Origin of the sequence: Microtetraspora sp. NBRC 13810, assembly GCF_030268685.1 — a bacterium.
Lineage (GTDB): Bacteria > Actinomycetota > Actinomycetes > Streptosporangiales > Streptosporangiaceae > BSRQ01.
In genome coordinates this window covers 1-57,671 of record NZ_BSRQ01000012.1, presented here as the reverse complement: position 1 = coordinate 57,671, position 57,671 = coordinate 1, and the positions used below count along the sequence as shown (strand labels likewise).

Genomic DNA, 57,671 nt, shown 5'->3' with positions numbered 1-57,671 from the left:
CGGCGATGGCGTCGGCCGTGCTCGCCAGGTAGCCGTTGCGGCGGGCCAGCCGGACGATGTCCACACACCAGCCGAGCAGCTCGGCCTCGTCCAGCCCGTCCAGCGCGGGCGGCTTCGCCAGGAAGCCGGACAGCCGGTCGGTGACCTGCGCCTGCGCCACCGGCGTCAGCGCCCGCTTGCGCCTGCGTCCCTCTTTCTGCCGGTCCAGCTTGAAGGGCTGCACGCCGCCACGGGTCAGCGCCTTGTTCCAGGTCGCCGCCGCGATCGACACCGATCCCGAGGCCAGCCCGAACTGCGCCTCGATGGCCGACTGGCTGGACGGGATGAGCCCGTACTGCCAGCGGGTGGCCGTACGCGGGCTGATGTCGAACGGCGGGGCGTCCGAGGCCAGGCCGAACTGCTCGACCCGGCTGGCCGCGTGGAAGGCGCCGCACACGTACAGGCACTGGGCGGGGTCGGCGCCGGAGGCGGCGAGGTGCTCGCGCATCCGGGTCCACATGTACCGTTCGCGGTCCTCGTCCGACGCGGTGCGCTCGTCGCCCGCCGGGCGCAGCCGCCGGAAGAGGCTGCCGATCAGCACCATGACCTGGCGGTAGGTGTCGTAGTCGGCGCCGGAGAGCGGCTGCTCGACATACTGGTCCCACCACTCCGACCAGTGCCGGACCTTGCCGTGGTGCAGCAGGTGCGCCTCCAGCTCGGCGAAACGCGGGCGCAGGTCGCCGATCTCGACGCCCACCGCGTCACCGTGCAGGGCCGCCTCCTCCCGGTCCTCGGCGTCCTCCTCCGGCCGGGCCGGCTCCTCCTGCGGGAGCCACTGGAAGACGTGGTCGGAGGAGCGGTCCACCAGCACGATCTCGACATCGGGCGTGTCGAGGGCGTAGGCGATGGCCTGGTACTCCGCGGACGCCTCGGTGATCGGCGCGACCACGCTGAGCGGCCCCCACCCGGCGGGGAAGCCGTCCAGCTCGGAGCCGAACGCCTGCAACGCCACCGGGAGCCGGCAGTTGCGCAGCTCGTCCAGCAGCGGGCGCATGTCCTCGCACAGCTCCAGGTAGATGACCTTGGGCTGCTTCTCGCGCAGCCGGCGGGCCATGGCGAGCGCCGAGGCGGGCGAGTGGTGGCACACCGGGAAGATCTCAAGCTCCTCGCGCAGCGCCCGGTCCACGTCGTCGACCAGGCCCGCGAGGATGCCGGCGAGGTCGCTCGGGGCGTCCGCGAAGGTCTTCGCGGCGTCGAGCAACTGCCCGCGGAGCGCGCCGAAGGGGCTCATGACAGGGTGGCGATCGCCTGGCGGCCGCCTTCGAGGAAGTCCTGCCAGGGGCCGCCGTCCTTGGCGCGGGGCTCGATGACGCCGTGCCAGTACTTGTTCAGGATGGCGAGGTCCTCCGGGCTGCGCCGGGCCAGCGAGCCCACCAGCGAACCGGCGAGCGTCTCCGCCCGCAGGGTCCGGTCGCCGAAGAAGTGGCCGTGCAGGATGGCGTCCTCCAGCACGCCGATCTGCTCGGCCGTGGACAGCGCCGACTCCAGCCGCTCGTCGTCGCTGGTGGCCGAGGCCGCCGCGGCGCGCAGGTCGGCGAAGCTCTGCAGCAGGATGTCCAGCAGCGTGGGCGGCACGTCCAGCTCGATCCGGTGCCGGCGCAGCAGCTCCGTGGTGCGGAACCGGACGATCTCCGCCTCGCTGCGCTTGTTCGTCACCACCGGGATGCGGACGAAGTTGAACCGGCGCTTCAGGGCCGAGGAGAGGTCGTTCACGCCCCGGTCCCGGCTGTTGGCCGTGGCGATGATGGAGAATCCCGGCTGGGCGAACACGATGTTGTCGTCGTCCAGCTCCGGGATGGACACGTACTTCTCGGACAGGATGGAGATCAGGGCGTCCTGCACGTCGCTGGTGGACCGGGTCAGCTCCTCGAAGCGCCCGATCATGCCCTGCTCCATCGCGTTCATGATCGGCGAGGGGATCATCGACTCCCTGGACTGCCCCTTGGCGATCACCATGGAGACGTTCCACGAGTACTTGATGTGGTCCTCGGTGGTGCCCGCGGTGCCCTGGACGACCAGGGTCGAGTTGCGGCAGATGGCGGCGGAGAGCAGCTCGGCCAGCCAGCTCTTACCGGTGCCCGGGTCGCCGATCAGCAGCAGCCCCCGGTCCGACGCCAGGGTCACGATGCTGCGCTCGACGAAGGCGCGGTCGCCGAACCACTTCTGCGAGATCTCCCGGTCCAGCCCGTCGGACCGGTCGGAGCCGAGCACGAACAGCCGCACCATCCGGGGGCTCAGCCGCCACGAGAACGGCTTGGGGCCGTCGTCGACCGACTCCAGCCAGTCGAGCTCCTCGGCGTACTTCACCTCGGCGGGGGCACGCAGCATATCGTCGGTCATTCGCGGGTCTCCTAGGCGAGAAAACTCTTGAGCTCGAACACGAGTTTGCGGATGTGGCCGGACAGCACCGGCGTCCCCTGGTCCTTGAACCGCTGCCGGAACCACGGGTTCACACTCTGGTGACCGGAGCTGTTCACCGAGCCGACCGGGATGAACCGCGCGCCCGAGCGGTGCACGGCCGCCATGGAGTCGAACAGCTCCTGGGCGGACCACTCGTAGAAGTCGGAGATCCACACCACCACGGTGTTGCGCGGCTCGGCGATCTTCGGCCGGGCCAGGGCCATCGCCACCGTGCCGTTGGTGCCGCCGCCGAGGTTGGTGCGCAGCAGCACCTCGAACGGGTCGTGCACCCAGGGGGTCAGGTCGACCGCCCTGGTGTCGTAGGCGATGAGGTGCACGTCCACCTTGGGCAGCCCGGCGAAGATCGAGGCCAGGATGGTGCAGTTCACCATCGAGTCCACCATCGAGCCCGACTGGTCCACGACCACGATCATCCGGGCCGGCGTGGTGCGGCGGGCCGTGTGCCGGTAGTACAGCCGGTCCACGTACAGCCGCTGGTCCTCGGGGCTCCAGTTGGTGAGGTTCTTCCAGATCGTGCGTTCGACGTCGAGGTTGCGGAACACCCGCTTCGGCGGCACCGACCGGTCGATCGTGCCCACGCTGGTCTTCTCGACCTGGGTGCGGAGCACCTGGGCCACCTCTTCGACGAACCTGCGGATCAGCGCCTTGGCGTTGGCCAGCGCGACGCCGGACAGGTTGGACTTGTCGCGCAGCAGTTGCTCGATGAGCGACATGCTCGGCGTCAACTGCCTGGCCAGCGCCGGATCGGCCAGCACCTCACGCAGCCGCATCCGCCGTACCAGGTCGCCTTCGAGCCCGGCCAGCACCTTCGCCAGCTCGGCGTCACCGGGGCCGTACCCGCCGTCGCCGGGGTGGGAGCCCGGCAGCGATCCCGGCTGGGAGCCCGGTTCGGAGCCCGGCTGGGAACCGGGCTGGGAACCGGGTTGGGCACCCGGGAGGCCGCACGCCTGGCGGAACCAGGCGGCGTCCTGCTGCCAGCGGGCGAGCTGGGTGGCGGTCACGTCGCCGGTCCCGGTGGAGAACACGTTGAGCAGCAGCTTCGAGACCAGCGCCGCCCGGCGGACCTCCGCCTCGCCGGCGCCGCCGGCCTCGGCCCGCTCGGGGTCCTCGTCCCGCGCCATCAGCCCGCGCAGTTCGTCGCCGAGTTCGGGGAAGCGCTGGACCAGGGTGTCCACCGACACGGTGGGGTCGAGCAGCGCGGGCGGCAGCCCGATGTCACCGACGATGGCCGTGCTGGACGCCTCCAGCGCCGGCTGCTCCTCGGGGTCGAAGAGCCGGGCCAGCAGCCGCCAGTAGAGCACCTGCCGCCGGTTCTCGTGCACGCCGCCGGCCGGGCCCGCGGGGGTGGGGGTGTCGTTCATCGCCGCAGCAGCCGTCCCGCCCGCTCACGCAGTACGGCGACCGCGTCACCGGCCCTGGCCTCGGCCTTGACCGCCTTGGGATCGGTGGGGCCGAGGGCCCAGTCGCCGTTGTGCGCCTCGACCGGCTTGCGTTTGACGGTCGCCTGGACGGCGAGGGGTTGCAGCAGCCACCGCCCGGCGTCCCAGCGGACCAGGCCGACGCACGCGGTGGAGGCGGCCACCAGCTCGGGCGTGAGCGGGCCGCAGGCCGGGAGGCGGTCCACGTCCACGGCGAGCGTGCCGCCGCCCAGGTCGAGGGTGATCCCGTGGTCCGTGACGGTCTTGTACCCCTCCACCAGGACGGGTTCGGCGATGCGCACGGGGTGGCGGTCCAGCGGCGGCGCGGCGGGGGCGAGCGCGCCGGCGAGCAGCACCCGGGCGGTGGCGAACGGGTCGGCCGGCTCGCCTGGGCGGGCGCGGCCGTCGTGCCACACGAGGTCGCCGCCGTGCAGCAGGAGCATGTCGTTGATCTCCAGGGAGCGCCGCTCGGCCAGCGCGCCGAGCAGCACGGGGAACGCGCCCAGCAGCCGCCACACGGCGGGGCCGACGATCGTGTCCACCTTGGCGGCGGCGACGCCGGCCCGCACCAGCAGGGCGGGTCCACCGCGGGCGGGTTCCAGGATGCCGTGCACCTGGATCTGCACCGCCGTGCCGTGCTCGTGCACGTCCGCGCCGAGGATCAGCAGCCGCCCGGACACCGATCTTCCTGAGGCCGCGGGCAGGCCGCCGGGCCGCGCCAGCAGCAGGGCGCGCGTCCACAGGTCGGCCCAGCGCCGGGCGGGCAGCCGGTCCATGGTCGCCACCGGGCAGGAGGCGCGCAGTTCGGCCGCGAGGCCGTCGAGCAGCACGGCCGGCCGGCGCAGCGCGGGCTCGGCGAGCAGCGCCTCGATGACCTGGGCGGCGGAGGAGACGAGGTCGTGGTCCACGCCGCGCCATCCGGTGATGGCCAGTTCGTGCAGCCAGGAGCGGCAGCCGCTGAGCAGGTTGTCCGGCACCGGCGCCGGCGCGGGGGCCGCGTCCCAGGTCTCCCTGGTCCGGCCGAGCGCGGTGTCCAGGCGGGCGAGCAGGTCGTCGTGCACCGCGCCGAGCAGCGCGGCCCGCCCGCCGGCCAGCACGGTCAGGTGCTCCTCCGCGACCGATCCGGCGGCGAGTTTGCCGGCCGCCTCGCCTGCCCTGGGGCCGAGCGGGGTGCCGGCGAGCGCCCCGGCCAGCGCGGTCAGCGCGAGCGCGCGTTCCTCGCCGAGCCGGGCGAAGCCGTGCACGAGGGCGTCGTCGAAGCCCGCCACCAGGTCGAGCGCCTCCGCTGCCCCGGGCGCGTCCCCTTCGAGCAGTTCGGCGAGCTGTACGGCCAGCATCAGCGCACCGCCCCGGTGGCCGGGAACCAGTGCAGTTCGGCGATCGGCTCGGCGGACGGGGGCAGTTCGAGGTAGGCCAGGTGGCGCAGGAAGCGGCTGAACACCATGGCGGCCGGGGTGGGCGCGAGCGAGCCGTTCAGGCGGCTCACCAGCGCGGCGCCGGACGCCGTGTCCTCGTCGATGTCGACCCGCAGGTAGCGGGCGACCCGGTGCACGCCGTATTGCAGCACGGCCTCGTCCACCAGCGCCCGGAGGTGCTTGCACGGCGATCCGTGCAACCCGCCGCACGGCCGGTTGTTGTTCGTGCTGCAACTGAATCCGTGGGTCCCGGCGCCGATGGACGAGACGTACACCCGCTCGATGTCGGAACCGCTGGACACGACGCCCTGCAGCCGCCCGTCGGCCAATTCCACGAATGGCACCTTGGCCAGTTTGCGCGGCTGTACGGGGGACACGACCCGTGTCACACTGCTCCGCTCCCACGCGGCTCGTTCCGCGTTCACGACCCTCGCCCTCCAGCCGGTCACGGCTCAACGAAAAACGCCTGCCGTACGGCGGCACGGCCGATCAATGAATCGGTAATTTACCGCATCCCGGACGCGCCAGTGATCATTGCTTCGCTGTTTTCTATGACATTTTGCGACTAATCAGATTTGTCGGTGGGGTCTGTCACTATGTGCGCCGGGACGGCTAAAAGCTAACGAATTCGGTCAATCGGTGAGGCCGAGTTCGTGGGAGGCTCGTTCGCCCCGCCCGGTGGCCGGGCGGAAGGTTACGCCATGCTGCTCATCGGCACCTCCGCACCCGCCCACCTGGCGTCGCGGCCGCCGTACGGGTCAGCGCGGCGGGGTGCGGGGGAGGCCCAGGGCGCGGCGCAGGAAGTCGAGCTGGTGGACGAGGAGGTTCTCCGCGACGGCTTCGTCCGAGGGGAGGTGGCTGGCGCGGGGCAGCGGCAGCACCTCGTGCGGGCGGCCCGCGGCCAGCAGCGCGGCGGAGAAGCGCAGCGTGTGCGCGGCCACCACGTTGTCGTCGGCGAGCCCGTGCACCAGCAGCAGCGGACGGCTGAGCGAGGCCGCCTCGTTGATCGGCGAGGAACGGTCGTACGCCTCCGGGTGCTCGCCGGGGTGGCCGAGGTGCCGCTCCCGCCAGTGCGTGTCGTACAGCCGCTGGTCGGTGACCGGGGCGCCGGCGACGGCGGCGTGGAAGACGTCCGGACGGCGGAGCACCGCGAGCGCGGCGAGGAACCCGCCGAACGACCAGCCGCGAATCCCCACCCGGGAGAGATCCAGCACCGGACGCAGCCTGGCGGCCTCCCGCAACCCCTCCACCTGGTCCGCGAGCACCGGCCCGGCAAAATCGAGGTGGATCGTCCGCTCCCACGCCGGCCCGCGACCCGGCGTGCCGCGCCCGTCCACCGCCAGCACGGCGAACCCCTGCTCGGCGAACCACTGCGAGACATACGTGAACCACGCCTGCTCGGCGGTCACCTTGCGCATCGCCGGCCCGCCGTAGGGGTCCATCAGCACCGGCAGCGGCCCGTCGCCCGGCGTGTGCCACGAGGGCAGGAACAGCGCGGCCCGCAGCTCCCGCTCGCCGAGCCGCAGCATCTCCATCCGGAGCTCCACCACCGGCCGCTCGGCGCGGGACACGACCTCCACGGCCGGGGAGCCCGCGTGCCGCACGGTGGTGCGGCTGCCGGGGCGGTCGAGGGTGCGGGACACCAGCACGGTGGTGCCGGCCCGGCGGGTGCCGGTGTGCACGCCGGGTTCGTCGCTGAGCCGGCGGAGCCCGGTGGCGGGGTCGTAGGCCCACAGGTGGATCTCCGTCGGCTCGTCGGACGCGGTGAACAGCACCGTCTCGCCGTCCACCGCGAGGACGGCGCCGAGCTGGAGGCCCGGCGGGGTGACCGGCTCCCCGCCGGCGAGCAGCCGCCGGGTGTCGTCCAGGTCGGCACTGGTCAGCAGGACGCCCGCCGGGGTGCGCGCGGGCAGGCCGGGGACGAGTTCCACCCAGGCGTCGTCGCGCTGCTCCGCGAGCACGGCGGTGGCGCCGGTGGCGGCGTCGATGCCGAGGACGCGCAGGTGCCGCTGGCTTCGGTCCTGCACGGCGGCGTAGGGGCCGTGGGCATCCCAACCGGCCGAGGTGAGGTACTCGAACGCGCCGCTGTCCCAGTCCACCGCCGTGAGCCCGCCGTCCACGCCGGCGATCCACAGGCTGACGTCGGCGTTGGCCGTGCCGGCGGCGGGGTAGCGGAAGGCGACCGGCGGCCGGGTGGGGTCGGCCGGATCGGCGATGTACCAGCGTGCCACCGGGGCGTTGTCCACCCGGGCGACCAGCAGCCGGTTCCCGTCCGGCGCCCACCAGTAGCCGCGGTGGCGACCCATCGACTCGGCCGCGACGTGCTCGGGGAGCCCGAAGCCCACCTCCGGCCCGTCCGGCACGGCGACCGCCCGGTCCCCGCTCCCGTCGGCCGCCACGACCCGCAGCGCGCCGCCGCCGACGTAGGCGATCCACCGCCCGGTGGGATCGGGCCGGGGGTCGATCACCGGCCCGGCGACCGGTAGCACGCGCACCGTCCCGTCGGCCGGCCGTACCGTCCACAGCCGCCCGGAGAGCGCGAAGGCCAGCAGCTCGCAGGCGTCGTCCGCGGCGTAGGCGACGATGCCGGAGGACAGCTCGCGGGCGCGTTCCCGCCGGGTGCGCTCCTCGGCCGACAGCTCCTCGGCCGCCCCCGCCAGCAGCGCCGCCGGGTCCACGAGCAACCGCTCCTTCCCGCTCACCCGGTCCAGCACCCACAGGCAGGAGACCGGATCGTCCCCCGCCCCACTGCGCAGGAAGAAGACCGTCCGGCCGTCGGGGGACACGGTGAACCCGCCGGGGGAGCCGAGGGTCAGCCGCCGGGTCCGGGAGAACTGGCGGGGAAGTGAGGGCGTGGACATGCTGCTCCTTGGTTCGGGGATACCTGGACACACGAAAGACCGCTACCCGGGCCTCGGGCAACGGTTTTTGCTTCTGGACTCACACGCCTGCGCGGGCGGACGACACCGCGCACGGCATCCGCAGGGCCGGAACGGCCGACGAAGAAGGACTGCGGTGACCGCATTCTACCGCGAGTCCGGGCGATGACCGCACCCCGCGGACGTCCCCGGCCACCGTCGCCCCGCCCGGAGCGGGCGGCGCACGGCGAGGCCCCGCAGCCGGGGTGGCCGGTCTACGGGGCCCTGGGTACGACGGGGTCAGGCCCGGACGGCCTCCTCCCAGTCGATGTGGTAGTCGTACTGCCGCATCATGAAGCTGCTGTTCGCGGTCAGCTTCATGATGATGGGGGTGAAGGCGTCCCGGATGGCCGAGCCGATCGGGCCGGGGGCCTTGTTGTTGTTGATGCTGTTCGCGACCTTGATGATGGCCTCGACGCGCGGGCGGCGAAGCTTCTCGAACGTGCCGAACGCCTGACGGGGGTCGGCCAGGTCGCGCAGGCACTTGGCGAGCACCACGCCGTCCTCGATGGACAGCGAGGCGCCCTGCCCGGACGTGGGGGTCGGGGCGTGCGCGGCGTCCCCGATGATGACCATGCGGTTGCTGTGCCAGGTCCGCAGGTTGGGCACGGACCTGGTCGGCGTGGCCCGCAGGGCCTCGGGGTCGCGGGTCGCCTTGATGAGCTGGACGGCGGGCCCGGTGTCGTGCTGGAAGAAGCCGACCAGCCGGCGCTGCCACTCCAGGCCGTCGATCGCCTCCAGCTCGCCCTTCTTGGGCTCGACCGGGCGCGGAAGGCTGGCGTACCACCACACCTCGCGGCTGGGCAGGACCGCGTAGCCGAAGAAGGCGCGCTTGCCGAACATCATGCTGTAGCTGCACGACTCGGTGTCCACCGGAACCCCGCTGGTGTAGCCGCCCAGGTTGATCAGGCCGGTGTACTTGGGCGGCGGCGCCGACGGGTCGATCAGGTTGCGGACCGTGGAGTCGATGCCGTCGGCGCCGATGAGCACGTCGCCGGTGGCCTCGGTGCCGTCGGCGAACACCGCGCGCACGCCGTCGGCGGTCTCCTTGGCGTCGACCAGGCGCTTGCCGCGCTCGATCTGGATGCCGCGGGAGATGGCCTCGTCCTGGATGATCCGGTAGAGGTCGGAACGCCGGACGGTCTGGCTGGTCGTGCCGTCGGGCAGCGCGGCCCCGGTGTTGGTGCCGCCGAGGTTCTTGCCGCCGCTGTTGCGCAGGGTGATCTTGGGGGTGGGGAATCCGGCGGCCACGACGCCCTCGTCCGAGCCGATCGTGCGCAGCGCGTCGATGCCGTTGGTCGCGACCGTCAGGAACACGCCGACGTCGTCGGCGGGGTTCGGGTACGCCTCGTAGACCACCGACTCGATGCCGGCCTTCTGCAAGGCCATCGCGGCAGCAGGACCGGCGACACCGCCGCCGATGACCAGTGCTTTCCTGATCGCCGTCATTTCTGGCTCCCTAAAGTCTCCTGCCATGCCCGGATGTAGGCAGGCCGCTTGAGTGACTCGACGAGTCCGGCTACGAGGTGGCGTTCGGCTTCGAGCAGCGCGAGCTCGTACTCGTCGTCGATCAGGAACACCCACAGGACGCCCTCGGCCCTGGCGCTCTGCATGGTCTCCCGGATCCGCCCGGCCGAGGCGGTGATCCGCGCCAGCCGTTCGGTGAGCAGCTCGACCGCCTCGGCCGGGGCGAGCACGCTCAGCAGGGACAGGGCGAGCCCGAACTGCGGATACTCGCTGCGCGGCTGGGCCACCAGCTCGCACAGCCAGTCGTGCAGCTCGCGCCTGCCCTCGTCGGTGAGTGCGTAGACGGTGCGCTCGGGCCGCAGCGTGTCCCGCACGGTCTCCCGCATGGCGATGAAGCCTGCCTTGGTCAGCTGCTCGGCCACCATGTACAGCGAGCTTCGGTTGTATTTGATGTTCCGGTCACTGCCATGAGCCTTCAGCCTCCGCCCGATCTCGTACGGATGCATCGGCTCCACCATGAGCTCGGCCAGCACCGCCAAGGCCAGCGGGTTGGCGACCTTGCGCTGCCACACCCTTGTCCTCATCTTCGCCACCCTCGTCTATTCAGCATAGACTAGTTAGGTCTCATTAGACAATACCAACTATACGAAGCTGGCCAAGGGCCGATCGGGCGCCGGGCCGCGGACGCGCAGAAGGCTCCGTTCTAACCAGCGGCGCTCGTAACCGCCTCAAGCCGCCGGGACCGCCGCTCCAGCGACTGTCAAGCGTGGCCGCCTACCGTCTCCTCGCATGCCGGTCGAAAGGGAGTGATCCGCATGGGGCTACAGGAAGCCGTTCGATCCAGCGCCTCGGCGCGGCCCGGGTCGCCCACCGGCAGGCGGTACTACGTCAACTCCGAGTCCGGCGACGATTCGGCCACCGGCACCGCGCCCGACACCGCCTGGCGGACCCTCGACCAGGTCAACGCGACCGTCTTCCAGCCGGGCGACTCCCTGCTCCTCCGCAGGGGATCCGCCTGGCACGGCGTCCTGCGGCCCCAGGGCTCGGGTACGGCCGGCGACCCGATCGTCGTCGGCGCCTACGGCACCGGAGCCCGCCCGGTGATCAACGGGGGCGGCGCACGCGCGGGCGTGTTCCTGCGCAACGTGCAGGGCTGGGAGATCCGCGACCTGGAGGTCACCAACATCGGCGAGGCCGACGGCACCACGCGCACGGGCGTCTACGTGCTGCTGGAGGACTACGGCGTCGGCGCGCACTACGTGGTCGACGACGTGCACGTGCACGACGTGGTCGGCTGCGACGCGATGAAACCGGAGCTGGACAACAGCGGCGGCATCGTGTTCAAGGCGGCCGGCTCGGACGTGCCCACCGGCTTCGACGGGATCCAGGTCTCGAACTCCACCGTGTCCGGCGTCGACAACGTCGGCATCGGCACCCTGTCCCAGTGGAACCGTCGCGACCTGTACCCGGCCGGCTCGAACACCTTCGTCCCGATGACCAACGTGCGCGTCTTCCGTAACCGGCTGAGCGACCTGGGCGGAGACGGCATCCTGCTACAGAACGGCATCGACGCGGTGGCGGAGCACAACAGGGTCGACGGGTTCGGGCTCCGCACGAACGAGTCCCGGGCCGGGATCCTCGCCTTCAACTCCGACCGCCCGATCGTGCAGTTCAACGAGATATCCGGCGGCGTCGCCTCCCCGCCGTCCTTCGCCCTCAGCGTGGACGCGGGCAACGCCCACCTCGTCTACCAGTACAACTACAGCCACGACAACGACGGCCCGTTCATGCTCTTCTGCGCGCTCACCGGGTCGCACGCCGACGGGGCCACCGTCAGGTACAACGTCAGCGAGAACGACAGGGACCTGCTGCTGGGCACGTTCGAGATCCCGGTCGTCGCCAACGGCTGCGACAACGCGATCACGAACGTGCGGTTCTACAACAACGTGATCTACAGTCCGGCGGCCAGGGCGCTGATCGGCAGCCGTGGCGACCACACGCCCATCGAGTTCACCAACAACATCTTCGTCGGCCGCCCGGAGGGCTCGACGATCAACGACGCCGTGGGCGTCTACGACCACAACCTCTACCACAACGTCCCGGTGCCGCCCGGCCACACGAACCCGCTGGTGGCCGACCCGTGCTTCACCGACCCCGGGACCGGCGTCCTCGGCTACCGCCTCCGCCACGACTCCCCGGCCGTCGCCGCGGGCGTCCCCATCCCCGGCGACGGCGGCCGCGACCTCCACGGCGCCCCCATCCCCGCCCCCCCGAACCTCGGCGCCCACCAAGCACCGTCCTAGGGGATGTCCCGCACGGGCACGGCCTTTGATCGTGGTCAAGGAAGAGGTCGTCCCCGGCCGGCACCGCCGCTACTGCGACCTCACCGGCCACGGCCGCAAGGCGCTCGCCGAGGAGACCGCCCGCCTCTCATCGAACACAAGATCGTGTTTCCATGCCCTGAGCGAACTCCTGAGCAGTTCGGCGGTCCGAGCCGTTAGATTGGGATACGCCCTGCCGCCCTGGTCGCCGATCCACGCCGTCGGGGCGCTGACGTCGCCGGACTTCCCGCGGGTGCCCCCGCCGCCGGACGCCGACGGGCGAGGGGGAAGCCGGATGGGCCTGGAGGTCGAGAGTCGATCGTCCGACTCTCCGTACATCGAGCGGGTGTGGCGGAGCAGCAGCCACGGCGTCAACCGGATGACATCGATCGCGACTCCGCACTGGGAGCTGGTCTTCTGGGAGCATCGCGGTCAGGTCAACGTCGCCTTCCACGGGCCGGAGTCGAGGGCGACGCCGGCTCCCGTTCCCGACGACGCCAGGTTCTTCGGGATCAGCTTCTCGCTCGGCACCTCGATGCCGCATCTGCGGATCGACCGGCTCGTCGACGGCTCCGCGGAGATTCCCGGCGCGACGCGCAGATCGTTCTGGCTGAAGGGTTCCACCTGGCGCCTGCCCGGCTACGACGACGCCGAGGCGTTCGTCGGGCGGCTGGTGCGGGAGGACGTCCTGGCGTGCGACCCGATCGTCGCCGCGGTGCTTCGCGGCGCGCCGGCGGACGTGTCCGACCGCACCCTCCAGCGGCGCTTCGTCGCGGCGACCGGGCTCACCCGGGGCGCCATCAGGCAGATCGGTCGTGCCAGGCAGGCGGCGGACCTGATCAGGGACGGCGTGCCGGCCCATGACGTGATCGACCGGCTCGGATACTTCGACCAGCCGCACCTGGCGCGGTCGCTGAGCCGCTACATCGGACGAACCGCCACGCAACTGGGCGATCGGGATCCGGCGGAGCCGCTGTCGCTTCTGTACAAGACCCCGGCGCCCGTTTCCGTCTAACCTCCCAGTCGCGGCCTCCGACCAGGCATCTGACGGGACCGCCAACCACTTCCGCGACAAAGGAGCAGACCCATGGCCAAGATCGTTGCCAACTTCTTCATCTCCCTGGACGGCGTGGTCGAGTCGCCGGACCAGTGGCACTTCCCGTACTGGAGCGACGAGATGGGCGCCGTGGTCGAGGCGGGCATGCAGAGCGCCGGGGCGATGCTGATGGGCCGCAAACTGTACGACGAGTGGTCCGCTTACTGGACGACCACGGACATCGACCAGGACGCCGCCAAGGCCCTCAACAGCGTCCGCAAGTACGTCGTGTCGAACACCCTGGAGAAGGCGGACTGGAACAACACCACCGTCGTCTCCGGTGACGTCGCGGCCAGGCTGCGCGACCTCAAGGAGCAGGTGGCAGGCGACATCCAGATGTCCGGCTCCGCGACGACGGTCCGGTGGCTGCTGGCCAACGGGCTGCTCGACGAGCTCAACCTGCTCGTCCACCCGATCGCCGTCGGCCACGGCCGGCGCCTGTTCGAGGACACTCCGACCCACCCGCTCAAGCTGGTCAAGTCCGAAACCTTCCAGACCGGCGTCCTCAACCTCACCTACGTTCCGGACGCCGGCTGACCGGAGCCCGTGGAGCACCCCCCTGGAGCACCACAAGGCGGACGGCGGGCACGGCCGGGACTCTCGCGCGAGAAGGCGGTCCTGGTCGCGGCCGTCCGTGCGGCCGGCGGATCGGGCGGGACCGCCGGGTCCGGCGTCACGGTCTGGTGAAGGGGATGTTGAGCCAGGGACTGTCCGGGTCCGTCATCAGGATTCTGTGCGCGGCGAGCATCTCCCCGTACCAGTCGCCGAACTCCTCCTCGTCGAAGTGGAGACAGCGTCCCAGCACGTAGGCGGCCGAGAACTCCGCCCAGGAGCGGTAGCTCATCCGGCTCAGCCGCCCGGCACGCACGACCGCCCGTTCGGCCTCCGCCAGGTCGCAGTAGCGGGCGCCGAGTCCCCAGCGGGCCATCTTCGAGGCGCGCCCGTAGTCCCACGCCTCCACCGAGCGGACGAAGGCGTTCCCGGCGAGCAGCCCGTCCGCGCGGAACCGCGCCTCATACCGTGATATGCGCCCGATGAGTCGTTGCGCCCCGGCGACCTGGGCCTCGATCCCGACATCGCCGCGGGAGGTCGTGCCGGTGCCCCCGCCGCCGATCTCCTGCTCGGCGCGGTGCCGTATGGCGAGCGAGGTCACGTGCCGCCAGTGGCCGACCTCGACCACCCCACCGAAGTCACGGGCCAGGGTGCTGCGTATCCCCAGCACGAACGCCCACACCGGGCTGCTCATCTCCGCGTCGAGCAGGGGGGCCATCGCGCCCTGCCACTCTTCCCGGCTGCTGATCCCCCACCACTCCCGAAGGCGTCGCCGCTCGTGCCGGTAGCCGGTGCCGTGCCAGCCCATCGCGTTCCAGAGGGACGCGTTGTTCACGTTGAGCAGCGCCCCGCAGGCCAGGCCGTGCGCGACCGGGCCGTGCAGCGGGCCGCCGCTCCGCAACGTGCGCAGCCGATGGCGCGAAGGGTGGGCCACCCGGCCGGCGTGCCAGCGCCAGGTCTCCCGATGGGCGGCCGTCGCGGGGAAGAACCCTGCGCAGGGAGTGCCGGGATTGACGGCCAGCCACTTGTCGTCCTGCGGCCAGTCGTCGGCGAGGTGGCCCAGGCTGACGGTGAAATAGACCGGGTCGGGCACGGGCGCGGGAAGCATCCCGTCGGTGAAGAACGCGAGACTCTTGGCGACGTGCCGGGAGTCCCAGTACGCGGGGCGGTACTGGACCCGGTCGGGATTGGAGTCGGCCCAGGCCCGCGACATCGGGTGATACAGGTCAGCGCCGGCGAGGATGTCGAAGTAGGCGATCCAGTCGCCGCGCGTCCCGGCCTCGTACAGACCCTGTTCGATGTCGGAGGGCGCCTGCCACGAGGGGGCGCCTCCGCCGGGAGGTGTACCCGGTCGCGCGACGGGATCAGGACCCGGGCCATGCCACATCCCCATGCCCCCGTACCTTACAACCGTCCCCGCAGCCCTCCTCCGCGCTGGACGACCGGCCTCCCTGCGGTCCTTCCTAGGCCGGGAGGGTGAACCCCTCGGGGGGAGAGCCCTCGGCGAACATCATCCGCACCCGGGCCGCGCCCTCCCGCATCTCCCTGGCCCGCCGGTACTCGGGGGAGTCGTACCACTCGTGGATCCGGTCCATGTCGGGGAACTCGATGACCAGGAACCGGGAGAAGTCCCAGGTGCCCTCGACGGGCTCGGGGGCGGGACCCGCCACCAGGTAACGGCCGCCGTGGCTGAGGACGGACGGCTGCGCCACGGCGGCGTAGGCCAGGCTGGCCTCCTCGTCGAGCACGTCGACTCCGACGATGACGTAAGCGGGCATGTTTCACTGCTCCCTTTGGACACGGCGTGTACTTTTGTCACGGCGAACACTAACGCACTCCTGTACCCTGCTCAACGTGAGCGAGGATGTGGACGAGCGCGACGGGGCCGTGATGAGCCGCCGGGAGCGGCTGCGGCTGGAGACGACCCGGGAGATCAAGGCCATCGCGCTGCGGCAGATGGCCGATGGGGGGCCGGGGGCGATCTCGCTGCGCGGCATCGCCCGCGAGATGCGGATGACCCCACGCGCGATCTACAGCTACTTCCCCACCCGCGACGACCTGATCACGGCACTGACCAGCGGGATCGCCGCCTCACTCGCGGAGGCGGTGGAGAATGCCGGCACCGCCGTGCCGGACGACGACCCCGGCGGCAGGCTGATCGCCTGGGGTCAGGCCCTGCGGGAATGGGCCCTGGCTCACCCGGAAAGCTTCCGGCTCTTCTACGGCCACCCCATCCCCGGCTACCAGCCCCCCGAGGACGGGCCGGTGGAACGGACGGCACGCCGGGTGTGCCGCGACCTCACCCGCCTGGTGGCCGCCGCCTGGCCCCACGTCCGGCACCACCAACCCGCGGACACCTCCTGGTCCGACCTGCACCCGGACTACGTCGCGAAGATCCAGGCGGACCTCCCGGACGTACCACCCGCCGCGGCCGCGCTCGCGCTACGCGTCTGGGGCCGCATGCACGGCCTGGTCGCCCTGGAGATCGACGGCCACATCCACCCCGTCGCCACCAACCCGGCCGCGCTCCACCGCGCCGAAATGCTCGACCTGGTCAGATCACTGGGCCTGGCCGGGACGGACAGGCCCTGAACCCGGGCGGTCAGGGTTCCTGGTCGTATTCGACGCGCAGTTCGCTCGTGTAGGCGGCCTGGTCGTCAAGCGGCTCCTCCTCCGCGGCGGGCTCGACCAGGACCTCGCCGCGGGACACGTGGATCGCGCGGAAGTCGTAACCGCTCTGCGGGACTCGCTCCCACGAGAAGGCGACCCGCTCCCCGGGGGTCAGAGAACGGAAGGAACCCGGCGGTTCGACTATGGACGAGAAGTGGGCGAAGACCTCACCCGGAATCTCGGGAGACCGGAGGAGACCCCATCCCTCATCGTCGATCCACCACACGACCTCGCCGCGTGTGGTCCCGGACGTCAGGTCGGTCATCACGCACTCTTTCCAGGTATCCGCCATGCGTGGCAGCCTTCGGACGCTCCCACGCATGGCGTCTTGTGGACTATTCGTCGTACTGGACGTCCACGCCGGGCTCTCGAACGAGTCCGGATACGCATATGGACATCCACGACCGGTCAGAAGTGACATGAGAAGCCGCCGGCCCGCCTCCGGGGACGGCCGCACGGAGCCGCGCTGTCCGGTCGCACCCCTCCGCGGCGACCCCGAGGTCGTACGCGCAGCCCTCGCCCGGTCTCGACGGGGGGTAGCTGAATGTAAACAAAAAGTAATGGTTCAATCACTCTCAGTTACGAGATGGTGCTCAGGTTCTGATCAACTCTTCTCAGGAGGCACCATGCTTGCTCGTCATCTGCTGGCCGGCACCGTCGCCGTCGCCGCCGCGAGCGCGATCACGGCGCTGCCCGCCGCGGCCGACGCTCCCCGCACCGCCCTCGCCGGACCTCCCGTGTGCGTCGACGCCACCAACTCGCGCGCCAACGGCTCCCAGATCCACCTGTGGCAGTGCGTGGACCAGCACCCGAACCAGACGTTCGTGTTCGACGGCGGCCACATCAAGGTCCAGGACACCGTCGGCGGCCGGGAGGTGTGCCTGGACGCCACCAACTCCCGCGCCAACGGCTCCCGGGTCCACCTGTGGCAGTGCGTGAACCAGCACCCCAACCAGGTCTGGGTCGTCAGGAAGGGCGAGATCGTCGTCAAGGACACCATCGCCTCCGGCAACCCCGTGTGCCTGGACGCCACCAACTCCCGCGCCAACGGCTCCCAGATCCACCTGTGGCAGTGCGTGAACCAGCACCCGAACCAGACGTTCGTGATCGACCGCGGTCACATCAAGGTCCAGGACACCCTGGCCTGACCCCCGGCCACCCCGGATGCGCAAAGGCCCGGAGCCGGCTCATCGCCGGCGCCGGGCCCGTGGCGCCGGCGAAATCCTGGCTTCCCTCGTCCCGGCGTGCGATGACCTCCGTCCAGGCGAGCGCATGAACGGCTAGGAACTGGGGCACGCGGTCCTCGGAAGCGTCACACTTCCGATCTGATGGGTGGGGAAGCCGATCTTCTTACGCCCCTGGGTGCCGGCGTTGACTTCGATACAGGAAACCAGCTCGTCATAGTGGGTGCGAATGACGATGCGCCGCTTCTGGTTGCAGTGGTTGTTGAAGTAGAAGGTGGTGCTCGCGATGCCGTCTCCATAGGAGATGTTGAACTTGCTGCCACTGGGGGACACGCAGCTGGCACTCTTGCGGTGGACCGCCAGAGGCGCGACGGCGATCGGCTCGGACTGCTCGGTCGCCGCACCCCCGACAGCTGCGTACTGGGTGCCGGCCGGTCCGGTGAAGGCGACAGCGCTCGCCGTCCCTGCCGACGCCGGCGCCTGTATCGCCAGTGCCACCAACAGAGCGGATGCCACTCCGGCGGAAGTTCCGAAAACGCGGGACATTACCTTGCCCATACTGCTCCCTCTTTCTGGTACGGCACTCGCCGTCCGATCAGCGCATTTCTCCGTTTCGCACGGCGGCCCTTTCTTTGATCGTGCCTTCGAGCGTTGAAATCGTGCTGAAGTCGCGGTGAAACGCGTGGCGGACAACGCCGGGACGCCTGCTCGGCGTCGCGGGTCCATCGCCCCGGCCGACCGGGGTTTGATGTGATGTCCGTCACTACCTTGCGCATGGGGTCACGATCCGGCCCTCGCGCCTGTCGTGGCCGTTGACATGCGGTGCCGTTGGATGCCCGTCGGCCGCACGAGTGGTCCGCCCCGGCCGATGACCGGCCGCTGGGATGACTGTCCCTTGCGGGCCGTGCGACGCTTAGCGCAAAGGCCCCAATGATCACCTGGTCGCACCTATAGGGGAAGGGCTGAGCGGTGACCTCATCCGGGCGTACCGCGGGACAGTGCCCACGGACGACCTCAGGAACCGGCCTGGACCTCGTTCGACCGGGTCGGGGGTTCGTCCTCATCTACTCGGGGAGTCATCGTGATCGACGGTATCGCCGGCCGTACCGAAGGCGAGGTCGAGTTCCGGCTGCTGGGGCCGGTCGGGGTGTGGGCGGGCGGTGACCTGCTCGGACCGGCCGTCCCGCAACAGCGCGCGGTGCTGGCGCTGTTGCTGCTCAATGTGCGGCGACAGGTGTCGGTGGATGGATTCGTCCATGCGATCTGGGGGGAGTCGCCGCCCGCGTGGGCGCGCAACGCGCTGAGCGGTTACGTGTCGCGGCTGCGGCGGGTGCTGGCGGGGGTGCCGCAGGTGGAGTTGGTGACGGCGCGTCCCGGCTACCGGCTGGACCTTGACCCGATGCGGGTGGACATCTACCGGTTTCGCGACCTGGTGAGCCGAGCGCGAAGCCAGGACGCCGCCACGGCCGGCGACCTGTTCCGGCAGGCGCTGTCGTTATGGCGGGGGCCCGCGCTGGCGGACGTGACGGGTCACTGGCTGGCGACCGAGGCGGCGGTGCTGGAGGAGGAGCGGGTGGCCGCGCTGGAGGAGCGCATCGCGATCGACGTGCGGGCCGGGCGGCACCGGGAGACGCTCAGCGAACTGTCGACGTTGGTGAACGCGCATCCGTTGCGCGAGCGGCCGATGGCGCTGTTGATGAGGGCGTTGTGGCAGGACGGCAGGCAGGGGGCGGCTTTGCAGGTCTTCCGCGATGCCAGGAGCAGGCTCGTGGCGGAGTTGGGCATCGAGCCCGGCGAAGAGCTCCAGGGGCTTCACCAGCGGATCCTTGAGGGGGAACCGGCCGACACGGCGACGCTGCCGACGGCGGCGGAGCCGTCGCCGATCCCGGCCGAGCTGCCCGCCGACGTGGCGTCCTTCGCCGGCCGCGCGGCCGAGACGCGCCTGCTCACGACCGCCCTGTCCGGTGGCGGCCCGCCGGACGGCGTGATGCGGATCTGCCAGATCAGCGGGATCGGCGGAGTCGGCAAGTCCACGCTGGCCGTTCACGTGGCCCGCACGGTCGTCGATCAGTTCCCTGACGGGCAGTTGTACGTGAACCTGCACGGCGCGACCCCCGATGTGAAACCCACCCGGCCCGAGGACGCGCTCGGCCGATTCCTGCGCTCGCTCGGCGTGGCCGCCGCCGCGGTTCCGGGGCAGGTGGAGGAGGCCGCGGTGAGGTTCCGGTCGCTGACCGAAGGCCGGCGGATGCTCATCGTCCTCGACAACGCCTACGACGCCGCCCAGGTACGGCCGTTGCTCCCCGGCAGCCCCACCTGCGCGGTGCTGATCACGAGCCGCAGGATGCTCACTTCGTTCGACGACGCCGTGCACCTGTCCCTCGACGTGCTGCCGGTGACCGACGGGCTCGCGCTGCTGAGCAGGGCGGCGGGTACGGCGAGAATCGCCGCGGAACCAGCCGCCGCCGCCGAACTGGTCCGGCTGTGCGGCGGCCTGCCGCTCGCGTTACGCCTGGTCTCGGCCCGCCTGATCGCCCGGCCGGCCATGGCGGTCTCGATGCTGGCTACCCGGCTCGCCACCGCGCGGCGGCGGCTGGACGAGCTGCACGCCGACGACCGTGCCGTACGGGCGAGCTTCCAGGGCGGCTATCAGGACCTGCACGGCGACGTGACGGGTACGGCCGCGGCGAGGACCTTCCGGTTGCTGGGCCTGCTGGACGGTCCGGACATCAGCGTCCCCGTGGCTGCCGCGTTGTCCGGCACCTCGGACGAGCGGACGCGGCTGCTGCTGGAGCACCTGGTGGACGCTCAGCTGGTGGACAACCACGCGCCCGACCGGTACCGCCTGCACGACCTGCTGCGCCTGTTCGCACGAGAGCGCGCCGAGGAGGAGGAAACGCCTCACGCGCGGGAGCATGCCGTCACGCGCGCCCTGCACTGCTACCTGGCGACCACACGGACCGCGCTCGCGCTGCTGAACCAGACGAGCACGTGGCGGACCGGCATCGGCCCGCAGCGGCTCACCCATCCGGGCATCCCACTGCGGGAAGTCGAGGACCTGCATGCCTGGCTCGACTCCGAAGAGGAGAACCTGCTCGCCGCCGTCGGCCTGGCCGCCGGCACGCCCGCCGCCGAACTGGCCGTCGCCCTGGCCGCGAGCCTCGCCATGCTGTTGTACGAGCGGGGGCACTGGCCCGACCAGTTGCGCCTCGCCGAGCTGGCCCTGCGCGCCGCCGAACAGACCGGGGACCTCGGCCTGCAGGCCCGGATGCTCAGCGACCTGGGGTGGGCCCACGCCCTGATGGGGCAGAACGCCGACGCCGTCACGCAGCTGCGCCGTTCGCTGGCGGCCTACCAGCGGCTGGGCAACCGGCGGCACGAGGCGGCGGTGCTGGACAACCTGGGGATCGTCCATCGCGCCCTGGGCCGCCTGGACGACGCGGCGGAGCTGCACCGGCGCGCGCTGCACATCAACCGTGAGATCGGCGATCAATGGGGACAGGCGTCGAGCTTGAGCCACCTCGGGCTGGTCTACCAGCACGACGGGCGGTTCGACGAGGCCATCGACCTCCACCACCAGGCCATGGAGATCGTCGAGGAAGTGGGCAGCCAGATCGACCGCGTCTCCGTCCTCGTGCACCTGGCCGAGGCGCACCGACTGGCCGCGCAACCCCTGCGGGCCGTGGAACGCTACCGTCAGGCGCAGAAGATCCATCGCGATGTCGGCCGCCCGGACGGCTACCGGCAGGCCGAGCTGTACTGGGGACTCGGTCTCGCCCTGCACGACGCCGGCGACGCGGCAGAAGCCCGGCAGGCCTGGCACAGATCCAGCACCATCCTGCACCGTCTCGGCCTGATCAGCGTCGAGGAGACGCAGGCGATCCACACCAGCCCGGCACCGCCCGCCACCCCCCAGCCGATCCGGCGGCAACTCTGAGACGACCACCGGGGACCGGTGCTGTCACGGCAGCCGAGGCCGAAGGTCCAGCCAGCGTTCGATCCGCGTGCGCACCGGGCCCTCCGCCAGAAGATCGGAAATGGAACGCATGGGGTTGAGGAGCGTCTTGCAGACGCGCAGGGCGAAGATCTCATCGCGAGGACGCGCCCGCCAGTCCGCCACCCACTCGCTCGCCTGGTCCAGCGTGAGGGGCAGGGCATCCAGGACGTCCACGGCCAGTTGATCCGGATCCCACAGCGGATCGTCACCGCGACCGAGATCAGCGATCAGCGACGCTCGCAGGTTGAAACGACTGGCGTTCGCGTCCCGCGCCGGATAGCCGGCCCTTTCGGCGCCGTCGAGAGCCGCGAAAGCCACCCGCGCCCAGATTCGCCGAACCTCCCCCCGGTCACGATCCTGCGCGCAGTTCAGATTGAGCTGCCACGCGCCCAGCCAGGAGTTGATGCTGTCCGTCGCGAACTCGATTCCGCCGCCGTCTTCCATGCCTGCCATGATCGCTCCCAGAGGCACACCTTGGCAGGACGCGAGCCTTCCTAGTAGCCGGTGAAGTCCCGGACGAGCCTGACGAAGTCGTCGGGGCGTTCGGCGCGGGAGACGTGGCCGCGGCCAGCTGTGCGGTCAGCGCCTCCACGGTCAGCGCGCCGCCGTCGTCGTCCACAACGTCGCCGCCGCCGAGGTCGGGCGGGCCAGCCGGATGCGCCTGCGGCACCCCGCGATCGGGCCGATGGAGTTCGACTACGAGGCGCTGCCGGCCCCGGCCGAGGACCAGCGGCTGCTGATCTACACCCCGCCGCCGGGCTCGAAGACGTTCGAGGCACTGGAGCTGCTGCGGGTGGTCGGCCCGGAGACCGCGCACCGCAGCCACCGATAGCCCCTCGCCGTCACCGGCGTGCCGAGGTACCCGGGCGAGAAGAGCCCGACTTCGCCCGGGTGCCCTATCCCTTGTTCGACACCAGGCGGAACATAGTTTTTGGTTCGGAATTTTCAGTACGACCTGCGCACATCGGTGAACCAGGCGAAGAGCTTATGCAGGACGCTTCGAATCATGATTAGCCGCCACGCCGGATGGAAATGGCGGGGAGGACAATCGGCGACAAGGGCGGAAAAGGAGATCCGAGTGATCAACGCCGCGTTACACATCGGCAGCGACATCCGGTTGTTCCAGCACGACCAGCTGCTCGTCATCTACGTCGATGACGGCAACTCCATCACCTACAACGGCCAGACGGTCGGGCACGGCACCTTCGGCAACGTGCCGAGAGACTTCGTCGGCCAGATCAGCGGGGCCTACGCCATCGGCAACGACGTGCGGCTCTTCGGCGGCAACCGTCTGGTCGTGGTGGACGTCTACAACAACAACCAGATCACCTACGACGGCCACATCAGGGACCACGGCACCTATCGGCAGCTTGCCGACGACTTCGCCCGGGACTTCGACGACGTCATCCAGATCGGCCCCGACACGCGGATCTTCAAGGGCGACCGGCTCGTCGTGATCGATGTCGAGGACGGCAACAAGATCACCTACGACGGCCCCATCACCGGACACGGCACCTTCTCGCACCTGCCCTCGGACTTCTCCGGCGACTTCGACGCCGTGCACACCGTCGGCAACGACGTCCGCATATTCAAGGGAAACCGGCTGGTGGTCATCAATTTCGCCGACGGTAACAAAATCACCTTCGACGACCGCGCCAGAAACCACGGCACCTACCACAACGTCCCGCCGGGCTGGCTGGACTGACCGACCGTAACAGTACGCCCCCACACCGAACCCCCACGGGTCCAGCGTGGGGGCGCCTTACGACTTGCGGCACAAAACCGCGTCGTTGCCCAGGAAGCCGGGAGTCGCGCCGCGTGACGCGGTGGAAACCCTCGGGCACAGCCGCATCTCGGCCACGATGGAGATCTACACGCACGGGGCGCCAGGACGCCCTCAAGGAGGCCGACGGACTGTTCCAGTGAGGCCGTTGGGCGGGGACGCCGCCCGCCCCGCTCTTCACAAGGCGCGGCGCTCCCTTGCCAGGCGAGCGTCCGGCGGCTCCGGTGGACGTCCGCGGGTGAGGTGCTCGGATGCCCGGCTGTTCAGTCGAAGTCGTAGATGCGTTCGTACTCGGCGGCGTCCCACAGCTTCCAGTCGCCGTCACTGCTGGGACCGGCGACCCCGCCCACGTACAACTGCTGGTACTCCTCGAACGCCAGGCTGCCCTCGGCATTCTCCCCCTCAGGCCGCGATGGCACTTATAGGGATGAAGTAGCGGGAAAACAAGAACGAGGTTCGGGGGAGTAGTGGTGTAGCCAACCGAAAGGACACTTCCGCATGCCCGCTTCTCCCCGATTGCCATACCCGAACCCGTCGGCATGGACGATCACCGCCCAGTACGCGCGGACCGCGTCAGCGGGAGGCACGGCGTGAGACCTGCCGGCAGCCGAGCGGCCGCAGCGTCGTTGTTCGTCGCCGTACTGCTGGCCGCATCCCTCGAAGCCCCACCCGCGGCGGCTGTATACGGGCAACCGGACCAGGGAATGGCGGGAACGCCGAGTCGTACGGTCACCTTGATCACCGGCGACCGCGTGACCGTCTCCGGGACCGGTACCACAGTGGAGCCCGGAAAGGGCCGGAGTGAGATCACCTTCGCCGCCGAGGACATCGGCGAGCGGATCCGGGTGGTGCCGAGCGACGCGTTCTCCCTGCTACGCGAGGGGCGCCTCGACCCGCGGCTCTTCGACGTGACCACGTTGCTGGAGGCGGGTTACGACGATCGCCGGGCGGACCTGCCGCTGATCGTCGCGCATTCCGGCAAAGCGGCCGAGGGCCGGATCAGGTCGCAGTTGACCACGGAAGGCACTCGCCTGGTGCGTGACCTCACCGCCGTCGACGGACTCGCGGTTCGGGTCGACAAGACGTACGGCACGCGTTTCTGGGACGGGCTCACGACGGGCGGCGCGACCCGCACCCTCGCCGGCGGCGTGACCAAGGTGTGGCTCGACGGGCTGGCGAAGCTGTCGCTGAACGACAGCGTCCAGCAGATCGGCGCCCGGGACGCGTGGCAGAAGGGATTGACCGGCGCGGGGGTGAAGGTCGCGGTGCTCGACACCGGCATCGACGCCGCCCATCCCGACCTCGCAGGCAGGGTGGCGGCGCAGGAGAACTTCACCGAGGATCCCGACGGTCGCGATGTGGTGGGGCACGGCACGCACGTGGCCGCCACCATCGCGGGAAGCGGCTCCACCTCTGCGGGGAAGTACCGGGGAGTCGCTCCCGGGGCGACCCTCCTGGACGGCAAGGTGTGCGGAGTCGGCGGCTGGTGCGAGGAGTCCTCGATCCTGGCGGGCATGCAGTGGGCCGCCGAACACGGTGCCAGAGTGGCGAACATGAGCTTGGGCGCGCGTGACACGCCTGAGCTGGACCTGCTGGAGCAGGCCGTGCAGAGGCTGACCTCGCAGTACGGAACCCTGTTCGTCGTGTCCGCCGGCAACGGCGGCAAGGTGGAGCCGGTGAGCTCGCCCGGAAGCGCGGATGCGGCGCTCTCCGTGGGGGCCGTCACCAAGTCCGATGCGCTGGCGGAGTTCTCCAGCCGGGGCCCGCGCGTCGGCGACGCCGCCCTGAAGCCCGACATCACCGCACCGGGCGTGGACATCACCGCGGCACGGAGCGGGACCTCCCCGGGCGAGGGGGCATACGTTGCCCAGTCCGGTACCTCGATGGCCGCTCCGCACGTCGCCGCGTCGGCCGCGATCCTGGCCGAGCAGCACCCCGGCTGGCAGGCGGGCACGCTGAAGGCGGCGCTGATGGCCGGCGCCCGCCCCAACCCTGCCCTGGGCGTCTTCGCCCAAGGGGCGGGACGGCTTGACGTCGCGCGGGCAACGGAGCAGTCCGTCACCACCGAGCCCGGCGCGGTCAGCTTCGGCCGTCAATCGTGGCCGCACACCGACGACGAACCGGTCACCAGGAAGCTGGTCTACCACAACGCCGGTGCCGCACCGGTGACGCTGAGGCTGTCTGCTCGGGCGGTGGACGCGCAGGGCGGGCCGCTGCCGGTGGACCTCTTCACGGTGACGCCCGGGACGATCATCGTGCCCGCGCACGGACAGGCGGAGGTTTCCGTCACCGCCGACACTCGCGTGAACGTCACTGACGGCCATCTCGGCGGCTACCTGATCGCCACTGGGGACGGCGATGTGTCCGTGAGCACGCCACTGGCGGTGGACAAGGAGATCGAGAGCTACGATTTGACGCTGAGACACCTCGACCGTGACGGCCAGCCGACAAGCGAGTATTTCACGGCCGTCGCCCGGATCGACGTACCGGCCGAGGACTGGGCGCCCATCTTCATCGAGAATGGTCAAAGCACCGTCACTCTGCGGCTTCCCAAGGGCAGGTGGTTGATAGACAGCCGGTCGATCTTCGCCGAGCACGTCACGATGCTGGTCCATCCGGGGCTGGAGCTGAGCGAGGCGCGGACCGTCGACCTCGACGCCCGGCTCGGCCGGGAGATCTCGGTGAACTCGCCGACCCCGTCGGCCACGCTGCTGCAGAGCGAGGCGAGTCACCAGGGCACGCTGCCTGACGGCGCGCAATACACGTTCACCTTCCTCGGCCGTTCGTTCGAGCGGATGCTGAGCGCGCAACTGGGCCCTGAAAGGACATATGACGGTGTCTTGACCAAAGTGGCGGGCCAGTGGGCTGACGGCGCGGACGCGTACCGGCTGTCATGGTTCGTCCGCGGCCGGATCCCGACCGGATTCAGCAGGAAGGTCGATCCGGCCGATCTGACCGCCGTTCGCACCGACTACGCCGAACATCGGCCCGGCGCCGAAGGCGCGGCGGCAAGCTGGGCACAGCCACCGGACGGGAAGTTCAGCGGGTATCTCGCATCGACCCACTTCGCGTTGCCGTTCACACAGACCGAGTACCTCAACACCGACGAGGGAATCCGCTGGCAACGCCAGTTTCGGGAGACCGTGCCCAGCGGGGAGTCCAGCTACTTCTACTCGCCGATCACCAGGTACGAGCGGAAGCGCGCGTACGCCGAGCGGTGGAACCGTGGAGTCTTCGGACCGGCCCTGGTCGGTGACGCCGGCGTGACCCGCACCGGTGACACGATCGCGGTCGACGTGCCGCTGTACGGCGACGGCGCGGGACGCATGGGCAGGTCCACCCGGGCGGAAGGTCACATCGCCCTGTATCGAGACGGTCAACTGGTGGCCGACGAGCGAACCCTCGGCTACATCGAGTTCGAGGTGCCCTCCGGCGCGGCACGGTACCGGCTGGTGATGGAAGCCGGCCGCGGGACTCCGTCGGTGCTGTCGACACGCACTGCGATCGCGTGGACGTTCCGCTCCGGACAGGGCCGAGACGGCACGCCATCCCGCCCGCCGCTGTCCACTGTCCAGTTCTCTCCGTCGCTGGATTCGCACAACGCAGCGCCCGCCGGGACCGCGTACACCGTGCCTGTCACGATCCGTCCGCAGCCCGGTACGGCGGCGACCAAGGTGCGCGACCTGACCGTCGACGTCTCCTACGACGACGGAAGCACGTGGAGCGCGGCGCCGGTCAAGCGATCCGGAACCGAGGGGACGGTCGTTCTGCGGCATCCCCCGGGTGCGGGCTTCGTCTCGCTGCGAGCCGGCCTCACCGACGTCGCCGGCAACACCATGAACCAGACGATCATCCGCGCGTATCGGATCACTCCGGGAAGCTGACGGACCGCGAGGCGGCGGACGGCTTCGCTCCCGTCCGCCGCCTGGCCGATCAGCCGCCTTCCACTGCGGGCTCCGGCCTGCATGCCGGCACCAAGACGTTGGAGGGCGCTCAGCACCCTGAGCGAGACGCCCAGTTCCGATGGGTGTGGCTCTTCCCCAGTGACTTGGAGCGATCAAGTCGTGAGGGAGTATCCGTCCTGGTAGTCGCTCTGGTGGACCCGTTCGTGTTGCCGGGCGAGGTGGAAACGCCGGTATTCGTCGGGGTGACCGTTGGCGATCAGGGCGCTGTTGGTGAGGTAGCGGATGCACGCGTCGATGCCGTCTCGGCGGTGGGCGGCCGTGGTGATGACCTGGCCTGTCAGCGCCGTGATGACGTGGCCGGTGTGCCCGGCCGGCAGGGCCAGAGCGTGACCGGCGACCCAGTCCTCGGCGGCCGGTGCCGCGGGCGGATGCAGGCTCCAGGCGGCAGCCCATAACTTTTCCAGCACGTGAACGAAATCGATGATGATGTGGACGCCGACGCCGCGGCGGGCAGCTTCGCAGGTGATCAGATCGAGTCGGTGGCGGGCTCCGTCGACGAGCACGACCCAGGGACGGACGTGGCCGGGATCACGGGCTTCGGCGTGGTCGAAGACCTTGGCGATCAACAGGGCAGGGGCGGTGATGACCGAGCCGCACAACCATGTGCGCATCGCGCGTGGCCTGGCCCGCGGCAGGCGCTGCCCGGCTCGCCCGCCCGGGACGGCGATCACATCGTGTGGCCGGCGGGGCGCGGGCTCGGCGCCGTAGACCACACACCGGGTGACGTCCAGGCCGAGGATCTCGCGCCCGCCGTCGGCGTTGACGGCGGGTCGCCACCGAGACATGCACGTTGATGATGCGGCCGCCCCCACGCACCTTCCGGGTCAGCGCGTCGAGCCGGACGAAGGTGCGGGGGCCGGTGGCCAAAGCGCGGGTGCGGAAGGCTTCGACGTGCTCAGCCCGGTGTCTTGGCCATCTGCGAGACCTGGCTTCTGGAGATGTGCTTGATCCCGAGTCAGTCGGTGGTGGGGGGCGCAGGCTTGGCGTCGGTCCAGCCCGAGGCGAGGACCACCTCCGTCCTGTCGCCCTTGCCCGGTGCGTGGGTGATCTCGTAGGTCAGCACCATCGACGTGCCGGGATCGACGATCAGCCGGCCGCGGGTGGGCTGGTCGTGCTGTAGTGGGAACGAGACTGACACGCCCGGCCTGCCCAGAGGGTCCTTCGCGCCCTCCTCGACTGTCACCTGCGGCAGCGTCGCCAGCGCCCGGTAGGCGGCCGCCCGCACCTCGGGGGTGGTGGGCAGCTCGTACAGCAGCGCGGCCAGCGTGGTCGGCACTCTGTCAGAGACGGAGTCCTCCTCGACGCCGCCCGCGCGGATCGCCCGGCGGGCCGACTCCGTCAGCGCCGCCGGGTCTGTGGGCAGTTCTCTCAGCTGCGTCAGCGTCAGGTCCTCGCCACCAAGCCGGAACGGTCCCCCTTCCTCCACCGCGCTCAGCCGGCCTTCGCCGGGGGCGGTCGAGTAGACGCCGTCCTCCACCTTCCACTCCGTCGGCGCACCGTCGCGTCGCCAGGCCGCCTCGTCGAGCGGACGCGTGGCCAGTTGCTTGTGCCCGGACCAGACCCGCCCGTCGGTGGAGACCCACTGCTCGGTCAGGGTGGAAGTTTCCAGCCGGTAGGTGTGGCCCTTACCGCCGTACAGTTTGTCCCAGCGCATCGTGTACTGCCGCTTGACGTGCCAGTACGAGCCCGTCGGAGCCGCCTCGGCCCTGGTTGCCGCGGCCAGCAGAATCGAGTTCCCGGAGAGCGTGGCCTGGGTCGCCGGCACGGCGTGGGTTCCCAGGTTCGGCACGACGATCGCCGTGGTCAGCGCCGCGGCCACCGCGAGCCCGGCGACGCCGGCCTTCCACGGCACGCGCCTCCTGGTCCTCGCCTGTATGCGCGCCTCTACCCGCCCCCTGGCGAACGCGTCCGCCGGCGGGTCGCCGTACAGCTCGCGCACCTGCTTGCTCAGTTCATCCATGGTTGGCCCCCATCGGGTTGGCGTCGCCGAGGGCGGCGCGGAGCTTGGTTCGGGCCCGGCTCAGTCGTGAGCCGACCGTGCCGTACGAGATGCCGAGCGCGGCGGCGATCTCCTGGTGGGACAGCCCGGCAAGGGCCATGAGGAGCAGGACATCGCGTTCGCCCTGGTTGAGCGAGGCGATGGCGGCGGCCAGCGCCGGCCGCAGGCTCTGCGCGCTGACCTGGTCGGTCACGCGCTCCTCCGGCCCGGGGACGTTCCCGCCAGACCCGTGCCGCTGCCGCGCTCGCAACCCCCTGACCTCGGCCCGCCGGTGTTTGCTGACCAGGTTGGTGGCGATGCCGTACAGCCAGCTGCGGACGGCCGCCCGTGCGGGGTCGTACCGTGCCCGTTTGCGGTACGCCGTCAGGAATGTCTCGGCCACCACATCCTCGGCATGGGCGGGCCCGAGGCGATGGGAGACGTACCTGAACATCTCATCGAAGTAGGCGTCGAAGACGCCGGGAAAGTCGTCAAGCGACTCATCCGGTGGTCGTTCGACTCGCGCGGCCGTCATCGAGAGCCTTTCGAGTAGAAGTGCCAGTTGTGGTGTATCACCCGATGGCCGCAAAGCCTTTCCCCTGGCCAGGGACGGCTACATGGACCGGCCGTACGACGGATCGAAGGTGACGGGCCCGCCGGGCGTATGCACGGTCACGGTGGAGCCTGAGGCCGTCACGGTGGGATCGGCGCAGTCCGGCACGATCACGGTCAGCACACCGGCCGCTTCGGGCGACAGCACGGTTGCGACCTCCTCCGTACGCAGCCCGCCGGGCGAGATCAGGCCGGGACGCACCGCCTGCCCCGCTCCCGGGAACTGCACCAGGCTCACGCGCCAGTCCCCGTCGCCGAGCACCACCACGCCGTCACGCCGGGACACAACCTTGAGAGCAGGATCGAAGTGCCACATGCTACGCAACGTCGATCCGGCGGGGACGGAGTCATGCACCACCATCAGGTCGGGCCCATGGTTGACGAGCACCCACCGCGTCCTGGTCACCCCGTAGGCGTCGTCGGCCAGTTCGTACGTCTGCCGCACCGGCTCGATCGCCGAGCTCACCAGGCGTGTGGCCGTACCCGGCCGGAAGTTCCCGGTCACGACGACGGGCACGTTGTGCGCCTCCGGCATGCGGGTCCACGCGACGTAGCCGGTCTTCTCGTAGGAGTGGAACCCAGCCTCCACCAGGATCCTGCGACCTTGGGCGTTGTAGGTGACGCCCAGGTGGTCCTCGTGCCCGTGCAACCGCTGCCCCGGACCGAACCTGATCGAGTAGTAGGCCGAGCGCGGGTCGTCCCACGCGGTCCTGCCGAAGACGTACCCGCCGTCGAACACCCGCACCGTCAGCCCATCGTGCGCGAAGCCGGGTGCGGGGACGGCGGGGCCGTCACCGATGGGGACGAGCCGGCCGTCGGGCTGAGTGGCGTGCGCGACGTACGCCTCCAGCGCGGCTCTGTGAGCGACCAACCTGGCCGGCCGCTCGACGCCGCTCTCCTCGATCGCCCGCAGCGCGACGCCGAGCCGCCGGTGCACGTACACGCCGTAGCGGGGAGCCTGCTCGTGCAGCACTCCCTGAGCGTCGATGGCCAGCTCGGCCGAGGCGGTCATCCGGCGGACGGCGAGGTCCCGCCACCGCGCCCGGCCCAGCCGGCAGCCGGTGACCAGCAGTCCGATGTCCTGGTCGAGGCCGTGATTGTGGCCGGCACGGTAGAGCCTGGAATCGGCCAGGACATCGCCGTGCTCGGCCAGGCTGTCCCAGAGCCACCGAGTGCGCACGTGCTCGCTCAGGCACACGAGCACGGGCACACGCAAGGCGACCGCGTGCTCCGCCCAAGCCCACGGGCTGATTCCGGTGCCGCCTCGCGGGTTCTCGCGGATCCAGTGACGGGCCAGGTCGCAGGCGCGCCGCAGGTACGCGGGCGCCCCCGAGCGCTCGTACGCGAGGGCCAGTCCTCCGATCCAGCGCAGCGCGTGCAGGTTCAGCGCCCAGGAGCGGTTGCCGTGCGGGTTCGCGGTCCAGTCGACGTCTCTGCCGATCTCCACCGCCGGCAACCCGGCGAACTGCAGGTGTCCCTCCATCACCCTCGTCGCGTCGATCGCGGGAAACTGGTCGCTCAGGCAGATGGCCTTACCTGACGTCATGCGAGCACGCCAGAACATGTCGTGGCTCCTGTTTTCGGGCGCGGTCAACCCCGCGCGGTGTCAAAGAGGGGCTTCTTGACGCCTGGCCGGACGGGCGCTATACCCGGGCGGTCCGGCGGCGGCCCGGGAAGTCGCGATCTCCGGTCCGACTGCGATCGAGTCGAAGCGCCGGCCACAGAGACGGACGACCACCGTCTCCTCTTGCCTCAGGGGGCACGGCGGTGCTGCCGGTCAGGAGTTCCCGGCGACGTCAGAGCGCCAGGCGCGCCTTGCCCGCCCGGAAGAACCCGCTGGGCGCACTTGCGGAACGTCGCGAGGAACCTCTCCGCGACGATTCCCTCGCCGTGGCCGGAGCCGAGCCGCCGTATGACGTAGGTGCAGGTCTCGCCGCGGTGCCGCGCACCGACTCGAACCGGTCGGTGACGCCGCGCTGGTCTCTCCGGTCATGTGCAGCCTTCCGGTGAATCAGTGGTCATCACCTATCACCCGGCGCCTCGGTTGGCTTTCCCACGTACGTCTCTTGGGTTGACCTTCATCGCCGGGCGCGGACATGTCCGAGAAGAGGTCGCCGAGGATCCGTGCCGCCTACGGTCCATCACCATGGCGGAAAGCTCTACGACGCGCACCCTTTGCGACAAGAACGACGCAGGGTGTTCATGAGTGGGCCTGACCTGGGATGCCGTCGATGCCCTGAAGATCGTTTCCCGGCGATACGGCTTCTGGGCAAGTGGCCGGCCATGCGATCCGACAGGCTCGGCATCGCCTACCAGGCCGTACTTCACCTCGCTGCCATCCTCATCCGGACGCGACACTGAGCAAGATGGGCTGCCGCCGATCGGCGCTACGGCAGGGGTGCCTGGCGCCTTCGGCCGCAGTCCCCGATGGGGACGCCTGGTGAAGGCCACCGGTATCACCGGCCACCTGGACTGATGCGCGCAAGGAAGTGGAGCCAGGACGACACCTGACGCCGCTCAATCCGGAGGGAAGGTTACAGCACCTCCCGACGAGCGGCGCCGAACGCCTCACAATGCTAAAAAATTGGGGTGAACTGCAGGCGGACCGGCTCGGTCAGTGCGGCCCGGGCTCCATCGAAGTCGGCCAGTCGGGCCGCCACCGTCGCCACCGCCAGCCGTTCCGGCAGAACAGAGGAGAACTTCAGCCCCCTGACGGCGCGGCGGTCAACGTCCGGCAGCACCAGGATCTCACCATCTCCTGCCCTGTCCCGGGCCTCCTGCCAGGCAGCGGGAGTGAGGTCTTCGCGCAGCCGGACGGCGAAGTCAGTCGGCCGCTGAACCGGGTCGGCGATCGAGGGCAGTGTGGCGGCGAGCGTCGCGTTCGCGCGGTAGCCGGCCCAAGTCCACCACCGTACGTCGTCACCCGCCCGGGTGATCAGAGTCCCGCCGGGATGCACGGTGACAGGCGCCTCCTGCTCTCGCCATTCGGCAAGGCATGCCTTGGCTCGCCGGGTCAGCGTCACCGGTGGGTCGGCACCGAGCAGGACCTCCCGCATGGCGCGCGTCAGGGCGTAGGACAGCCCGGCGATTCCGCCGCTCGTCCACTTGGCGACGCCTCCGCCATCTGCCGGCTCGACGAAGGCACGCCTGCGCGCCCAGTCGATGAAGGTCACCCGCCAACTCCGGCCACCGAGTAGCAGCACACGGGGGCCCGCCCTTTCCTCGGTCAGCACCGTGGGGTCGGTCCGCCCGATCTCCTGGCGGCCGGCCAGCACGGTGAATTGCGGTGGCGCGGTGAAGGACGCGGTCAGCTCGATGAAGTGGCGCTGTCCGAAGCGGCGCTCCGCCTCCGGGCCGATGAAGAGCATTCCGCCGTCCTCGTCGAGGAACCCCGCATCGAGCATGTGCCCCAGGATGGGATCCGCCGAGCGATCGAAGGGGGCCAGCCCGTTCCATTCCTCCGGCCACAGATGGTCACCGATCCGGTGCTGCTGGAGGGTCACGGCGAGCAGTTGCTGCGCGACGAGATGGCGTGGTTCCGGGGGTGCGGTCACGGGCTCCACCCAGCCGCGTCCCCACAGTAAGAGCAAACCTGCAGCCTGCAGCAACGTCTCGTTCCTCGTCGCGAGGAACAGGCAGTTCCGTACGGTCCCGGCGCGCCGTCCAGTACGTCCGATGCGCTGCAGAAAAGACGCGACCGTGGCGGGTGAGTCGATCTGGATCACCCGGTCCAGGTCACCGACGTCGATGCCGAGTTCGAGCGTGGAGGTGGAGACGATGACGCAGTCACGGGCCTCGGCGAAGGCATGCTCTGACCGTTTGCGCTCTTCGACGGACAGCGAGGCATGGGACAGGAAGACGTTCACCTCGCGAGCGCGCAGGGCCGCGCCGAGCTGTTCCACTTGCCGCCGCGAGTCGCAGAACACGAGCCGCTTCTCACTTCGGTGCAGCGCGGCGATCAACTTTGCGGCGTTGTCCAGGGAGCCGACATAGTCCAGTTCGACGTCTCCAGCCAGACGTGAGCCGTCCGTTCCCATGGCACGCGGGAGTTCGGGCGCCACCACCTGGCCCGGCCGCTTCTCCGCGCCGGCTCCTTGCAGCCACTGAAGCAGGTGCCCCGGGTTCCCCACGGTCGCCGACAGGCCGATCCGCTGGATGGCACGGCCGGTCACGCGCTCCAGCCGTTCGAGTACGGCCAGCAGGTGCCAGCCGCGGTCGTCGCCGGCGAAGGCGTGCACCTCGTCGACGACGACAGCCCGGACACGGCCCAGCAGGTGCGCGTGGTCGGTCTTGACGCCGATCAGCATGGCTTCGAGTGACTCGGGGGTGGTGAGCAGAATGTCGGGCGGGTCGATGCGGATCCGACGCCGCTGCGACTCAGGGACGTCACCGTGCCACAGTGCGGCCCGGCGCCCGACCCACTGCGCGTAGGAGTCGATCCGTGGGAGGAGATTGTTGAGCAGTGCCTTGAGCGGGCACAGGTACAGCACCGATGCGCCGGTCCAGTGCTGTTCCGCCATCGCGGACAACAGCGGGAAACAGGCTGCCTCGGTCTTGCCGCCTGCGGTCGGAGCGAGCAGGACCGCGTCGTCACCATCCATCAGAGGCCCGATCGCCGCCCGTTGCAGCGGGCGCAGGTCGGGCCAGCCGAGGCTGTTCACGATGTGGTGCCGGACGACCCGATCGAGCCGGTCCACGTGGTCGCCGTGGTCGGCCATCACAGGTCCAGGTGGATGTCGTCGGCTGAGGCGGCGAGATTGCGTTCCGTGTCGGTGAGTTCGCTGCTGTGCACGGTCAGCGTGTAGTGCTGCCGGGGGTCGAAGTCCTCGAACTGGTCGACCCGGTCCAGTACATCGCCGACGAGCTTCTTCAGGAAGAGACGGGGTACCACCCCGACCTTGCCACCCAGCGCCCCGCCGACCGCCCGCGCCAGGTCGGCGATATACGCGTCGTCGGCAAGGTCCTTGATCCGGTCAGGAGCGTCGGCTCCGTCGACGTAGAGGTCGCGGACGGTCACTCCGAGGTCCACCAGGGATTCCATGGTGAAGCCGGGCAGCCGGAGCTGCACCGCGCGCGGGTTGTCGAAGCGGGGGTCAGTCGTGAAGTCGGTCGCCAGTCGCTGGGCCAGCGGCGTGAGGCGCTGCACCCCCTGCTGCCCGTCGTAGAACGTCGGCGTCCCGGTGATCACTAGGTACAGGCCGGGGAAGCGGCCGGAATGCACTTCGTCGATGAGCTGACGCAGCGCGTTGAGCGCTTTGTCGCGTGCATCGGAGCGCACCCGCTGCAGGGTCTCGACCTCGTCCAATACGACGAGGAGTCCCGGGTGGCCGCCGTCGCGCAGCACGGTCAGCAGGCCCTGCAGAAAGCCGAGCGCGCCGAAGTGGTCGAGGTCGCCGCGCACACCCGCGAACCGGCGTGCGGCGGCGGCGACGTGTGGCTGCCCACCGAGCCAGGCCAGCACGGCAGCGGCGATCGTCTCATCCCCTGCGGCGAGCGCGGAGCGGTATCCGCGCAGCGCGGTCGCGAACGACGGCGCGTGCCGCGACACCTCAATGAGCCGGGCGGTCAGCAGCTTCTCCACCTCGGCGGGCAGCTCGTCCTCACCAGCGCCGGCCGCGAGGGCGTCCTCCTCCAGTGCGTAGAACCATGCGTCCACCACCGGCCGCAGAGCACTTGGCGGGAAGCTCGCGGTGGTGAGCCGTTCGGTCAGCCGCCGGTAGACCGTCTCCAGCCGGTGCAGGGGTGTTTCGGTCTCTGAGACCTGGATTTCGGCGGTGGCGAAGTTCCGCCGTTTGGCTCGCTCCCCCAGCCATCGGGTGAAGAACGTCTTGCCGGATCCGTACTCTCCCCGTACGGCCTTGAATACCGATGCGCCGGAGGCGACCACGTCCAGTTCGGCGTCGAGCGCCGACTCGAACCGGTCGAGGCCGGTGGCGAGCAGGTCAAGCCCGCTCTCGGGTACGGCGCCGCGCCGCAGCGCGTCGATCACGGCGCGGCGGCGCACCGTACTGACCTGGGCGGAACGGGACGGCCGAGCGGTGTTCACGCCTGCCAGTCTCCCATTGTGCTCGTCATCCCAGCTCGAACTGGTCCCGTAGCAGTCCCGTGTTCAGCCGCAGCGTGCGTCCATCGGGCAGGGTCTCCAGGACCTGCACCCCGTCGTAGTTGAGGAGCTGTCGCAGGACGGCGGCGAACCCGTCGGCCCGGCTCGCCGGGTAGCCGACGCGCTGGGCCATTGCCGTCACTGGGAGGGCACCGGTGTCGAGCAGGGCCCGTACGGCCGTCTCGACCTTGTCCATGGGAGGCTTGCGGGCCAGCAGCCCCACCTGTGCCTGGAAAATGTCCGATTCCAGCAGCGCGTCCACCAACGCGTCATCGGGCGAAATCAGGCGAGGAGCCAACAGAGCGTCGTCGTTCGCGGGGCTCAGAACCACGTCGAAGAGAGCATCGCCCATCTGCTCGGCACGGGCCTTCGACGGTCTGGCGCGCCGCTTCGGCTCGGCTGCCGCCGCAGCGACCGGGGCGGCGAGGCGGACGGCCTTCCCCTCCGGGGACCACCATGCCGGATGCTGGTCGCCGAGCTCACGCCAGCCCTTGGGCGGCTCTGCGCCGAAGGGCAGGAACGCCAGGACGGGTATGGTGAACTCGGCGAGCGAGACGCCGCCGTGGTAGCCGGCCTTCTGCGCGGTGTAGCGGGAGTCGGCATCCCACAGCGCCACGATCTCAGCGCCCGATTCCGGCCACACCACTCGCGGACCGGACAACCCGATCTCGGTCTCAACTATCGGGCCGCCGGGGGCACGGTGCCGGGCGGAACCGATGTCGTCGCCGTCGACCTTGATTCCGTGACGGTCCACGACGTGCCCGTGGTCGCTGGTGAGGATCACCGCCATGCCCTGGGCCGCGGACACGCGCAGGAGTTCCCGTAGCTTGCCGATCTGCTCGAGCCGCCAGGCTCCGTCGCCGAGCTTCTGTTCCTTGGCGAGCCGGTCGTCGATGGTGTTCAGTACCACCGCCACGTGCGTTCGCTCGTCGGCGAGGGCCTCGCCCAGCTCCGGCCCGAACGGGTCGCCGGCGCTCTCGCCCCGCAAGTCGTCCTTGTGGAAAACTGCGGCCGGGGCCCCGCCCCAGAACCGATGCGTGGGGAAGATTCGCTTCTCGTCGACCTGCGTGCCCTTCATCAGCTTCCCGGCGAACAGCGACGTCCGGGAGACCGCGGTCAGCGTCGGCAGGGCGGCCGCCATGGCGCGCCGCCGCGGAGGCCGGTCTGCCAGGTCCGGCACCGGGTCGTACTCGGCCCATTGCCGGCGAAGCTCCTCGCCCAGCTCGGTGGCGATCGCCGCACTCATCCCGTCCAGGACCAGCAGCAGCAGCCGCCGGCCCGTCTTGGCCGTTGCAACCGGCTTCACGACCCGGGTGAGGAAGGACTCCACGGTCAGCATCGAACCCGGGTCGGTACCCGCCGCCGTCCAGGTGGCGAGCGCCTTGGCGAAGCCCCGATCGATCTCGCGCCGCCGTTTGCGTACTCGAGTGCCCAGCGTGTCGTAGGCGGATTTCAGCTCGGGACCGGGGTCGCCTCCTGCCTCGATGTGCTCCAGCGCCTGGTCCACCCAGCCGGTCTCGGCGATGTGGCGCTCGATCGCCGCCGCCACCGTGTCAGTGGCTGCGACCGGGTCGGTGGCAAGCCACCGGGCGAGCCGCTGCCCCATGCGGGCCCGCTCGATGCGCACCCGCACGTCCGGATCGACGGCCATGTGGTGCTTGTCCAGCAGCCCTATGGCCTGCTCAACCATGTGCGGTTCATCCGCGGCCAGCGCCCGCCCGGCCTGCGCGAAGCGGGCCTCCAGCCCTGCTACCAGCATTGGGCTGGCTTCAACGGCGGATTCGGCCCCGAACTGCCGGGCCAGAGAAGCGGCACGGTCCAGCACCGGACCGGTGATTCGGCGCGTCTCGCGCGCCGTCTCCTCGTCCCCGCCGGTACGGCCCACTTCCAGCAGCGTGGTCACGAACTCCTCGCAGGAGCGCCCGAACGTGGCTACGAGGGTGTCCAGGGCCTCACCGGCCGCGGGCGATTCCTCTCCGAACCAACGCTCGGCCCGTCCCCGTACCCGGTACGTCTGCGCGTCGGCCTCGGCGTGCACCCACAGTGCCGCGCACACCAGGCCGAACGGCACCGCGTCCGCTCCGTGCTCGGCCTCCACCAGCGCGAGCAGCGCCCGCCCGGCGAGCCCGGCCTGGTCCTCTTCACCGAGGAACGCCATCAAACCGGCACGCTCCGGGCCACGCAGTGCCAGCAGCCGCTCCGGGCCGCCGGGGGTGAGCGACCACTGCAAGAGAGTGTGGGGGTCGAGGCCGTCATCACTCTGTGCCGGGCCGGTGGTCGCTTTCCCGTCGGTGTCGTAGCGACCAAGGCGCAGGCGGCGCAGTGCGAGCGCCGACAGAGCGGTACGACGGGACAGAACTCCTCCGGCCAGTGGCGGCCACCCGCCTGGCGGAGTGGCGTCAAGGAGCGCTTCAGCGGCCCACCCATCAGCCCTGAGGCGCGGGTCGACCTGCTCTGCGCCGAACGCCTCCCGCACGACATTCCAGCCGTCGACGGTCTCGATGCGTTGCTTGTGCGTACGGGCGAGGATGGCCGGGTCGAGTTCGTTCTGCTCCCGATCGGTCAGCACCACCAGCACCTGAGGGTCCGTAGCCTGCGCCGCCAGATGGTCCAGCACCAGTTCGTGGACGGCCAGTGGCGATGAGGCCGCCGCGATCCGGGCGCGCCGTCCCTCGCCCCAGGCCAGTTCCCCGGGTCCGTCCCACCGGGGCGTCGATCGCAGCAGCACGACCCGCCGCCGACCGGTACCGGCGAGGGAGTCCTTCAGCGATGACTGGGAGGAGAGGAACTGGGTGACGGTCGCGGTGGTCAACCGCATCGCGCCCGTGCCTCCGGTGGTGACCGCCGTGTTCATCGATCCACGACCCGCCAGGTGATCTCAATGGCGGCGTCCGGGTCCCGGGCCGCCAACTCCTCCAGTTCCGCCTGCAATTCAGCGGCTGCCTTGGCCGCCGTCGTACGCCTGCCGCCCGAACGGCGCGCCCCGGTGACCGCCCCGTCTTCCTTCCCCTCCGGGACACGCGGATCACTGGTAGGCGTGCTCAGGTCCACGTCCCCCGCGCCTCGGACCGGCGCTGGAGCGGGCGTAACGGGCGGTGTCGGGGCAGGTGAGACGGGACGGGGCTGGTTGCGCTTGATCAGGGCGGTGACCTCGCGGCGGGTGTGTTCCAGGGCGCCGATGAGGTCGGCCGTCATCTGGTCGGCCTGGGCCACACCGCGCAGGGACTGCAGCAGCGCCTGCCCCTCGGGCCCCTGACCCTCGGCCAGTTCCAGTGTGTCCCAGGCCGCCACGACCAGCGCCTGCGCGACGTCGTACGCCCGCTTGACACAGGTCCCGTACCGCTCGGGGCTCACCTGTCCGAGGTCGAAACGGACCAGCGTCTCGACGGTCTTCTTCGCTCCGCTCGCGCCCGCCGCGCCCTGTGCGGTGGACGCCAGCTTGTGCATCAGGTCACGCGAGCGCCGGGCGAGCGCGAGACGCCCCTTATCGTCGGTCTCGTCCAAGCCGAGGAACGAGGCGTGCTTCTCCAGTTGCCGGACCAGTTCCGCCGCCGGCTCCTGGTAGCTGCGGGCGCTCTCGACGATCTGCCTGGCGAACTGGTTGACCATCCGCCCGCGCCGCAGCATGGGAGCCTTCACCCCGAAGACGGCCTCGTACCGTTGCCTGGCCTCGTTCCAGTCGTCGTCTCCCGGCAGTGGCTGGCTGCGCAGAGCATCACCTTGCTTGATCTGCGACAGCTCGGGCGCCGGATCGATCGGGACCCCGCCGCGCACCCACACCCGGTCGTCCATCTCGGCGAACGCGGCGACCACCAGGGTGCCGAGGAACGGCTCCAGCCCACGTTTCTCCGGTTTGTCCGTCCAGCCGACGAGGGTGATCAGACTCAGGTCCCCGGTGACGCCCTCCGTCTGCGCCAACCGGCGGAAATGGTCGGCCCAGCGAGTGGACACCGCGAAATAAGCCTCCCTCTGCTGCCCCAGGCCAAGCGGCTCGGCCACACGCAGCATCAGCTTCCGGTCCTTCTCCGGCACCTCGACCCGCCGGTCACGAGACTCCGCCGCCGCCCGGACGTGCGCCAGGATCGTTCTGGCGTCCGCCGGCTTCACCGCGACGCCCGTACCGCCCGGATCAAGGTCCGGGTGCGCGGGGAACTGGAAGGCGAGCAGCTTGCCGGCGATGTCCCTGATGGCCTCACGCATCGGCTTGGCGAAGGAGATGGTGAGCCCGCCGACGTCGGGCAGCGCCACGAGGTGGTCGTCGAAACCCAGCTCGACGTCGGACGCCTTCTTGTCCGCCAGGCCGTACGCCTGTTTGAAGGCGCCCGTCACCTGCTTGAGCAGCGCTCCATGCTGGGTCTCCAGCAGCCCCTTGGCACGTGCCCGGTTGTCGGCGTTGAGGTGGGCCGCGTACTGCGTGGCGAACCGGCTGTCGTCGGCGAGTGCCTTGTCGATGACGAGAAGCCGGCGAAAGTCCGCGAACCGCTGGGCGGACAGGTGCGCCGGAACCCACGCGACCGTGAGTGCGGGCTCGCCCTGCCGCTCCCGCAGGCCGCGCATCCGGTTGACGTCATCGACCGGACCGTACGCTCCCTCGTCGAAGGGCAGGTCGACGACGATCCGCCACCGCCCCTCGATCTGCGGCTGCAACTCGTGGTCGGGTACGTCGTCCTCGTCGGCGATGTTGCCGAAGATCACCTCTACCGACCGGTTGGAGCCTTTCCACACGAGGTTCAGGTCGTCCGCACCGAGCCTGCCATCGGAGCGATCCACCCCCAACTCCGCGGCGAGCAGCCGTTTGGCGAGCGCCATCCGGTTGCCGGGGTTGTCGTTGACGGCCGCGTTGGCGATGACCGAGTCGACGTCGACACCGGTCAGCTCCAGCCGTACGCCCGCGTTGGCGCCGGTCCCGGTCTCCTTGATCTCGGGGAAGCGGGCGGCCCACTCGGCGACCTTGTTCTTGATGATGCCGACCTCACTGCCCGGGATCGGCGCGGTCACCGAGCCGTGGTTGAGCGCGCCGAGACGGCGGTTCGTCAGGTCGCTCAGGGCAGGCACGCTCGGCGCGAGCGCCGACAGCAGGAGCGTGCAGATCAAGCGGTTGTCGCCGACGAAGGACCTGCAACGCTGTGCCAGACCGGGGTCGGTGATGGTCTCACGCCGGTGCAGGTACCGCTCGACGTCGTCCTCGGTCACATCATAGGAGGTCAGCAGGTACGGCCGGAGCTTGGTCTTGTACAGCTTGTCGGCGGCCTCGAACACCACCTTCAGGCTGTCCACGAACGGCTTGTCACCACCGTCGGCGATCACCGGGTACAGGTCGCCCAGCGGTACCAGATCCCCGAGCCGCAGGTCGTCCCGGTGCGCGGCGAGCAACTGCCCCATCAGCTTCAGACCGGTACGAGAGCGCTGCAGCGCGGAGGAGATGTGCACCAGGGTGTCCATGAAGGCCGGTGAGAAGGGATAAGTCAGCCGGAACGACTCCTCATCCGCCCCGGTCGTCCCCTTGTCCGAGCCGAGCAGCGTGTCCCACACCTGCGGGCCGGCCTTCTTGGTCCGCTCGAACGCCGCGTCGATCAGCGCCTGCTTGCCCTCCTTCGACTTCAGGAGGCGGGCGTTCGCGATCTGCGGGAGGTTGCGGTCCTCCAGTGTGATCTTGTCGAACCGCCCGGACGCGAGGTTCAGCGTGTCCTGGATCGACGCCTCCGCCGCGCCCGACACCTCCTCGCCGACCAGCTCACGCAGGTCTCGCTGGCGAGCGATGAACGAGACGATGGGGATCGCCCGCCAGGCGTCCCCGCCCTCCACGAAGTTCGTGATCTTGCTCGCCTCGCGGGCCACGAACTTCTGGTCATGGATGAGCGTCGCCAGCCACAGGATCAGCTCGTCCATGAAGAGGATCAGGCCGTCGTAGCCCAGCGACTTCGCGTGCTCGGCGATCACCGACAGGCCGGCGTCGAGAGAGATGAAGCCGTGCTCGTCTTCAGCCGCGTTCTTCGCGAACCCGGGCAGCAGGTTGGTGCTGGCATCCTGCACGAGCTTGGCCCGCAGCTCGGTCGGCGTGGTCGGATGGACCAGGTCCAGCGGTACGCCGCCGTCGTGCGTCTCCTCGGCCGCGAGCGCCGCGTCGAGCAGTTCGGGCGTCCAGGCGAACGACTCACCCCACTCGTCGTCCTCGTCGGCCTCCCCATCGCCGGAGCCGAGCCCGTTGATGACCGCCTCGTCGCCCATCCGGGCGCGCATGGCCCGGATATCGGTGAACAGCGCGTCGGTGCGATACACCTGGGGCGTCGGCGCGTCCGGGTGCAGCTTCTTGACGTGACTGACGTACCCGCCCAGCACCCGCTGCTCCAGGGCCTTGGCGCCGAGCATGTGGTACGGCACGAGCAGGAACCGCTTGCCGTCGGTGTCCAGCCATTCGTGCTTGGTCAGCACAGGGTCGAACTCGCTGCGGGCGCGGGCCGCCGAGTTGCCGCTGAGCAACGCGTACAGCACCGCCATGAAGTGCGACTTACCGGAACCGAACGAACCGTGCAGGTAGGCGGCCTTCGAGGTGTGCCCGTCCAAAGCCGATTTGATCAGCCCGAGAGCCTCGTCGAAGTTCTCCAGCAGCCGCTCGGTGACGACGTAGTTCTTAAGGGCATGCTCAGCCCCCTCGGACGTCACCGCCTCGGCCAGGCTCAGCACGAAGTCGGAGGTGGAGATGGACTCCTTGATGTCGATGACATCCTTGAGGAGGGGCTGCTCTGCCATGGACCTTCTCGCTCTCCTTCGCTTCCGCCTACGCCTTGCCTCTGCGTGCCTACGCCAATCGCCTCTGCGTGGCTACTCCTTTTTCGCGGTACGGCGTCCGCGCGCGAGGGCCGCCGGCCGCCAGTTTCGCAGCGCGTCGTCGGTCAGGCCGTGTTCGCCCTGGATCTGCTGCCGGTAGCCGGCGAAGAAGTCGGCCGGGGAACCGCTGTACATGGGGTCGAACTCGCTGTGCCATTGGTGGAGCCACGGCTGCAGTTCCAGGAGTCCGGCGAGGAACGGGGTGATCTCCTCGGTGGACAGGGCGTGGTTGGTGAAGTACGTGGCCAGCGCCTGGGCTTGTTCCCTGTGGTCCCAGCCCGCCCAGCCGTACAGCTCCGGGGTGCCTGAGGTGGTCGAGGGGTAGGAGATGAACCGCTCCTTGGGCACGTCGAGCTTGCCGCGTGCCCGCCAGTAGGAGGGCTTGACGAAGTCGGCCGAGGTGTACTTCGGCGGCACGGGGATCGAGTCGCGGATCTTCCGCTTGCTGGGTTCGTCCGGGGCGGCGTCTTCTTTGCGCTGGAGGTCCCAGACGTGCTCCCAGTCGGCGCGCTTTTTCAGGCCGCTCGGCTTGTAGCGGAGCGCGGCGAGGAACGGCACGTGATCCTCGGCGAGGAGGTCGGTCACCACAGCCATCAACTCTCGGCGCGGAGCGTAGAGGGCCGCTACGGAGACGAAGTCCTCGTCTCGGGAGAGGGCGTCGGCGAGCCTGGCGATCGTAACGATTGCGGGCTGCCCGTTCTCGTCATACCAGTGCTCGCGCGCCTCGATCCGATCCAGCAGCCAGGAGCGGAGCGCCTTGTCCTGAAGCGCGTCCCATCCCTCGGTCGCCCACCGACGCTTGTACTCGGGCCGCTCGATCATGCCGATGGCTCGGGAGGATTCGATGGCGTCGATACGCTTCTGCACGATCTGCTTGTAGGGCTCAGGCCAGTGTGCGGGGATATCTGTGATCGGCGTGGACCCGTGCCGCTTGAACCACTCGCCGGACGCCTCCCCCTTAACCACCTTGCGGGCGAGCACTATCTCGAAGGCCCGCTCCCCGAGAGCGAGTTCGGGAACGTCCGTCTCGGCGGGGCTGCGCAGGTCCTCAAGGTGGAGGTTGTAGAGCGAATAGATCTCCCAGTCCAACTCTTCCTGGAGGGCGATCATATGGGCTCGAATAGAGTGCCATTTTATTCTGGCCTCACGGAGGGCCACGCTAGTGGGGAGCCTAGCTGCAATGATAGCCGAAGGACTGGTGGAAGCGAGGTCCTGAGAGCGACTGTCAAGGGCGGCAGCGAGAACGGCAGGATACTTGGCCGGAAGAGGAAAGCTCTGCAGCTTAGTTCCGGTGAACTCATAGAATTGCTCCCAGAGCTCCGTCTTGATCCCCGACTGATGCCCCTCTGTACCCTTACTGTGACTCACCATCTTGAGCCAGAAGCAAACGGTGGAACTATTAAGCAGTCCAAATAGCTGCACATACTCCTGCTCGCCAGCACCCTCTCGCAAAGTGATCGCGAGAACAGAGTGCTGCAGCACATTGTTTCTCCTGTTAACCACGAAATGATTGTGAGTAGCTATAAAAGAGAAGGCGATTGAGGGTCGAATCCTATAGCGCCCCCTAAAGAACATTGAGTACTCGAACCACTCCAACCCCCGTTGAATTTGAGTTTTCCCAAATGCCATACGCTCACAGAGAATACGCCGGGACGGCCAGAGAGCGCGGCTTACAGAAAGGGGAGCGACTGCCGACAGGTCCCATGTCGAGTATGGCCAGATGGCTTCAACTGGGTTCCATATGACATAGTCCCGCAACTCAGTTCCCTCAACTAAAGGGCGACGACACTCAAGAGGAATTCCCTTCCGTCGCAAGAATCCGGCACCAACTATATACGCACTGTCTTCCCGAGTTACAGCACCAGCGCCGATATCGCCAGCCAGCCCCTCCAGAAGATCTTTCCCATTCGCCCGAATATTTTCGATCAGCTCCAAACCGCCACTGACAAGAATCCATGGATGGCTTCCGAAGTAACGGAAACGGTCCAGGTCATCCACTGAAACCCATTGGCTGGCTGAACCCGGTTTGTCGATCTGATCCACAATCGCTCGCCAGACAAGCCCCTCTTCGGCATTCTCTAGAGCAGCAGGCTCGCCTTGTACACTCCGGATAGTCCGGATAGTCTCCGATCGCTCCTTCCCCGAACGCCGCGTGCCGATGAGGATGACCGTCGGCGTTCCGTGGCCGGGGATGTAAGCACCCGATGTGTCGATCACCTCTGTCAACTCGACCTCGCGGGCGAAGAACTCCTCGATCAGCTTCGCCCCGAACTCCCTCTTCAGGAACGAGTTCGCCGTAATCTGTCCGACCTTTCCGTACCCGCGCCCGTCGGCGTCGCCCCGCTTGGCCAGCTCGAAGAACCGCTGGGCGAACGGCACCGAAAGTGCGTACGCTCCCGCACATGCCTTGTACAGCTCCCGGTACAGCGCGTTCAGCTTCTTGTCCGCCACCGTGATGTACGGCGGGTTACCCACCACCACGTGGTAACGCCCCGGCTCCAGAATACGCGGGTGCTCGTACACGTCCTCCACCGCATAAGCGAAGTCCGCCAGCGGGTCGCGCGGTACCTCGTCCCCCAGAATCAGCTCAAGCTGCCGTTCCTTGATTAAGGAATCACCGATCGCAAGATGCATCGGCCAGTCGTACTTGACCGCCTCCGCCATCGTCCGCATACCCGCAGCCGCCATAGCAGCGACCAGCAGCCGGAACCGCGCGATCGCCACCGCGAATGGGTTGATGTCCACTCCATGCACCGAGTCCAGTGCGGCCCGCACCCGCTGGTGCCGGTCGGTGTCCGGCCGGCGCTCGGCCCACAACCCGACCAGCCGCCGGAACGCGCCCAGCACGAAGTGCCCCGACCCGCAGGTCGGGTCGATCATCTTCAGCTCCTCGAAGCCGAACTCCCGCACCGCCGGGTCCATTGTCCGGTCGAGGATGAACTCCTCCACGAACTCCGGTGTCTGCAGCAGCGCGTACGTCTTGCGCGCCGCCTCCGACAGGTCCTGGTACAGGTCGCCCAGAAATCGTGTGTCCCAGCCGCGGGTGCCGTCCTCGCTCAGCGAATCGGTGAAGTCGTGAACGAGCGTTCCCGTCTCGTCCTGCTCGCGCCAGAACTCAAGCAGTGCCCGCGCCCCATCGTGCGAGAGCGGGATCTGAAAGAGCGGATTATGAGCCGGATCGAACAACAGCTTGCCGGCCTGCCCCTCCCCAAGCTCCGCGAAGGCACGTTCCAACCACCCGCGGTAGGTCGGGTCGGGGTCCTCCTCGACATACGCCTCATACCGCGCCTGGGCCAGGTCCCGCCGCTCGGCCCCCGGAGCCGTCAAATACGGCTCGGGAATCAGCCGGTTGTCCTCGCAGAAGCGCATGAACACCGTACCCAGCACCCACGCCACTGCGACCTGCGTAACGCGCTCGTCCAGCCAGGAGGTACGGGTCGCCGCCGTGCGCCCAAGTTTGCGCGCCTGGTCGTACTCCGCGCGCAGCCGCGCCTCGACCTCCGGCAGGGCCTTGACCTGCTTGGCAAGGTCGGCCTCGACCGCCTTGACCTGCTGCTTCAGATCAGCCAACAGCGCCTTGCGGTCGATCATCTCGCCTCTTCCCACACCTTCTGACTCTTCGCGGAGGCCCGGTGCTCGTTGCTCACCCAGGAGTCCGGCAGCACGATCCACTCGCCCAGCCCCGCCTGATACGGCACGGCGACCGCACCCAGCCTCGGCTCACGTTCCGGATCGCCCTGCGGGCAGAGCAGCCACAGCCCCCGCATGCCCTGCCGGGCCGCCGCCGCCAGCCGGTCGAGCACGCCCATGGCGTCGTAGCGTGCGAACGCCATGGCATCCGTCAGCAGCACCGGGCCGGCGCCCGACTCCAGCAGCCCACGCATCCTCGGCTCAATCCGGCCCCAGGCGGTACGGGCATATTCGGCGAACTTCAGCGCGGCCCTGGTGCCGGGCTCGGCGACGTCCGCGCGCAGGATGGTGTCCCAGGTCGGCTTCGTGCCCGGCGGCACGAGCTCGTGCATGACCTCCAGGAACAGCCCGGTCATCGAGACCGCCTCGACCCCGAACCTGCCGGACCCGCCCGAAAGCTCGGCGATCGCCTCCCGGGTCAGCCCCGCACGCACCGTAAGCACCCGGAACCCGTCCCGGCGAGCCGAAGCGGCGAGCCGCTCCTCCGCGCGCACCGCTCCCGCGATTTGGGGGTCGTCGGCGTACCGGGTGACGCCGGTGCCGGCCGTGGTGTGCCGCCAGGCGCGCACGGTCAGGTAGCTGGAGACGGTGTCCATACGCGTCGGCAGGTAGCGCGGGGTTCCGGTGTCCTCTCGGGTGGACAGGGCGAGGTCGAAGCCGGCGTCCCGTAGGGCCTTGGTCAACGCTCCCTCGGCCGGCAGCTCGCGGCCACCCCGGCCGTCCGCTAGCTCGGGGAAGCGGGCACGCACCCGCTCGTGGACATCCTCGGCGGTCAGGCCCGGCTGCCGTCCCTCCGGGACACCCGGGATGAGCCGGACCAGCCCCGCCTGGGTCAGCCGTAGTGCCCGCACCAGCGGCAGATCACGTGGGTAAATCTCCAGCCGTGGCGTGGCGGCGGCGTTACGAGACGCGGCGACGGCCAGCTCGACCATGCGTCGCTCGTCCCACTCGATCGCGCCCGGCGGCGGGCTGATCGCCCCGAGCTCGCCCAGCACGGTCGTCGCTGTCGGCAGCGTGTCGAGCTTGGCGAGGCGGTCGGCGACCCGCCCCAGACGGTGGGCGTAGTCGAGCAGACCGGGAGCCGATGGAGTGTCGGGACCGTCGTCTTCACCGACCTCCAGGGCCAGCAGGCCCGCGCCCATTCCCTCGTTCACCGCCTCGCGATTGGCTGCGTGCCGGAACGCGCTCTCCTCCGGGACGAGCTGTTCCACCTCCACCACCGCCCGCACAGCGGCCAGGGCGAGCGCCCGGCGCTGTTCGTGCCCCTGCAGGCGCGTGCCGCGCCGTACCGTGAGCGCGTCGGCGATCTCGGCGGCGGAGGCGACCCGGCCGAGCCCGGCCAGCAGCGCCAGGAGCTCCTCCCGCAGTGCCCCCACCGCAGGCAGCTTCTTCCACCGCGTCCGCTGGGTCTTCAGCATCTGTGGGATGCGGCCGGCGCTGAGGCCGAGGGCCTCGGCGACGTCCTTCTGCTTCGGCCAGACCCCGATGCCGGGCAGTTCGCCGTGATCATCGGGGAGGCGAAGCAGCAGCCGAACCATCTCGACCTCATTGCGGTTCGACCCGTTGCTCTTCAGCTTCGGCACCAGCAGCGCGGCGATCGTGTCCAGGCTGACGGAGCGCAGAACACGCTGGGAGAGGTCGTCCGCGCCCTCCCCCGCGGCGAGGGTGTCCACCAGCGCGGACTCCGCCGCGCTCAGCCGTTCCAGCTCCTCTTCCGCGGCGCGGCGGCCCTCCGGAGTGAGCGGCGAGACGGGCGCTTGGCGCAGCCGCTCGCCCCACTCGCGCTGGCGGCGCTGGATCTCGTTACGGGTCTTGGCACCGAGACCGGGGGCGTTGACGAGATTGCGCTGGCTGTAGTCCAGCAACTCACCCACGGTCGTCACACCCAGGCCGTACAGGAACGACTCGGCGGCCGGGGTCAGACCTGCGGCCGAAAGGTGGGAGTCGCGGGTGACCTCGGCGGCCAGCCGGTCGCGCTGCAGATCTGCGGACTCCGGCTCGGCTTCGGCGATCGCCGGGGCCGTGCCACCCGTCTCGTCGGAAGCCGGGTGCCGGGAGGCTCGGTGACCGGACGGCACCGTCTCCGCCATGTCCAGGAAGATCTTCTTCCAGGCGTCCCGCATCGGCTTGAGCTCGCCGAAGCGCCGCGCGACATCACGGTTCAGGGCCTTCTGGAAGAAGGCGACGAGCCCATCCCGGATCGCCGGGTCGAACGCGTCGGCGGCGATCGTCGGAACCGGCCAGTCCTCTGAATTGGTCTGGCGGGGCGATACCTTGCCATCGCCCCACTTGGGCAGCTCTCCGGAGGCCATTTCGTGCAGGGTGACGGCGACCGCGTACCGCTCGGCGTGGGCGTCGTATACCGAGCGCGTCAGCGTCCCGATGAACGGATCGAGGTAGCCGTCGGTGCCGGCGTCCGTCTCCTGCACGGGGTATCCGGCCAGCGAGAAGTCGATCAACACCAGCTCGCGGGTGCGGTTGGGGCGCACCCGGATTGCGATGTTGTCCGGCTTGATGTCGCGGTGCCAAACGCCTTCGCCCTCCAGGAAGTCGACCGCGCCGAACAGGTAGTCGCCGTACGCCTCCAGTTGGTCGACCTGGAGCCGGCCGCCCTCGCGGAGCTGCCGCGCCACGGTCTCCTCGCGACGACGCGTTCCGCTTGCGGACTCCCCCTGCTCGTCCGGGTCCCGCTCGTCACCGACGTACTCCAGGACCAGGACCGTGCGGGCCCCGATGAACAGGGGCTCCGGCTCGACCAGCCGGATGACCCGCGAGTCGGGACGCAGCCGTCCCATGACCTCGGCCTCACGAGCCAAGACCTCGCCGCGGCTGTCGGACAGCGCCACTTTCAGCACCGCGAACGCGCGAGCCCCACGTGCCGGATCGGCTCGCAGATCCCGGACGAGGAAGGCGCGGCTCGTCGAACCGGTGCCCAGGCGGCGCCGCACCTCCCAACGGGAGGCCAGCACGTCGCCCGCGACGGCCTCCAACGGGTCCTTCTCCGGGGTCTGCGCCGGCGCACCGGTGTCACCCGGACCGGAGGCGGGGGCGGTCAGCGAGTCCTCGACGCACTCCAGCATCTCCAGGAACTCATCGACCGTCGCGAGCCGCCGCTCCGGCCGGTAGGCGGTCGCGGCCTGCACCAGCTCGTCGATGTCCTCCGACAGGCCGTCCACGATCGCACTGGGCCGCAGCCCCTCCCCCGCCTCCAGCCGGGCCAGCAGCTCGGCCTGGCTCGCCGCCGGGGGCCGGCCGGTCGCCAGCAGATAGGTGAGCACGCCAAGGCCGTACACGTCGAGGGCGATCGGGTCGGGACTCACCGCGGTCAGCTCGGGGGCGAGGTACGGGTCCGCCCCCTCGGCCAGGTGGATCGCCGACAGAGCCGTCGGCGCGAACCGCGTCATGCCCTGCGACGGCCCACTGCCGCTGCGCTGCGTGGCGATCTGCCAGTCGGAGATCTGCAGATGCGGCGCCAGCCAGGCCGCCTCCTCCCCGATCGCCTGCCCCTCGCGGCCCCTGTTGCGGGGGATCACGTGCACCGAGCGCGCGGCCAGCGCGCGATGGTGGATCCGGCTGGAGTGCGCGGAGCGCATCGTCTCGGCGAGTTGCCGGACCAGGGCCATCCGGCCAAGGATGTCGAGCTTGTCTCCGTACTGGACCAGGTACTCGTCCAGGCGCAGGGTCTGCGGATGGTAGTCGAAGATCAGCGCCGGACCGGCCGAGTGCCCGGAGGGGTCGTACTGCTTGAGCTGTACGACGCCGGGGTGGCGGAAGCGGCGCAGAACGGCGGCCTCACGCCGGGCGGCGTTCTCCACCGACGCGCGGATCGACGCGTCCGAGCCGCGCTCCCGCAGGTAGATACGGACCCGCGCCAACTCGGGCAGCTCGCTGTGGCGTGCCAGGTAGTCGGCCCAGGTCGGACCGGTGTCGAAGGACTTGCGCTCCAGGAGGTACGGGCCGACCTTGTACTCGGCGTCGCTCCGGCGAATGCCCACACGTTCCAGCGCGGTCTTGATTTCACGGGAGTCGGTCGAGGTGATGCGCCGCCGCTCGTCAGACGCGGGGCGCCGCAGCATCTCCACGAGCCGGTCGATCGTGTAGACGCCGTTCTGGTCGTGGGCAGGCAGGTGCACCCGTAGGGAGGATTCGGTGAAGCAGACCGCCGCGGACACCCACACGCGCCTACCGTGCTGACCCAGCAGCGCGGCCAGTTCCTTGGCCTTCTTGTTCACCAGGTGTAGCGGGTTTCCGTGCGGGATGCGGCGCCCATCGCGCGTGGTCTGCACCCAGGTGCCGTTCTCGGTGGTCAGGCTGCCGCGCCAGTCCTTGAGCTCGACCATGCAGACGCCGCCGGGCGTGACGACGAGCAGATCGACCTCCCGCACGTGACCGGCATGCGCGGTGAAGGTGAAGTTCGACCAGGCTCGCCAGGGCTCGGCGTCCGGGAGCTTCTCGCGGATGGCCTCCAGGCCACGACGCTCGTGGTCAAACTCGGACTCGGTGACGGTGGTCCACCGGCCTTCGAGCATGCGCCCACTCCGCTTTATCGATGTCATGCCTCGTCGATCACCAGACGTGACGGAACCCTTGCGCCGATCGTATCGACGAACTTGGACGTTTGAGGAATCAAATAAGAGAACGTTGTGGGAGAGACGCCAAGTTACTGGGATGAGAACGCTCACTCCATTCCTCCCCGACCGACAGGGGCCTTCTAAAGCCCAGACGGGATTCGTGATCACGCGGATCACCGTCGAACGCGAAGGCCGGCTTGGCGAGGTCCAGAGATTGCGGGTCAGCCTGGACGCAGCCCGTGGGAGCTGACTGCGGTGGACCGCATCGCCCGGATAGCCGTGTCCGGTCCGACTACACCCGGCAACCTCGGCACCGACCGAACGCGCAGCGAAGGCACGGCTGCCTCGCAGCTGATGCGAAGATTGAGCGTCTCGTGCTGAGGGACCGTCCTGCGCAACGGTCAAATGACCGTCAAACGATCAAGAGGCCAGATCCACGACCTCGGGATCCAGCCTCTACTGGGAAAACACGGTGGGGCTACCAGGACTTGAACCTGGGACCTCTTCCTTATCAGGCAAGGCGGGTGAGGGCGGGACCATGAGCTGTACCCGCTCCTACCTGCACGTACGGTCCATGGTGATCCACCGACGTCCAGCCTCGTCCGTGGTCGTTGTCACTCAGTTGGTCACTCATTTTGAGATTCAACCTCCGCACCGGCCACTCTGGCGGCCTGGCATAGTGGGCTCGTGCGGGCAGAGGTGAAGGACTGGCCTGGGCCGGTATCGACGTGCTGGAACCACTGGATCGCGGTCCCGACCGGTGACCAGGTGGGCGTCATGGAAGTCTTAGGCCTGTCCTCGCCCACACCGATCACATTCGCCGAGGCCCAAGAAGTGATCGACGCCGATGCACACGGCGACCCGGATGATCGCCATCACCTGTCGCGAGTCTTTGTCACCCCCGAAGTAGACAGCTGGACCCTGGTCATCGGGGCCTGGTGCGATCCTTGCGGCAGCGAGCGCCACGAGGATGTGCTCAGGTTGTGCGAGGCGCTCAGTGCTCGCTACGGAGAGGCCCAGGCCTATTACTACGGCGAGCAAGGGGACGGCTCGGCATGGCTGGTGGCCGAACACGGCAGCGTCGTACGCCGGTACGCGGCGACCGGCGAGCTGGATGACGAACTGCTCACCCTCGGCGATCCGCTGCCCCAGGAACAGGCACGACGCTTGGAACTAGGGCTTCCGGCCGACGGAGACCTGCAAGCCGCAAGCAGTGAACAGATCGAGGAGTGGGCATGGGCCGCCTTCCACCTGGCCCCTGAGATCGCCGCCGCGTACGGCGTCAGCCCGTTCGCCTTGACGCGTGAGACAAAGGTCCGAGGAACCGGCGTGCTCGCGCTGACGCCGGATGCGGCCAGCCACGGGATCTAAGACACAAAAGGTCAGGGGTGCTATCCGGCCATCCCCGCGCGGCACCGGTGTTTCAAAACCTTTACCCCGCTGGATTTCCGGCTTAGCCGATGTACGGCGAGACAGTCCCGTCGAGAAAGTGCCCGATCCGGAGTCGCTGGGTGTCGTGCATCGACAGTTCCTCGAACTCATCGGGACTGATCCAGCGAACGTCGGTCGACTCGTCGCTGACCGCGAGTGCTCCGCCGACGACGCGGGCCGTCAGGCAGACGTTGAACTGGCGGCGTACCTCCCCGTCGCTGTAGGCGATGATGTGCCGGGCATCGGTGTAGAGGCCGACCATGCCGGTCACCTCCACGTCGTAGCCGGTCTCCTCCTTCACCTCCCGTACAGCCGCCTGCGGCACCGACTCGGTGAGGTCCATCCCGCCGCCGGGCAACGCCCACAGCCCGTTGTCGGTGCGCCGCTGCATGAGGATGCGTCCCTCGTCGTCGACGACCACAGCGGACACTCCCACGACCAGACTGTTCGGCTCGGGGGCGTCAGGATCGTCGTAGTACTCGGTGCGGGCCACCTACCTCTCCTCACCGGGCAGCCGGGACTGTTTCCACACGGCTTCGAAGCTGGTGGCGTAGGTGTCGAACAGCCCTTCCTCGCGCATGTGGCGCAGGTGGTAGACCGGGGCGCCGTAGGCGTTCATGCCGAAGACGTGCGCGTTGACGATCATGTGATCGTCCCCCAGGAACAGGGAGTTGTAGAGCGTGGTGTCGTGCACGCGCAGCTCGACGTTCGACGATTCCGTCAGCGGCCGGTAGTGCATGAGCGCCACCCGGCAGCGCGACTCGATGCCGTGCCCGAACAGTTCCTCAGCACCCCTGCCCCGAATGACGAGTGAGTCGGCGTCACCGAGCAAGATGCGGACGCGACACCCCTCCCGTGCCTTCGACGCGAGAAGGTCGTTGAAGTCCGGCCACGACTCGTGCAGGAAGTTCGCGGCGTAGACCAGGATGCCGATGCGTTGCTCCGCGCGCTCGAACAGGGTCCGCCACATGTCCAGGGGCGCGGAGGCGCGGGTGGGGTAGGCGGCGACCAGTTCACCGCTCCCTCGATGACGTCGCTTTCCCTGCTCGATCGCGGGCCACAGGTGGGCGAGGTCCTCCCGGAGCACGATCGCGGCCCGGTGGGCGATGCCCGGGTGTGGCGTACGGCCAGTGTTGACCCATCGTTCGGCGGTCTTGGGATCGACCCCTACCGCCTCGGCCAGTTGCCGGACGCTGATGCCCGCGTGGAGCAGCGCGGACCGCAGGCGCTCGTTGGGTGCCATGGGACGTTTATACGCCTCCAAAGACGTCCCGTCACCGTCCCCAAGTGAAGTTCCATCGTCCCCGCCCTGATCAGCATGCTTAGGGACGTATCAAGCCTCAAAAAACGTCCCCTCCCACGAACGACATGAGTCGCGACCGCCTGGTCACGACCATCCGAGACCTCCCGGAGAGCGATGCCCCTCAACGCAGTGATCACAGAAGCAGCCCGTTCCTCTCATGCGGCCGAACAGCTTCGCGCCGCTCTCGCCGATCTCGGGATAGCCGCCGACGTTCACCAGGGGCACGGCGCGGCCCTGCTGAGCGTGTGGGTGGACCTGCTCGTCTGGTCCGACGGCTTCCACTTCATGTGGTGGAACGGGGAACACTCCGCACGGACGGGTCGCAGGAAATACGCGACACATCCGGCGGGCACCCCGGTGGCAGCCGCTCACCGGATCGCCGCCCGCTATGTCGATCTCTGTGCCGCACACCCCGCGCCTCCGCTGCGAGCACCGAGGGCAGAGGCGGCGCCGTTGTGACGATGCTTGAGACCTGCGTGAGCCCACACCTGGGCATGGCGCAACACGGTCATGTCCGGCTCGACTGGCGCGCACCAGAACGGGTCCTGGAGCGGGTGCGGCCGGTGGCGTGGACATGCGGGTGCCGGGCCACCGTGTACGAGCTGTTCCAGGGCGGCGGACAGGGGTTCATACGGCGCACCCTCCAACTCGACGACGGCCACCGGGTGGACGAGAGCCACCGCTGGTCGATCGCCAAAGCTCGGGCGACCTGGACGGCACTGCTGTCCGGGAAAGCCCGGTAGAACGGGCGTGGCGGCGTGTGCTTCGGAGGGACGGCGTCGCCACGCCTACCAGGGGCCACCATGCAGAGTTCCGGCCCATTCCTCCCCCGCCCCCGACAGCTGCCAGACCGTGTGTCCCGACCGAGGGGTCAACTCCGTCTTCGCGTGTCCGTTGCCCCACGGCGTACACCGGTACCCCACACCCAACAGGTACAGACGGAGTTGACGCCGACCGAGGGACACGAACACTCCGGCAGCGGGGGCGGGGGAGTCACGGCCCGCAACCCAGGAAAACCATCGACGGGAGTGGAGACGGCCGGCGCAATGCCGAATGGCACCCCGTAGGGGCCGCGAAGCGGTTGGGCCGGTGGTCGGAGCGGCAGGCGGCAGCGCGTACCAGGGCGGCGGGTGCGTTCGGTTCGGCGGGTGCTCGGTGCGGTGGGCGGCGGGCTTACGCCGTGCCGTCCCGGCTGGCGCGGGTCGGGACCGGCCGCCAGGGCCGCACGCCCGGCCCGCTGGCCGTGCCGGGGCGGCGGGGCGTGTCCCGCCGTGCGGCGGCGCGAAGCGCTGGCGCCTTGAACCAGTAAAGAAACTCTGAGCCAATCCCCGACCACGTGGCACTTCTCGGACAGGAAGCGAGGCATCATGACCACCCGACGCAGCCGGGGAGACGGCGGCCTGCACTGGGACGAGACCCGCGAACGCTGGATCGCCTCAGTGACCGTCGGCTACACCCCCGCCGGAAAGCGCATCGTCAAGAAGGCCAGCGGCAAGACCAAGACCGAAGCCAAGGCCAAACTCAAAGAGATCATCCGCGACTACGACGACGGCCTGACCACGGCCGCGCACAACCACACCGTGGGCGACGCCGTACGCGACTGGCTGGAGTTCGGTCTCAACGGACGGGAAGCCTCCACGGTCACGAACCGCCGCATCCTGGCGGAGCAGCACGTGATCCCCGCGCTGGGCGCTCGCAAGCTCCGGGAGCTGTCCGCCGACGACGTGGACCGGTGGCTGGCGACCAAGTCAAAGATCCTGAGCACGGAGACCCTGCGGAAGATCCACTCGATTCTCAAGCGGTCCATCGCCCGCGCCCAGGCGCGCGACAAGGTCAAGCGCAACGTGGTGATGCTGTGCGAGATCCCCAAGGGACAGGAGGGGCGTCCCTCGAAGTCGCTGACGCTCGACCAGGCGGCGTCGGTGCTCAGGGCGGCCGAGGGGGCGATCCTGTACGCCTACGTCGTGGTGTCGCTCCTCATCGGCGCCAGGACCGAGGAGTTACGGGCGCTCACCTGGGCGCATGTGGACCTGGACGGCCAGCCGGACGCGGATCCCCCGCTCCCGCCGTCGATCATGGTGTGGCGCTCGGTACGAGTCGGGGGAGACACCAAAACCGAGAAGTCCCGGCGCACCCTCGCTCTCCCCAGGCTGTGCGTAGACGCGCTGCGCGGGCACCGTGAGCGGCAGACACTCGCACGAGAGAGAGCGGGGAACTTGTGGCAGGAGAATGACCTCGTCTTCGCGAGCAAGCACGGGACCGAGCTGGACGCGGCCAACGTCCGCCGGGCCTTCCGGGTGATCCTCAAGAGGACCGATCTCAACGAGGACGAGTGGACTCCCCGGGAGATGCGGCACAGCTTCGTCTCGCTGCTGTCGGACTCCGGCATGGCCCTGGAGAACATTTCCCGCCTGGTCGGCCACAAGGGGACCGTGGTGACGGAGAAGGTCTACCGCAAGCAGCTCCGCCCCGTGCTGCTCGATGGGGCCGAGGCGATAAACATGATCTTCCCCATCGAGGTCAAGGGAGCGTAGTCACTCACTTAGTCACCCGGAAGATCGAAAAAGGCCACTTCCCTGCCGGGAAATGGCCTCTGAGCTGGGTGGGGCTACCAGGACTTGAACCTGGGACCTCTTCCTTATCAGCACCGTCCGCGCACTGGCCTGACCAGGGCGATCATGGATCGCCCTGGTCAGACGCGGAGTCTCGGTGAACCAGAGAGAGCGTCGGTGAACCTAGATGAGCCATGCTCAAGATCGTTTCTCCCGGGTTTCTCCCAGGCTTTGAGGCGCTAGGCGAGCCAGAAGCTCTCATGGCGACCGCCCTGGATGCCGACGGGAAGCAGATCGGCACTGGGTACGGTCGGTCCATGACCGAAGCGCTGCGCACCGTGATTGCGCGGGAGCAAGAGGAGCCCGCAGCGCTGCGCACCGTGATTGCGCGCGAGCAAGATGAACCCGTGCGAGCGGAGGTTTTGGGCAGCGAGTCCGCGGCCGAGATCCCGGATCGCGAGTACTCCGATGAGCCCCCGTTTGAGCGAACTGACCTCTGGCTCCGCTGCCGATCAACGCCCCCACGCCTACCCCGCACGAGGCTGCCCGCCGGCACGAAGTCCGGGAGCCGTCGAGACACTGATCCGAATGGCTCCAGTCCCGAACCGATGCGTTCCAGCACACTCGTCGGTTCGTCGAGGGGCCCAGCACCGCTCCACGTTCTTGAGGTCGGAGGAGCCGCAGACCGCCGCCGAGTCAGACGACTGATCCCGCCCGTGTCCGGCTCTCGCCGTGGCGACCCGCGGCATGAAATTCGGCACCACTGACCACCTCATAGGGTGACGCCCGTGAACCCCAAGCACACCGTCGACACCATCGACTACGCCATCGTCGACCACCTTTCTGACGACGCCATGCGATGGCGCCCCGGCGAATGGGCCCACTTCCGACGGCCTGCCCTCGCCGCGCGGATCGCTGCCGATACCGGCCGCGACCTGAGCAGCGTCTCCCTTGAGCTCGACCAGCTCCACCACACGCGGCCAGACGAGGCCGACCCCGCGCGGATCGTGCAACTGTTCGCCCCAACCGGCATCGCACTCGGCGCTCCCATCGCGGACGTCGTTGACCAGGTCGCGCAACTGCCGGCGGAACAGCGTGGTCCCGTGATGGCCACCATCACGGAATCCCTCGTGCCCGCCGTTGTGCAGGCCGTGCTGGCTGAAGCGCTGTAACACGAAATGCGCTCTGACACGTCTATGGCCTATTAAGTGCCTCTAGAGGGGCGCGCATTGACGTGATCTCAGCGAATTCCCGGTAGGTAATCGTGCTCGAAGTGAGTGAGGACAAGCGCCGCGCGGGCGACGTCGCCGATTCGGCTGGGGCTGACGGTGATGTGCTGCAGGGTTCGCCACCGGCC

Annotated in this window: 39 protein-coding genes and 1 pseudogene (1 of these 40 running past the window's edge); 14 read left to right on the top strand and 26 right to left on the bottom strand. The window is 69.4% G+C overall.

Annotated elements, in window-relative coordinates; genetic code table 11:
- The 8 genes from QSK26_RS23495 to QSK26_RS23460 all read right to left on the bottom strand — a co-directional run.
- A protein-coding gene (locus tag QSK26_RS23495; protein WP_285777395.1) for a DUF5682 family protein crosses the window boundary here: on the bottom strand, nucleotides 1-1,270 show its beginning. The gene continues 1,517 nt to the left of window position 1, outside the view; the window shows 1,270 of its 2,787 coding nt (coding positions 1-1,270); it begins with the start codon at nucleotides 1,268-1,270; its stop codon lies beyond the left edge, outside the window.
- The gene (locus tag QSK26_RS23490) at nucleotides 1,267-2,379 is read right to left on the bottom strand and encodes an ATP-binding protein (protein ID WP_285777394.1); all 1,113 of its coding nucleotides are present in this window, start codon (nucleotides 2,377-2,379) and stop codon (nucleotides 1,267-1,269) included. The genes QSK26_RS23495 and QSK26_RS23490 overlap by 4 nt, the downstream gene beginning before the upstream one ends.
- A gap of 11 nt (nucleotides 2,380-2,390) precedes the next feature.
- The gene (locus tag QSK26_RS23485; RefSeq protein WP_285777393.1) at nucleotides 2,391-3,821 is read right to left on the bottom strand and encodes a vWA domain-containing protein; all 1,431 of its coding nucleotides are present in this window, start codon (nucleotides 3,819-3,821) and stop codon (nucleotides 2,391-2,393) included.
- Entirely contained in the window at nucleotides 3,818-5,215 is a 1,398-nt protein-coding gene (locus QSK26_RS23480; RefSeq protein ID WP_285777392.1) for a hypothetical protein, read from the bottom strand. The genes QSK26_RS23485 and QSK26_RS23480 overlap by 4 nt, the downstream gene beginning before the upstream one ends.
- Nucleotides 5,215-5,718 (bottom strand): hypothetical protein, encoded by a 504-nt coding sequence (locus QSK26_RS23475; RefSeq protein WP_285777391.1) that lies wholly within the window; start codon nucleotides 5,716-5,718, stop codon nucleotides 5,215-5,217. The genes QSK26_RS23480 and QSK26_RS23475 overlap by 1 nt, the downstream gene beginning before the upstream one ends.
- Before the next feature lie 333 nt (nucleotides 5,719-6,051).
- The gene (locus QSK26_RS23470; protein WP_285777390.1) at nucleotides 6,052-8,154 is read right to left on the bottom strand and encodes a S9 family peptidase; all 2,103 of its coding nucleotides are present in this window, start codon (nucleotides 8,152-8,154) and stop codon (nucleotides 6,052-6,054) included.
- A 297-nt stretch (nucleotides 8,155-8,451) separates the two neighbouring features.
- A complete protein-coding gene (locus tag QSK26_RS23465; protein ID WP_285777389.1) occupies nucleotides 8,452-9,660 on the bottom strand; it encodes an FAD-dependent oxidoreductase in 1,209 nt (402 codons plus the stop codon).
- Nucleotides 9,657-10,262 (bottom strand): PadR family transcriptional regulator, encoded by a 606-nt coding sequence (locus QSK26_RS23460; RefSeq protein WP_285777388.1) that lies wholly within the window; start codon nucleotides 10,260-10,262, stop codon nucleotides 9,657-9,659. Before QSK26_RS23460 ends, QSK26_RS23465 begins: the two co-directional genes overlap by 4 nt.
- A 231-nt stretch (nucleotides 10,263-10,493) precedes the next feature.
- Here QSK26_RS23460 and QSK26_RS23455 point away from each other — a divergent pair, with 231 nt between their 5' ends.
- From QSK26_RS23455 to QSK26_RS23445, 3 genes are all read left to right on the top strand, one after another.
- The gene (locus QSK26_RS23455) at nucleotides 10,494-11,981 is read left to right on the top strand and encodes a right-handed parallel beta-helix repeat-containing protein (protein WP_285777387.1); all 1,488 of its coding nucleotides are present in this window, start codon (nucleotides 10,494-10,496) and stop codon (nucleotides 11,979-11,981) included.
- 31 nt (nucleotides 11,982-12,012) lie between these two features.
- Nucleotides 12,013-13,014, top strand: coding sequence for a helix-turn-helix domain-containing protein (locus tag QSK26_RS23450; RefSeq protein ID WP_285777386.1), 1,002 nt, complete (start codon nucleotides 12,013-12,015; stop codon nucleotides 13,012-13,014).
- A gap of 72 nt (nucleotides 13,015-13,086) precedes the next feature.
- Nucleotides 13,087-13,632 (top strand): dihydrofolate reductase family protein, encoded by a 546-nt coding sequence (locus QSK26_RS23445; RefSeq protein WP_285777385.1) that lies wholly within the window; start codon nucleotides 13,087-13,089, stop codon nucleotides 13,630-13,632.
- A 136-nt stretch (nucleotides 13,633-13,768) separates the two neighbouring features.
- On the opposite strand, the gene QSK26_RS23440 is transcribed toward QSK26_RS23445, so the two are convergent.
- Nucleotides 13,769-15,040 (bottom strand): DUF1266 domain-containing protein, encoded by a 1,272-nt coding sequence (locus QSK26_RS23440; protein WP_285777384.1) that lies wholly within the window; start codon nucleotides 15,038-15,040, stop codon nucleotides 13,769-13,771.
- 70 nt (nucleotides 15,041-15,110) lie between these two features.
- Nucleotides 15,111-15,425, bottom strand: coding sequence for a DUF1330 domain-containing protein (locus QSK26_RS23435; protein ID WP_285777383.1), 315 nt, complete (start codon nucleotides 15,423-15,425; stop codon nucleotides 15,111-15,113).
- Nucleotides 15,426-15,501: 76 nt separating this feature from the next.
- Here QSK26_RS23435 and QSK26_RS23430 point away from each other — a divergent pair, with 76 nt between their 5' ends.
- Nucleotides 15,502-16,239: a TetR/AcrR family transcriptional regulator gene (locus QSK26_RS23430; protein ID WP_285777382.1), complete on the top strand. Its 738-nt coding sequence runs from the start codon at nucleotides 15,502-15,504 to the stop codon at nucleotides 16,237-16,239.
- A 10-nt stretch (nucleotides 16,240-16,249) separates the two neighbouring features.
- Here QSK26_RS23430 and QSK26_RS23425 read toward each other — a convergent pair whose 3' ends face one another.
- Nucleotides 16,250-16,582, bottom strand: coding sequence for a cold-shock protein (locus QSK26_RS23425; RefSeq protein ID WP_285777381.1), 333 nt, complete (start codon nucleotides 16,580-16,582; stop codon nucleotides 16,250-16,252).
- A 361-nt stretch (nucleotides 16,583-16,943) separates the two neighbouring features.
- On the opposite strand from QSK26_RS23425, the gene QSK26_RS23420 reads away from it, so the two are divergent.
- Nucleotides 16,944-17,465 (top strand): ricin-type beta-trefoil lectin domain protein, encoded by a 522-nt coding sequence (locus tag QSK26_RS23420; RefSeq protein ID WP_285777380.1) that lies wholly within the window; start codon nucleotides 16,944-16,946, stop codon nucleotides 17,463-17,465.
- 132 nt (nucleotides 17,466-17,597) lie between these two features.
- Here the strand turns inward: QSK26_RS23420 and QSK26_RS23415 are convergent, their stop codons facing one another.
- Complete coding sequence (locus tag QSK26_RS23415; protein WP_285777379.1) at nucleotides 17,598-18,059, bottom strand: hypothetical protein; 462 nt, start codon at nucleotides 18,057-18,059, stop codon at nucleotides 17,598-17,600.
- Between the two features lie 523 nt (nucleotides 18,060-18,582).
- Here QSK26_RS23415 and QSK26_RS23410 point away from each other — a divergent pair.
- Nucleotides 18,583-21,438 (top strand): AfsR/SARP family transcriptional regulator, encoded by a 2,856-nt coding sequence (locus tag QSK26_RS23410; RefSeq protein WP_285777378.1) that lies wholly within the window; start codon nucleotides 18,583-18,585, stop codon nucleotides 21,436-21,438.
- Nucleotides 21,439-21,462: 24 nt separating this feature from the next.
- Here QSK26_RS23410 and QSK26_RS23405 read toward each other — a convergent pair whose 3' ends face one another.
- Nucleotides 21,463-21,951, bottom strand: a complete 489-nt coding sequence (locus QSK26_RS23405; RefSeq protein WP_285777377.1) for a hypothetical protein — start codon at nucleotides 21,949-21,951, stop codon at nucleotides 21,463-21,465.
- Nucleotides 21,952-22,069: 118 nt separating this feature from the next.
- Between QSK26_RS23405 and QSK26_RS23400 the strand changes: the two genes are divergently transcribed.
- Entirely contained in the window at nucleotides 22,070-22,330 is a 261-nt protein-coding gene (locus tag QSK26_RS23400; protein WP_285777587.1) for an MmyB family transcriptional regulator, read from the top strand.
- A gap of 246 nt (nucleotides 22,331-22,576) precedes the next feature.
- The gene (locus QSK26_RS23395; protein ID WP_285777376.1) at nucleotides 22,577-23,203 is read left to right on the top strand and encodes a hypothetical protein; all 627 of its coding nucleotides are present in this window, start codon (nucleotides 22,577-22,579) and stop codon (nucleotides 23,201-23,203) included.
- 341 nt (nucleotides 23,204-23,544) lie between these two features.
- On the opposite strand, the gene QSK26_RS23390 is transcribed toward QSK26_RS23395, so the two are convergent.
- Complete coding sequence (locus QSK26_RS23390; protein WP_285777375.1) at nucleotides 23,545-23,700, bottom strand: hypothetical protein; 156 nt, start codon at nucleotides 23,698-23,700, stop codon at nucleotides 23,545-23,547.
- 315 nt (nucleotides 23,701-24,015) lie between these two features.
- Between QSK26_RS23390 and QSK26_RS23385 the strand changes: the two genes are divergently transcribed.
- The gene (locus QSK26_RS23385; protein ID WP_285777374.1) at nucleotides 24,016-27,165 is read left to right on the top strand and encodes a S8 family serine peptidase; all 3,150 of its coding nucleotides are present in this window, start codon (nucleotides 24,016-24,018) and stop codon (nucleotides 27,163-27,165) included.
- A gap of 800 nt (nucleotides 27,166-27,965) precedes the next feature.
- Here the strand turns inward: QSK26_RS23385 and QSK26_RS23380 are convergent.
- From QSK26_RS23380 to pglW, 10 genes and pseudogenes are all read right to left on the bottom strand, one after another.
- A pseudogene (locus QSK26_RS23380) lies at nucleotides 27,966-28,201 on the bottom strand (transposase); the annotation flags it as partial.
- Nucleotides 28,202-29,206, bottom strand: a complete 1,005-nt coding sequence (locus QSK26_RS23375) for a CU044_5270 family protein (RefSeq protein WP_502888735.1) — start codon at nucleotides 29,204-29,206, stop codon at nucleotides 28,202-28,204.
- The gene (locus QSK26_RS23370) at nucleotides 29,199-29,759 is read right to left on the bottom strand and encodes an RNA polymerase sigma factor (protein ID WP_285777373.1); all 561 of its coding nucleotides are present in this window, start codon (nucleotides 29,757-29,759) and stop codon (nucleotides 29,199-29,201) included. Before QSK26_RS23370 ends, QSK26_RS23375 begins: the two co-directional genes overlap by 8 nt.
- Nucleotides 29,760-29,837: 78 nt before the next feature.
- Nucleotides 29,838-31,382 carry a heparinase II/III domain-containing protein gene (locus tag QSK26_RS23365; protein ID WP_285777372.1) on the bottom strand — a complete coding sequence of 515 codons (1,545 nt, stop codon included), beginning with the start codon at nucleotides 31,380-31,382 and terminating at the stop codon, nucleotides 29,838-29,840.
- A 1,030-nt stretch (nucleotides 31,383-32,412) separates the two neighbouring features.
- The gene (locus tag QSK26_RS23360; RefSeq protein WP_285777371.1) at nucleotides 32,413-34,554 is read right to left on the bottom strand and encodes a DEAD/DEAH box helicase; all 2,142 of its coding nucleotides are present in this window, start codon (nucleotides 34,552-34,554) and stop codon (nucleotides 32,413-32,415) included.
- Entirely contained in the window at nucleotides 34,554-35,882 is a 1,329-nt protein-coding gene (brxD, locus tag QSK26_RS23355) for a BREX system ATP-binding protein BrxD (protein WP_285777370.1), read from the bottom strand. Before brxD ends, QSK26_RS23360 begins: the two co-directional genes overlap by 1 nt.
- A gap of 25 nt (nucleotides 35,883-35,907) precedes the next feature.
- On the bottom strand, nucleotides 35,908-38,793 hold the full coding sequence (gene pglZ / locus QSK26_RS23350; protein WP_285777369.1) for a BREX-2 system phosphatase PglZ: 2,886 nt from the start codon (nucleotides 38,791-38,793) through the stop codon (nucleotides 35,908-35,910).
- Nucleotides 38,790-42,689 carry a BREX-2 system ATPase PglY gene (gene pglY / locus QSK26_RS23345; protein WP_285777368.1) on the bottom strand — a complete coding sequence of 1,300 codons (3,900 nt, stop codon included), beginning with the start codon at nucleotides 42,687-42,689 and terminating at the stop codon, nucleotides 38,790-38,792. Before pglY ends, pglZ begins: the two co-directional genes overlap by 4 nt.
- A gap of 72 nt (nucleotides 42,690-42,761) precedes the next feature.
- The gene (gene pglX / locus QSK26_RS23340) at nucleotides 42,762-46,358 is read right to left on the bottom strand and encodes a BREX-2 system adenine-specific DNA-methyltransferase PglX (RefSeq protein WP_285777367.1); all 3,597 of its coding nucleotides are present in this window, start codon (nucleotides 46,356-46,358) and stop codon (nucleotides 42,762-42,764) included.
- Nucleotides 46,355-50,986: a BREX system serine/threonine kinase PglW gene (gene pglW / locus QSK26_RS23335; protein ID WP_285777366.1), complete on the bottom strand. Its 4,632-nt coding sequence runs from the start codon at nucleotides 50,984-50,986 to the stop codon at nucleotides 46,355-46,357. The genes pglX and pglW overlap by 4 nt, the downstream gene beginning before the upstream one ends.
- A gap of 729 nt (nucleotides 50,987-51,715) precedes the next feature.
- Between pglW and QSK26_RS23330 the strand changes: the two genes are divergently transcribed.
- Complete coding sequence (locus QSK26_RS23330; protein WP_285777365.1) at nucleotides 51,716-52,399, top strand: hypothetical protein; 684 nt, start codon at nucleotides 51,716-51,718, stop codon at nucleotides 52,397-52,399.
- 82 nt (nucleotides 52,400-52,481) lie between these two features.
- Here QSK26_RS23330 and QSK26_RS23325 read toward each other — a convergent pair whose 3' ends face one another.
- Both QSK26_RS23325 and QSK26_RS23320 read right to left on the bottom strand, forming a co-directional pair.
- A complete protein-coding gene (locus QSK26_RS23325) occupies nucleotides 52,482-52,952 on the bottom strand; it encodes an NUDIX hydrolase (protein ID WP_285777364.1) in 471 nt (156 codons plus the stop codon).
- Nucleotides 52,953-53,702 carry a DUF5919 domain-containing protein gene (locus QSK26_RS23320; protein WP_285777363.1) on the bottom strand — a complete coding sequence of 250 codons (750 nt, stop codon included), beginning with the start codon at nucleotides 53,700-53,702 and terminating at the stop codon, nucleotides 52,953-52,955. It abuts the gene before it with no gap.
- Between the two features lie 174 nt (nucleotides 53,703-53,876).
- Here QSK26_RS23320 and QSK26_RS23315 point away from each other — a divergent pair, with 174 nt between their 5' ends.
- The 4 genes from QSK26_RS23315 to QSK26_RS23300 all read left to right on the top strand — a co-directional run bounded on the left by QSK26_RS23315 (nucleotide 53,877) and on the right by QSK26_RS23300 (nucleotide 57,486).
- Nucleotides 53,877-54,221: a hypothetical protein gene (locus QSK26_RS23315; RefSeq protein ID WP_285777362.1), complete on the top strand. Its 345-nt coding sequence runs from the start codon at nucleotides 53,877-53,879 to the stop codon at nucleotides 54,219-54,221.
- A gap of 17 nt (nucleotides 54,222-54,238) precedes the next feature.
- The gene (locus tag QSK26_RS23310) at nucleotides 54,239-54,505 is read left to right on the top strand and encodes a hypothetical protein (protein ID WP_285777361.1); all 267 of its coding nucleotides are present in this window, start codon (nucleotides 54,239-54,241) and stop codon (nucleotides 54,503-54,505) included.
- A 624-nt stretch (nucleotides 54,506-55,129) separates the two neighbouring features.
- A complete protein-coding gene (locus QSK26_RS23305) occupies nucleotides 55,130-56,296 on the top strand; it encodes a site-specific integrase (protein ID WP_285777360.1) in 1,167 nt (388 codons plus the stop codon).
- An 806-nt stretch (nucleotides 56,297-57,102) separates the two neighbouring features.
- Nucleotides 57,103-57,486, top strand: coding sequence for a hypothetical protein (locus QSK26_RS23300; protein WP_285777359.1), 384 nt, complete (start codon nucleotides 57,103-57,105; stop codon nucleotides 57,484-57,486).
- The last annotated feature ends 185 nt before the right edge of the window (nucleotides 57,487-57,671 follow it).

What these genes read in the sequence shown, in the direction of transcription:
- QSK26_RS23455 (WP_285777387.1), top strand. Translation starts at nt 10,494, where the DNA reads ATGGGGCTACAGGAAGCCGTTCGATCCAGCGCCTCGGCGCGGCCCGGG.
- QSK26_RS23375 (WP_502888735.1), bottom strand. Translation starts at nt 29,206, where the DNA reads ATGGATGAACTGAGCAAGCAGGTGCGCGAGCTGTACGGCGACCCGCCG.
- QSK26_RS23365 (WP_285777372.1), bottom strand. Translation starts at nt 31,382, where the DNA reads ATGACGTCAGGTAAGGCCATCTGCCTGAGCGACCAGTTTCCCGCGATC.
- QSK26_RS23440 (WP_285777384.1), bottom strand. Translation starts at nt 15,040, where the DNA reads ATGGGGATGTGGCATGGCCCGGGTCCTGATCCCGTCGCGCGACCGGGT.
- QSK26_RS23490 (WP_285777394.1), bottom strand. Translation starts at nt 2,379, where the DNA reads ATGACCGACGATATGCTGCGTGCCCCCGCCGAGGTGAAGTACGCCGAG.
- QSK26_RS23480 (WP_285777392.1), bottom strand. Translation starts at nt 5,215, where the DNA reads ATGCTGGCCGTACAGCTCGCCGAACTGCTCGAAGGGGACGCGCCCGGG.
- QSK26_RS23445 (WP_285777385.1), top strand. Translation starts at nt 13,087, where the DNA reads ATGGCCAAGATCGTTGCCAACTTCTTCATCTCCCTGGACGGCGTGGTC.
- QSK26_RS23460 (WP_285777388.1), bottom strand. Translation starts at nt 10,262, where the DNA reads ATGAGGACAAGGGTGTGGCAGCGCAAGGTCGCCAACCCGCTGGCCTTG.
- QSK26_RS23465 (WP_285777389.1), bottom strand. Translation starts at nt 9,660, where the DNA reads ATGACGGCGATCAGGAAAGCACTGGTCATCGGCGGCGGTGTCGCCGGT.
- QSK26_RS23425 (WP_285777381.1), bottom strand. Translation starts at nt 16,582, where the DNA reads ATGACCGACCTGACGTCCGGGACCACACGCGGCGAGGTCGTGTGGTGG.
- QSK26_RS23485 (WP_285777393.1), bottom strand. Translation starts at nt 3,821, where the DNA reads ATGAACGACACCCCCACCCCCGCGGGCCCGGCCGGCGGCGTGCACGAG.
- QSK26_RS23320 (WP_285777363.1), bottom strand. Translation starts at nt 53,702, where the DNA reads ATGGCACCCAACGAGCGCCTGCGGTCCGCGCTGCTCCACGCGGGCATC.
- pglX (WP_285777367.1), bottom strand. Translation starts at nt 46,358, where the DNA reads ATGATCGACCGCAAGGCGCTGTTGGCTGATCTGAAGCAGCAGGTCAAG.
- QSK26_RS23470 (WP_285777390.1), bottom strand. Translation starts at nt 8,154, where the DNA reads ATGTCCACGCCCTCACTTCCCCGCCAGTTCTCCCGGACCCGGCGGCTG.
- pglW (WP_285777366.1), bottom strand. Translation starts at nt 50,986, where the DNA reads ATGCTCGAAGGCCGGTGGACCACCGTCACCGAGTCCGAGTTTGACCAC.
- QSK26_RS23305 (WP_285777360.1), top strand. Translation starts at nt 55,130, where the DNA reads ATGACCACCCGACGCAGCCGGGGAGACGGCGGCCTGCACTGGGACGAG.
- QSK26_RS23405 (WP_285777377.1), bottom strand. Translation starts at nt 21,951, where the DNA reads ATGGCAGGCATGGAAGACGGCGGCGGAATCGAGTTCGCGACGGACAGC.
- QSK26_RS23315 (WP_285777362.1), top strand. Translation starts at nt 53,877, where the DNA reads ATGCCCCTCAACGCAGTGATCACAGAAGCAGCCCGTTCCTCTCATGCG.
- QSK26_RS23415 (WP_285777379.1), bottom strand. Translation starts at nt 18,059, where the DNA reads ATGGGCAAGGTAATGTCCCGCGTTTTCGGAACTTCCGCCGGAGTGGCA.
- QSK26_RS23420 (WP_285777380.1), top strand. Translation starts at nt 16,944, where the DNA reads ATGCTTGCTCGTCATCTGCTGGCCGGCACCGTCGCCGTCGCCGCCGCG.
- QSK26_RS23360 (WP_285777371.1), bottom strand. Translation starts at nt 34,554, where the DNA reads ATGGCCGACCACGGCGACCACGTGGACCGGCTCGATCGGGTCGTCCGG.
- QSK26_RS23370 (WP_285777373.1), bottom strand. Translation starts at nt 29,759, where the DNA reads ATGACGGCCGCGCGAGTCGAACGACCACCGGATGAGTCGCTTGACGAC.
- pglZ (WP_285777369.1), bottom strand. Translation starts at nt 38,793, where the DNA reads ATGAACACGGCGGTCACCACCGGAGGCACGGGCGCGATGCGGTTGACC.
- QSK26_RS23435 (WP_285777383.1), bottom strand. Translation starts at nt 15,425, where the DNA reads ATGCCCGCTTACGTCATCGTCGGAGTCGACGTGCTCGACGAGGAGGCC.
- pglY (WP_285777368.1), bottom strand. Translation starts at nt 42,689, where the DNA reads ATGGCAGAGCAGCCCCTCCTCAAGGATGTCATCGACATCAAGGAGTCC.